Origin of the sequence: Burkholderia sp. DN3021 (genome assembly GCF_049805555.1) — a bacterium.
GTDB lineage: Bacteria > Pseudomonadota > Gammaproteobacteria > Burkholderiales > Burkholderiaceae > Burkholderia > Burkholderia pyrrocinia_C.
This window is the reverse complement of record NZ_JBNCAB010000008.1, coordinates 1-57,671: the sequence shown is the minus strand read 5'-3', so window position 1 is coordinate 57,671 and position 57,671 is coordinate 1. Positions and strand designations below refer to the sequence as shown.

Annotated in this window: 48 protein-coding genes and 1 pseudogene; 29 read left to right on the top strand and 20 right to left on the bottom strand. The window is 66.2% G+C overall.

Annotated elements, in window-relative coordinates; translation table 11 throughout:
* Positions 1–224: 224 nt before the first annotated feature.
* Entirely contained in the window at positions 225–512 is a 288-nt protein-coding gene (locus ACPUER_RS06870) for a hypothetical protein (RefSeq protein WP_425130704.1), read from the bottom strand.
* 534 nt (positions 513–1,046) lie between these two features.
* Here ACPUER_RS06870 and ACPUER_RS06865 point away from each other — a divergent pair.
* The 4 genes from ACPUER_RS06865 (at position 1,047) to ACPUER_RS06850 (ending at position 7,771) form a co-directional block, all read left to right on the top strand.
* Positions 1,047–3,362: a GNVR domain-containing protein gene (locus tag ACPUER_RS06865; RefSeq protein ID WP_425130703.1), complete on the top strand. Its 2,316-nt coding sequence runs from the start codon at positions 1,047–1,049 to the stop codon at positions 3,360–3,362.
* Positions 3,363–3,577: 215 nt separating this feature from the next.
* A complete protein-coding gene (locus ACPUER_RS06860; protein WP_425130744.1) occupies positions 3,578–4,942 on the top strand; it encodes a DUF6418 domain-containing protein in 1,365 nt (454 codons plus the stop codon).
* 281 nt (positions 4,943–5,223) lie between these two features.
* Complete coding sequence (locus ACPUER_RS06855; protein ID WP_425130702.1) at positions 5,224–6,369, top strand: acyltransferase family protein; 1,146 nt, start codon at positions 5,224–5,226, stop codon at positions 6,367–6,369.
* Between the two features lie 118 nt (positions 6,370–6,487).
* Positions 6,488–7,771 carry a right-handed parallel beta-helix repeat-containing protein gene (locus tag ACPUER_RS06850; protein ID WP_425130701.1) on the top strand — a complete coding sequence of 428 codons (1,284 nt, stop codon included), beginning with the start codon at positions 6,488–6,490 and terminating at the stop codon, positions 7,769–7,771.
* Between the two features lie 45 nt (positions 7,772–7,816).
* On the opposite strand, the gene ACPUER_RS06845 is transcribed toward ACPUER_RS06850, so the two are convergent.
* Both ACPUER_RS06845 and ACPUER_RS06840 read right to left on the bottom strand, forming a co-directional pair.
* Complete coding sequence (locus tag ACPUER_RS06845) at positions 7,817–9,397, bottom strand: mannose-1-phosphate guanylyltransferase/mannose-6-phosphate isomerase (protein WP_425130700.1); 1,581 nt, start codon at positions 9,395–9,397, stop codon at positions 7,817–7,819.
* A complete protein-coding gene (locus tag ACPUER_RS06840; protein WP_175958968.1) occupies positions 9,394–10,056 on the bottom strand; it encodes a GNAT family N-acetyltransferase in 663 nt (220 codons plus the stop codon). Before ACPUER_RS06840 ends, ACPUER_RS06845 begins: the two co-directional genes overlap by 4 nt.
* 216 nt (positions 10,057–10,272) lie before the next feature.
* On the opposite strand from ACPUER_RS06840, the gene ACPUER_RS06835 reads away from it, so the two are divergent.
* From ACPUER_RS06835 to ACPUER_RS06825, 3 genes are all read left to right on the top strand, one after another.
* Positions 10,273–11,496, top strand: coding sequence for a glycosyltransferase family 4 protein (locus ACPUER_RS06835; protein ID WP_425130743.1), 1,224 nt, complete (start codon positions 10,273–10,275; stop codon positions 11,494–11,496).
* A 336-nt stretch (positions 11,497–11,832) separates the two neighbouring features.
* A complete protein-coding gene (locus tag ACPUER_RS06830; RefSeq protein WP_425130699.1) occupies positions 11,833–12,054 on the top strand; it encodes a hypothetical protein in 222 nt (73 codons plus the stop codon).
* Positions 12,055–12,200: 146 nt separating this feature from the next.
* Positions 12,201–13,592, top strand: coding sequence for a sigma-54 dependent transcriptional regulator (locus ACPUER_RS06825; RefSeq protein ID WP_034179702.1), 1,392 nt, complete (start codon positions 12,201–12,203; stop codon positions 13,590–13,592).
* A gap of 47 nt (positions 13,593–13,639) precedes the next feature.
* On the opposite strand, the gene ACPUER_RS06820 is transcribed toward ACPUER_RS06825, so the two are convergent.
* From ACPUER_RS06820 to ACPUER_RS06795, 6 genes are all read right to left on the bottom strand, one after another.
* Positions 13,640–16,090: a glycosyl hydrolase 2 galactose-binding domain-containing protein gene (locus tag ACPUER_RS06820; protein ID WP_425130698.1), complete on the bottom strand. Its 2,451-nt coding sequence runs from the start codon at positions 16,088–16,090 to the stop codon at positions 13,640–13,642.
* A 29-nt stretch (positions 16,091–16,119) separates the two neighbouring features.
* Positions 16,120–17,184, bottom strand: a complete 1,065-nt coding sequence (locus ACPUER_RS06815) for a DUF1839 family protein (protein WP_425130697.1) — start codon at positions 17,182–17,184, stop codon at positions 16,120–16,122.
* Complete coding sequence (locus tag ACPUER_RS06810) at positions 17,181–18,155, bottom strand: amino acid--[acyl-carrier-protein] ligase (protein ID WP_425130696.1); 975 nt, start codon at positions 18,153–18,155, stop codon at positions 17,181–17,183. Before ACPUER_RS06810 ends, ACPUER_RS06815 begins: the two co-directional genes overlap by 4 nt.
* Positions 18,152–19,348 (bottom strand): acyl-CoA dehydrogenase family protein, encoded by a 1,197-nt coding sequence (locus ACPUER_RS06805; protein WP_425130695.1) that lies wholly within the window; start codon positions 19,346–19,348, stop codon positions 18,152–18,154. Before ACPUER_RS06805 ends, ACPUER_RS06810 begins: the two co-directional genes overlap by 4 nt.
* A complete protein-coding gene (locus ACPUER_RS06800) occupies positions 19,345–19,596 on the bottom strand; it encodes an acyl carrier protein (RefSeq protein WP_006490451.1) in 252 nt (83 codons plus the stop codon). Before ACPUER_RS06800 ends, ACPUER_RS06805 begins: the two co-directional genes overlap by 4 nt.
* 168 nt (positions 19,597–19,764) lie before the next feature.
* Positions 19,765–20,547 carry a Crp/Fnr family transcriptional regulator gene (locus ACPUER_RS06795; RefSeq protein WP_175958975.1) on the bottom strand — a complete coding sequence of 261 codons (783 nt, stop codon included), beginning with the start codon at positions 20,545–20,547 and terminating at the stop codon, positions 19,765–19,767.
* Between the two features lie 130 nt (positions 20,548–20,677).
* On the opposite strand from ACPUER_RS06795, the gene ACPUER_RS06790 reads away from it, so the two are divergent.
* From ACPUER_RS06790 to polX, 6 genes are all read left to right on the top strand, one after another.
* Positions 20,678–20,926 (top strand): hypothetical protein, encoded by a 249-nt coding sequence (locus tag ACPUER_RS06790; RefSeq protein WP_425130694.1) that lies wholly within the window; start codon positions 20,678–20,680, stop codon positions 20,924–20,926.
* A 540-nt stretch (positions 20,927–21,466) separates the two neighbouring features.
* On the top strand, positions 21,467–22,249 hold the full coding sequence (locus ACPUER_RS06785) for a Crp/Fnr family transcriptional regulator (RefSeq protein WP_175958976.1): 783 nt from the start codon (positions 21,467–21,469) through the stop codon (positions 22,247–22,249).
* Positions 22,250–22,281: 32 nt separating this feature from the next.
* Positions 22,282–23,667, top strand: a complete 1,386-nt coding sequence (locus ACPUER_RS06780; protein ID WP_175958977.1) for an undecaprenyl-phosphate glucose phosphotransferase — start codon at positions 22,282–22,284, stop codon at positions 23,665–23,667.
* 153 nt (positions 23,668–23,820) lie between these two features.
* The gene (locus ACPUER_RS06775) at positions 23,821–24,993 is read left to right on the top strand and encodes a glycosyltransferase family 4 protein (protein WP_425130693.1); all 1,173 of its coding nucleotides are present in this window, start codon (positions 23,821–23,823) and stop codon (positions 24,991–24,993) included.
* A gap of 305 nt (positions 24,994–25,298) precedes the next feature.
* Positions 25,299–25,691, top strand: coding sequence for a TraR/DksA family transcriptional regulator (locus ACPUER_RS06770; protein ID WP_425130692.1), 393 nt, complete (start codon positions 25,299–25,301; stop codon positions 25,689–25,691).
* A 157-nt stretch (positions 25,692–25,848) separates the two neighbouring features.
* Positions 25,849–27,615: a DNA polymerase/3'-5' exonuclease PolX gene (polX, locus tag ACPUER_RS06765; RefSeq protein WP_425130691.1), complete on the top strand. Its 1,767-nt coding sequence runs from the start codon at positions 25,849–25,851 to the stop codon at positions 27,613–27,615.
* A gap of 39 nt (positions 27,616–27,654) precedes the next feature.
* Here polX and ald read toward each other — a convergent pair whose 3' ends face one another.
* Positions 27,655–28,770 (bottom strand): alanine dehydrogenase, encoded by a 1,116-nt coding sequence (gene ald / locus ACPUER_RS06760; protein ID WP_175958980.1) that lies wholly within the window; start codon positions 28,768–28,770, stop codon positions 27,655–27,657.
* A 322-nt stretch (positions 28,771–29,092) separates the two neighbouring features.
* On the opposite strand from ald, the gene ACPUER_RS06755 reads away from it, so the two are divergent.
* Positions 29,093–29,509 (top strand): DUF3995 domain-containing protein, encoded by a 417-nt coding sequence (locus tag ACPUER_RS06755; RefSeq protein WP_425130742.1) that lies wholly within the window; start codon positions 29,093–29,095, stop codon positions 29,507–29,509.
* A 12-nt stretch (positions 29,510–29,521) separates the two neighbouring features.
* Here ACPUER_RS06755 and ACPUER_RS06750 read toward each other — a convergent pair whose 3' ends face one another.
* Positions 29,522–29,740 (bottom strand): RNA 2'-phosphotransferase, encoded by a 219-nt coding sequence (locus ACPUER_RS06750; RefSeq protein ID WP_425130690.1) that lies wholly within the window; start codon positions 29,738–29,740, stop codon positions 29,522–29,524.
* 595 nt (positions 29,741–30,335) lie between these two features.
* Here ACPUER_RS06750 and ACPUER_RS06745 point away from each other — a divergent pair.
* From ACPUER_RS06745 to ACPUER_RS06730, 4 genes are all read left to right on the top strand, one after another.
* Positions 30,336–31,076 carry a gluconate 2-dehydrogenase subunit 3 family protein gene (locus ACPUER_RS06745; RefSeq protein ID WP_310139698.1) on the top strand — a complete coding sequence of 247 codons (741 nt, stop codon included), beginning with the start codon at positions 30,336–30,338 and terminating at the stop codon, positions 31,074–31,076.
* On the top strand, positions 31,076–32,854 hold the full coding sequence (locus ACPUER_RS06740; protein ID WP_425130689.1) for a GMC family oxidoreductase: 1,779 nt from the start codon (positions 31,076–31,078) through the stop codon (positions 32,852–32,854). The genes ACPUER_RS06745 and ACPUER_RS06740 overlap by 1 nt, the downstream gene beginning before the upstream one ends.
* The gene (locus tag ACPUER_RS06735; protein ID WP_425130688.1) at positions 32,851–34,275 is read left to right on the top strand and encodes a cytochrome c; all 1,425 of its coding nucleotides are present in this window, start codon (positions 32,851–32,853) and stop codon (positions 34,273–34,275) included. Before ACPUER_RS06740 ends, ACPUER_RS06735 begins: the two co-directional genes overlap by 4 nt.
* A 209-nt stretch (positions 34,276–34,484) precedes the next feature.
* Positions 34,485–36,203, top strand: a complete 1,719-nt coding sequence (locus ACPUER_RS06730; protein ID WP_034179686.1) for a cation:proton antiporter — start codon at positions 34,485–34,487, stop codon at positions 36,201–36,203.
* A gap of 158 nt (positions 36,204–36,361) precedes the next feature.
* Here the strand turns inward: ACPUER_RS06730 and ACPUER_RS06725 are convergent, their stop codons facing one another.
* The gene (locus ACPUER_RS06725) at positions 36,362–38,257 is read right to left on the bottom strand and encodes a penicillin-binding protein 2 (RefSeq protein ID WP_310139709.1); all 1,896 of its coding nucleotides are present in this window, start codon (positions 38,255–38,257) and stop codon (positions 36,362–36,364) included.
* Positions 38,258–38,678: 421 nt separating this feature from the next.
* Positions 38,679–39,023, bottom strand: coding sequence for a DUF3564 family protein (locus ACPUER_RS06720; RefSeq protein ID WP_072436660.1), 345 nt, complete (start codon positions 39,021–39,023; stop codon positions 38,679–38,681).
* 648 nt (positions 39,024–39,671) lie between these two features.
* On the opposite strand from ACPUER_RS06720, the gene ACPUER_RS06715 reads away from it, so the two are divergent.
* Entirely contained in the window at positions 39,672–40,886 is a 1,215-nt protein-coding gene (locus tag ACPUER_RS06715; RefSeq protein ID WP_425130687.1) for an SDR family oxidoreductase, read from the top strand.
* 55 nt (positions 40,887–40,941) lie between these two features.
* On the opposite strand, the gene hpaR is transcribed toward ACPUER_RS06715, so the two are convergent.
* Positions 40,942–41,382, bottom strand: coding sequence for a homoprotocatechuate degradation operon regulator HpaR (gene hpaR, locus ACPUER_RS06710; protein WP_034179682.1), 441 nt, complete (start codon positions 41,380–41,382; stop codon positions 40,942–40,944).
* Between the two features lie 152 nt (positions 41,383–41,534).
* Between hpaR and ACPUER_RS06705 the strand changes: the two genes are divergently transcribed.
* Genes ACPUER_RS06705 through hpaI form a run of 7 tightly spaced genes read left to right on the top strand, consistent with a single transcriptional unit; the run spans position 41,535 to position 47,441 of the window.
* Complete coding sequence (locus ACPUER_RS06705) at positions 41,535–42,224, top strand: fumarylacetoacetate hydrolase family protein (protein ID WP_310139722.1); 690 nt, start codon at positions 41,535–41,537, stop codon at positions 42,222–42,224.
* Entirely contained in the window at positions 42,221–42,985 is a 765-nt protein-coding gene (locus ACPUER_RS06700) for a fumarylacetoacetate hydrolase family protein (RefSeq protein WP_425130686.1), read from the top strand. Before ACPUER_RS06705 ends, ACPUER_RS06700 begins: the two co-directional genes overlap by 4 nt.
* A gap of 22 nt (positions 42,986–43,007) precedes the next feature.
* On the top strand, positions 43,008–44,471 hold the full coding sequence (hpaE, locus tag ACPUER_RS06695) for a 5-carboxymethyl-2-hydroxymuconate semialdehyde dehydrogenase (protein ID WP_204422810.1): 1,464 nt from the start codon (positions 43,008–43,010) through the stop codon (positions 44,469–44,471).
* Positions 44,472–44,521: 50 nt separating this feature from the next.
* Entirely contained in the window at positions 44,522–45,370 is an 849-nt protein-coding gene (gene hpaD, locus ACPUER_RS06690) for a 3,4-dihydroxyphenylacetate 2,3-dioxygenase (RefSeq protein ID WP_175958990.1), read from the top strand.
* A gap of 41 nt (positions 45,371–45,411) precedes the next feature.
* Complete coding sequence (locus ACPUER_RS06685; RefSeq protein WP_034179677.1) at positions 45,412–45,804, top strand: 5-carboxymethyl-2-hydroxymuconate Delta-isomerase; 393 nt, start codon at positions 45,412–45,414, stop codon at positions 45,802–45,804.
* Positions 45,805–45,823: 19 nt separating this feature from the next.
* Positions 45,824–46,627 carry a 2-oxo-hept-4-ene-1,7-dioate hydratase gene (gene hpaH / locus ACPUER_RS06680; protein ID WP_175942057.1) on the top strand — a complete coding sequence of 268 codons (804 nt, stop codon included), beginning with the start codon at positions 45,824–45,826 and terminating at the stop codon, positions 46,625–46,627.
* 7 nt (positions 46,628–46,634) lie between these two features.
* The gene (hpaI, locus tag ACPUER_RS06675; protein ID WP_175958992.1) at positions 46,635–47,441 is read left to right on the top strand and encodes a 4-hydroxy-2-oxoheptanedioate aldolase; all 807 of its coding nucleotides are present in this window, start codon (positions 46,635–46,637) and stop codon (positions 47,439–47,441) included.
* Positions 47,442–47,675: 234 nt separating this feature from the next.
* On the opposite strand, the gene ACPUER_RS06670 is transcribed toward hpaI, so the two are convergent.
* Positions 47,676–48,485: a helix-turn-helix transcriptional regulator gene (locus ACPUER_RS06670; RefSeq protein ID WP_310139739.1), complete on the bottom strand. Its 810-nt coding sequence runs from the start codon at positions 48,483–48,485 to the stop codon at positions 47,676–47,678.
* Positions 48,486–48,580: 95 nt separating this feature from the next.
* Between ACPUER_RS06670 and ACPUER_RS06665 the strand changes: the two genes are divergently transcribed.
* Both ACPUER_RS06665 and ACPUER_RS06660 read left to right on the top strand, forming a co-directional pair.
* Positions 48,581–48,832, top strand: a complete 252-nt coding sequence (locus tag ACPUER_RS06665; RefSeq protein WP_034179673.1) for a hypothetical protein — start codon at positions 48,581–48,583, stop codon at positions 48,830–48,832.
* A gap of 55 nt (positions 48,833–48,887) precedes the next feature.
* Positions 48,888–49,850 (top strand): quinone oxidoreductase family protein, encoded by a 963-nt coding sequence (locus ACPUER_RS06660; protein WP_425130685.1) that lies wholly within the window; start codon positions 48,888–48,890, stop codon positions 49,848–49,850.
* 148 nt (positions 49,851–49,998) lie between these two features.
* Here the strand turns inward: ACPUER_RS06660 and ACPUER_RS06655 are convergent, their stop codons facing one another.
* From ACPUER_RS06655 to ACPUER_RS06635, 5 genes are all read right to left on the bottom strand, one after another.
* On the bottom strand, positions 49,999–51,090 hold the full coding sequence (locus ACPUER_RS06655; RefSeq protein WP_425130684.1) for a porin: 1,092 nt from the start codon (positions 51,088–51,090) through the stop codon (positions 49,999–50,001).
* A 173-nt stretch (positions 51,091–51,263) separates the two neighbouring features.
* Complete coding sequence (locus tag ACPUER_RS06650) at positions 51,264–52,331, bottom strand: ABC transporter ATP-binding protein (RefSeq protein WP_105389920.1); 1,068 nt, start codon at positions 52,329–52,331, stop codon at positions 51,264–51,266.
* Positions 52,324–54,096, bottom strand: coding sequence for an ABC transporter permease (locus ACPUER_RS06645; protein WP_175958997.1), 1,773 nt, complete (start codon positions 54,094–54,096; stop codon positions 52,324–52,326). The genes ACPUER_RS06650 and ACPUER_RS06645 overlap by 8 nt, the downstream gene beginning before the upstream one ends.
* A gap of 100 nt (positions 54,097–54,196) precedes the next feature.
* Entirely contained in the window at positions 54,197–55,297 is a 1,101-nt protein-coding gene (locus ACPUER_RS06640) for an ABC transporter substrate-binding protein (protein ID WP_425130683.1), read from the bottom strand.
* Between the two features lie 205 nt (positions 55,298–55,502).
* Positions 55,503–56,990, bottom strand: a complete 1,488-nt coding sequence (locus tag ACPUER_RS06635; protein WP_425130682.1) for a PLP-dependent aminotransferase family protein — start codon at positions 56,988–56,990, stop codon at positions 55,503–55,505.
* 111 nt (positions 56,991–57,101) lie between these two features.
* Between ACPUER_RS06635 and ACPUER_RS06630 the strand changes: the two are divergent.
* Positions 57,102–57,584: pseudogene (locus ACPUER_RS06630) on the top strand (MFS transporter); the annotation flags it as partial.
* Positions 57,585–57,671 lie beyond the last annotated feature (87 nt).

Below are 57,671 nucleotides of genomic sequence, written 5' to 3'. Positions count from 1 at the left end.
ATCCGGGGGGAGGCGGAAAACCGGACAACCGTCGTCTGAAGCAGCCCGATCGCATGCGAGACGTGTGCAAGGCCGAGACTCGTTCCTGCATGGCTCACGTTGTATGACCCAGGGAAGGGGCGTGCGCGTTAATGGACGGTTTCATAAAGACCGGAAGGGACTGTTAGCCTTGTCGGCGAGCTGTTAACGTTGATGTTCCGAGCGATGCGAGTCGAGGGGACGGGTCAAACAGTCATCGACGACGAATTGTGGACACGGATCGAACCGTTACTGCCGATGCGGTGTCCTTTGGACTGCGGCATGAACATACCGATCCATATCCAATGCAGGATCGGTGGCCGATCTGTCACAAGGCTGTCCTGTTCTATCTGCCGGCCTGCAGCCCGAAGCTCAACAAGATCGAGATAGCGTCGAGGCGATTCCAATATCGATGGCGAGGTTTCATCACCTGAACCATGGAAACCACCGATGTGGGTCCCGCCGACGCGCCGACCTGCCGACCAGGCCGGCATCGAATTTAAAACCAATTTCTTGTGAATATTTGCCGTGCCTTTGCGTACCGGAGCGTTTCATCTTTATATCCTCGCATCAATGATCCCGTGCCGTCTTGCTTGAAAAGAATTGTCAAAACGGCGGCGCAACACTGGATGAGCGATATGACATGGCGCGTCCACGTCATGTGTCTGAATTCGTCATCACGCCGCCGTATTGCCATAATCCACTCGCTAGCGAAACGGCACTCTTAACATAGCACGAGACGGGTTGGCAACCCAGTGATTCGATCCACCAGTGGCTCTTAATGTAAGCCATCGCACGTAGCACGCCGTGCGTTTATCGCATAGTGGTTCCGGTAACCAGAATCATTTGTTCGCAGGCTCACAGGGCAAGGGTTCGGTGGTGCGTTTTTGGGCGTGCCGCGGTTGTATACAGAGCAGGTGCCAGGGTGATGTGTCCCGGCACGAATAGTGCGGCATGCGTGACCAAAGTGACCAAACGCACGCACTGCGACAAGAAGCCTGTCAGGGCGGAAATTTTGGAGCTTGTGCATGGCATTGGATAGGCCTTCATCGAATGGGTATCGCGACGGAGCAGGAAGTGCTTCTCGCGATACATTTAGGCTTACGCTGGCCGAATTTCTGGAAAATGTGTTTGATCATCGATACGTCTTTCTTGCTGTTTTCCTGGGGTGTCTGCTGTTGGCGTTTATATATGCCATCGCAGCAACGCCGATGTATTCCGTTGACACGTTGATACGGGTTCAGGAAAACAAGCATAGTGCGCTGGGTTCGCTTTCGGAGATTTCAAATGCACTGGACATCGAAAACTCGGCGGTAGTCGGCGAAATCGATATCGCTCGCTCGCGCACGGTTGTCACCCAGGCGATCGAGGCGACCGTCGCGCAGGCTGATATTTCGGTCAGCAACCGGATTCCGCTTGTCGGCGCCTTGCTTGCTTCGATTTTGTCAAAAGACGCGGATGGTCTCGTCGTCCCGTTGTTCGATACGCCGTTCTGGGCATGGGGCGGTGAAAGAATCGAATTCAGGAAATTCGACGTTCCGGATGCTCAGATCGGCAAGAAGCTGGAGTTTGATTATCTCGAAGGCAACCGGTTCGTGTTGAAGGACAGTAACGGCCAGGAAGTGTTGACGGGGGTAATCGGCAAACCAAGCGCGGGTAACGGCTATCTGGTGGATGTATCGAGGATCGTGGCGCGCGTCGGTACGGAGTTTCGCGTGCGGCGTGTCCCCACGCCCGTGCGGCTTGACGCGATCCTGGAGAAATTGAGCGGGGCGGAAACGAAACGCCAGTCGGGCATCATGCAGTTGAGTCTCGAGGACCCCGATCCCGTGTTTGCCGCACGACTACTCAACGCCATCGCTGCGGCCTATCTGGACGCCAATGCAAGACGACGCTCCGAGGACGCCGAGCACAGTCTGGCGTTTCTCGAGACGCAATTACCGGCGGTGAAGGCGCGGCTGGAGCAGGCGGAGCAGGCGCTGAACGCGTTTCGTAACGCGCAAGGATCGATCGATTCGCAAGGCGATGTGAAACTGCTGATCGATCAGCTGGCGCTTGTCGAAAAGTCGCGGCTCGAAGCCAAGCTCGAATATCAGGACTTGTCGTCCAAGTATGTTGCCGGACAACCTCAGATCGCCGCCGTAGCCAACAAGCTGAAGACGCTCGATCAGCAGTCGGCCGAATTGAAAAGCAAAGTTGCGCACTTGCCGTCGCAGCAGCAGACCTATTTGCGCTTGGCGCGCGAAGTCGAGGTCAACAATCAGCTATATGTCGGTTTGCTGAACAACACGCAGCAGTTGCAGATTGCGAAAGCGGGCACGGTTGGCAATGCGTCCATCATCGACAAGGCTGACGTCAGCAACAAGCCGATTCGGCCGAAGCGTATGCTCGTGATCGTGCTCGGTGCGGCGATCGGATTGATACTGGGCGTTGCTGCGGCACAAGGCCGGGCATTGTTTTTTCAGTACGTTCGTGATCCGAAGCATCTGGAAGCGATGGCCGGCGTTCCGCTGCTTTGCGTTGTTCCGGCCTCGCCGCATCAGATCGAGGCTGACATGAGCAACAGGTCAGCGTTCGTCGCCGTGAGGGAGCACCCTGATACGCCGCTGGCCGAAGCGCTGGAAAATCTGACCTTGTTGTTGCGTTACAGGATGACCGCGGAGCGCGGCAAATCAAGGACCGTTCTGATCACGTCTCCCGAGCCGGGGCAGGGCAAGTCGATGGTCTCCGCCAATCTTGCTCACCTGTTCTCGGAAAGTGGCTTCAAGACCTTGCTTGTGCGTGCCGATGTGAGCGAATCGAGCATTGAGCGATGCTTGTCGGTGAAATACGAGAAGGGTTTGTCGGATGTGTTGAACGGCTCACTCGATCTCAAGAGGGCGATTTGTCGCATCCGTGAAAATTTTGACGTACTGCCTGCCGGAAAACATGTCAAGCCGGCGCGGAATCTGTACGGAACCGAAAGACTGGAGGCGCTGATCACCTCACTGCGAGGCGAATACGACATGATCGTCGTGGATGCGCCATTGGCACGTCCGGTAGCAAGCGTCGCTATGTTGTCGAGGTTCGCTGACGTCACGTTGATGGTGGCCCGGCAAGGTTCGGTCAGCTACGCCGGCGTGGTGGAAGCGATCGAGAACTTGAACAAGGTTGGAGTGGATGTGGATGGCCTTGTTTTCAATGGATTTGAGCCTTCACCGTTTCGTTACGGCTATTACTCGAACGCGAGTCGACATGCGAAAGAAACCCGGAGGCAGGCAGATCCGGACGATGTTGTATCCGATACGTTTTTGTTTAGGGCATGGGAGCGAGTAAGAAAGGAGCTGCTCAGAAACGTCGTGTGATATTGATTGGCGCGGAGCGTTACGGATGAGAAATTTGGCTGTAGTGGAAAGCAAACGTCAAGTCGATAGCGCGACGAATCTTATCGCGCGCGGTCAGCTCGCAGGTGCATGGTGCAGGTGCATGACGGATGGAACGAATTTCGGGTTGCGGCATGATCGATAGGACGACGCGAGTGATCGGGTCCAACGGAGGTTCCATATCCGCAACCGGCGTGATGGTATCGACGCTATTCACACTTGCGTTGCTGTTCAATGCGGTGATGCCGGCGCTCGGAATGAAGGAATCGAGCGCCTTGTGCACATTGCTATTGGCGACCTTGGGACTCGTCGGTCTGGTCAAATCTCGTCCCGTGTTTGCAGTGTCGATGCTCTACGTGCTGGCGATCGGAATGACCGCATTCCTTGCAGGTGTGGGGTTGGAGGCCGGCGGGTATCTTACGGAAGTCGACGTATCCGGTGAAGCGACCGGCGCGTTTAGCCGGCTCCTTTCGTTCTATCTGATCTTTGTCGTCTGTGCGCTCGTTGCCTTTGGGAGGTTTTTGGACGAACGCCCGGCGCATGAGTCGATCAGGGCGCGGATAACGTTGCAACCGATAAGCATCGTGACGGGGTTCGGGCTCGCAGCAACGATTATCGCTATTGGTGTGATCGCGGGTCTGACGTCAGGATTCTCGTTATTTTCCGGCATCAATAGGTACGCGCTGCGTAATGATGCCTCGAACGGGATGATGTTCAACCTGTTCCTGAACAACCAGGCCTTCATGGGTTTTTTGCTGGGCACCATCGCCACCAGTTCCGATAAACGCATCCGGGGAGCAGCGATCTTAACGATGGCTGTCGACCTGGCGCTTAATGTGATGCATGGCGAACAGTTCATGGCGGTGCTACACATCGGACTGTGCTCGCTGGCTCCGTTTATTGCGATTCATGCGATAAACGGCAAGCCAGTTGTTCGTTATCTGGGTATCGGTGCGGGATTGGCGCTATTGCTTGGTGCCGTTTCCATTGTCTACTCCTACAGGGGGCAGGGGCTTGAAGTAGCCGATATGCTCTCTTCGCGCTTCCTGCTACAGGCTCAACCGTGGTACGTGGTGGACAGCGATGCACATCTGTTCACGGCGCCGGCGCTGGGTGGCGAGGGCGCATTTTGGCGTTTCGTGAACTCTCTCGGTTCCTGGACAATGCCAACCTTTTTCGACGGTACCGAACCGAGTGGCTTGCGCGACTTGATGAAGTCGTATACCGAGCCCAACGTGCTCAGGGCCTACATGTTCGACGACGTAACCTTCACGATGGGAAACATGGCAGTGCCCGTGTATTGGTTTGGTTATGCCGGGGGGGCGCTCTTTGTTGCGATGACCGGCGTGGTGTACGGTGCGCTGGGTGCGCTGCAGATTCTGGTTGCGATGCGTGGCGGGGTCGTGATGCTATGGCTGATGGCGAAGGTCTTTTCATATGCAACCTTCGCCGTTCAGCAAGGTGAGTATTGGATGATGTTCGGTTCGCGGACAGATTTCTATGCATTGCTCGCGCTCGCTTGGTGGTATTGGGTCGATGCGAAAAACTCAAACCTGAATTGAAGCCGGCGAGGCAATATTGAATTATCTCGTCGAGCTTGCGTTTTCGTCGTTGGCAGGTGTGGGCTATGAAATAAATTATCGAAACACGCACGATCATCGCGAGCGATCACTTGTTTGAGAACACGAGAAGCGCTCCTCTGTTCCGTAAATTTGCGCTTGCGGGGTGATGTGGTTTGATTGGTTTTATTGAAATCGCGATGTGATTGTGAGAAGAGTGATTGTCATGGTTGCATTTTTGATCGAATATTTTTGATTGGCCTTGGGTTTCAAACATTTCAGTCATGTCGAAGGCAAAGAGTTCGGAGCGGTTTCACCATATCGATGCCATGCGCGCCGTTGCGGTGATACTCGTCATATGGACGCACTATGCTGAACGGTTCGTTCCCCTTGCAGGCTCCCAGTATGTGCTTGACACACTGCAACGCTCCGTGAATTTCGGGAGAATCGGTGTGGTAATTTTCTTCGCAATTAGCGGAATGCTGATTCCTACCAGTCTGCACGGTGAGATTGGTGCGGGGACAAAGCGGTTCCTCATTCGGAGATTCCTTCGACTATATCCTGCATATTGGTTGGCTCTTCCTGCTGGATATTTTGTTCATTGGTACTTGTTCGATAAAGAAATGGACATTCATGGCTTTCTGGCAAATGTGACCATGATTCCGGTTGCATTTGGTGAAAGCCTGATCTTGCCGCATGGCTGGACGCTGGAGACGGAGCTGTACTTCTACGGATTGTGTCTGATTTTGTTCTGGTGCGGTGCACTTCATCGGATGCTACATTTGTGTCTTGTCACTATCGGGTTATGCGGACTGTTTGTGCTAACTCTCGAATTGAAACTCTTTCCGGCCGATCTTCTTAGCCAGTACAAGACCATGCCGTATCATCTTGGAATCATGTTTTGGGGCGCCTGCTTTCGCCAGGCGTACGAGACTCCTTCTCAATTGCTACGTATTGGATGGGCAAGAAGCGGTGCGCTGTCCAATATATCTATAACTTACAGATCTGCGCTAGCCTATGTGACGATACCGGTTGTCGGTGTTGCGCTTGTTGGGGCCATCAGTGATTGGCGACATCACAACATGTTTCACCTGCCGATTTCGCTCGCTTACATGATTGGTATTGCGACATTCGCGATACTGGCAACCTTGCTGAAGCTTCGTATCCGCATGCTTTCATGGCTTGGCAAGATCAGTTACTCGGTCTACCTGTTGCACAGTCTTCCGCTTTTCGTGGCATTCTGGTTGTGTCAGCGCTTTCATATCGTTGGATGGCCTCTCGGTCTTTACATGATCGTACCTGTCGTGCCTTTGATTCCATTGTCATGGGCCGGCTATCGATTGTGTGAAGCTCCATTTGTGAAGCTTGCGCATACGCTCACTTCGCGTCGAGGAAGTGGTGTGTTGGCGTCTGGTGATGCGAATGGTTGATCCGTTTGCCGGAGTTCCCGGGATTTCGTGGAGAGGGGCAATGTCGCTTCCCGAGCATGCGGCGGTTCGAGCGCGTGTATTGCGCGTGCGCCGGGTTGTTCCAGGGAAATGATTCGATATGCTGAGATCACGGTATCCGTCTCGCGTATGCACCGTGATCGCCGGCATGATCATGGCTGGCGGGTTATCGTGGCCGGGGTTCGCCGTGGCTGTTGCCGGGGCACCCGAACCGGGTGCGCTTCATGCGTACGTACCGGATGCGTTCGTTCATCCTGCCTCGGACGCAGCCGATCAGGCTGATGAGCTGCAACGCGCGCTGGACGCGCTGCAGTCGGGCCAGCGGCTGGTGTTCGCGCCAGGGCGGTATGTCGTCGGCCGTTCGCTGTTCGTGCGGCAGCCGCATGTCGTGCTGTCGGGTTTCGGCGCGACGCTGATTGCGACCGTCCCCGGCGACCAGACGATCGAGATGCGGGGCGACGGTACGACGCTCGTTGGATTTCAGATCATGGGGACCGGCACGACGCGTCTCGCGACGCCGGAGTCGACCAAGGTCGAGGTGACGGGGCACGACGTGCAAGTGCTCGACAACGTCATCGACGGCGGCGCCAGCGCGGGCATATTCGTGTTTGGTGGAGCGGATGTCGCGATTGTCGGCAACAAGGTGCTGTCGACCCTCGCGGACGGCATTCACATGACGCGCGGCGCGCGCAATGTGCTGGTCAAGGGCAATGTCGTGCGCGGTACCGGCGACGATATGATTGCCGTGGTGAGCTACCGGGACGACGACGTGCTGAGCCGCAACGTGCTGATCACCGGCAACTCGCTGGACGGCAACACGTGGGGGCGCGGGATCACGGTGGTCGGCGGCGCGGACGTGACGATCTCGAACAACGTCGTGCGCGACGTGCAGGTGAGCGCGGGCATTCTCGTCGCGCAGGAGGACAGCTTCCGGACCTACGGCGCGTCCGGCGTGCTGGTCGAGAACAACGAGATCTCGGATATCCAGACCGCCACCGCGCGCACCGATCCGCGCCCGCTGACGCAGCAGGCCGCGATCGACGTCAGTACATGGTCGGGCTCGGTGACGCGCGTGGTCGTGGTCGGCAACCGCGTTTCGCGCGCGCGGTTCGCCGGCATTCGCGTATGGGGAAACGTGTCGCAATACCGGATCGCGGATAACCGGTTGTCCGCGGTCGGCGGGATGCCGGTGCAGGTGGGCGGTGGCGGAGGAGGCTGCGCCACCGCCCACCCGAATGCAGGAGGATCGAAGGTGGGGCAGTGCGGGGCGGCGGTCGTACAGCCGCTCGCGACAGGCGTGGCGGTGGGCGCGGACACGTCGCAGTTGCCGCGCGTGCGCAAATCGCTGAGGCAGGCACGCTGGTCGCAGCGCGGCATCGATTGACGACACCATATGCGCGCCGGCGTGCACGGCCTGCACTTACCGCGCTTACCGCACGACGTCTCCTTCGACGGCCCGCTCATGCGGTTCCCGCGAAGCGGGCGGCACCGCACGTGTTTCCGGCAGCGCGTCGACGACCGCGCGTCCGTACTGGTCGTCGAAGCGCACGATATCGTCTTCGCCGAGATAGTTGCCCGATTGCACCTCGATGATCTCGAGCGGAATCCGGCCGGGATTCTCGAGGCGATGCACCTCGCCGACGGCGATGTACGTCGATTCGTTCTCGCTGAGCAGGAACGTCTCGGTGCCGCGCGTCACCTTCGCGGTGCCGCGCACGACGATCCAGTGTTCGGCGCGGTGATAGTGCATCTGCAGCGACAGCCGCTTGCCCGGTTCGACGACGATCCGCTTCACCTGGAACCGTTCGCCGAGATCGATCGAATCGTAGTGCCCCCACGGACGCTGAACCTTGCGGTGCTCGCTCGCCTGCGGACGCCGGTCGCTCTTCAGGCGCGCGACGATGTTCTTCACGCGCTGCACGTCGTGCTTGTTTGCGACCAGCACCGCATCGGGCGTTTCGATCACGACGACGTCCTTCATCCCGACGCATGCGATGAGCCGCCCCTCCGAGCGCACGAAGCTGTCCTGCGTGTCCTCGAACACGATCGGCCCGCGCGCGACGTTGCCCTGATCGTCCTTCGGCATGATTTCCCAGATCGCATCCCATGTGCCGACGTCCGACCAGCCGGCCGCGAGCGGCACCACGATCCCTTCGATGCCGAGCTCGCTGCTTTCGGCGAGGCGCTCCATGACCGCGTAGTCGATCGAGTCGGACGGGCAGGCGTCGAACGCCGCCGCGTCGATCCGGAAGAACGGATCCTCGGCGACGCCCGCGCGCCACGCCGCTTCGCAGGCTGCATGGATCGCGGGCGCCAGTGTGCGGATCGCCTTTAGCCAGACCGACGCGCGCGTGACGAAAATCCCGCTGTTCCACCAGTAGTCGCCCGACTGCAGGTAGCGTTCGGCGAGCGTCGCGTCGGGTTTCTCGACGAAGCGCCCGATGGAATAGCCGCCTTGTCCGCCGTGGCGGCCGGTGCGCGGCTCGCCGACCTGGATATAGCCGTAGCCCGTTTCCGCGCGGCGAGGCAGTACGCCGAGCGTGACGATCGCGCCTTCCTGCGCGTAACGCGCCGCGCGAGCGATGGTGTCCTGGAATGCGCCGACATCGGCGATCACGTGATCGGCCGGCATCACCGCGAGCACGGGATCGTCCGCGAGCGCGCTCGCGTCGAGCGCGGCGAGCGTGAGCGCCGGTGCCGTGTTGCGAGCGGCCGGCTCGAGCAGGATGCGCGCCGGCGCCGCACGGTCGACCACTTGCGCGGCACTCATGATGCGATGCTGTTCGCCGCACACCAGCAGCAGCGTGTCGCCGAGCGACGCGTTCGTGATGCCGTTCAGGCGGCGCGCCGTCGCCGACAGCGGCGATTCGTTCGAGGTCAGCTCGATCAGTTGCTTCGGATACTGCTCGCGCGACAGCGGCCAGAGGCGCGTGCCCGAGCCGCCGGCAAGGATGACCGGCAGGATGCGCGGAAGGCCGGGTTCGGGAACCGGGCGGAGGGTGCGGGTCATCGATTGGCTCCGGTATCGGCGGGCAGCCGGTTGTGCGCGCGGCCGTCGGCGAGCACGTCTTTGTTTCGGGGCCGGGGCGTCGAAACGGCCCGGGACAGCAGTTGACGCAGCGCACCGGCGGCGCGATCGGCCGGCCGGATCATGCCGACGAACGGCGCGCCCTGTTCGAGATACGGGCCGTACGCCTTGCGGAATCCGAAGCGTTTGTAGAACGCCTGGCGCGGCGTGGGAACGTGCGTGCGGAGCGCGGCGTCCGGCCACGCGGCCAGCGCGGCGGTCAGCGCGCGTTCGATCAGGCGTTCGAGCGTATCGCCGTCGCGACACGCCTCGCTTGTCAGTACCTTGTCGATCACGACATCCGGATCGATGTCGTCGCCGGGCAGGATGCGCGCGTAGGCCGCGACTTCCGCCGTGTCGCCGTTGCGCACGCTTGCATACACGTGCAGCGCGCCGGCGTCCTTGCCGTCGATGTCGAGATGCGTGTGTGCGTCCTCGACCACCAGCACGGCGTTGCGCGCGCGCAGGATTGCATAGAGATCGACGGCGCTCAAATGTTCGAATTCACAACAATGCCATTCCATGATGCGGTCCTCGCGTGAAGCCTTCAGCACGCTGTACCGCACGGACGCGTTCGTTCCGTGCAGTGCGGCAATGGTCATGATGCGGATGCCGCGTGCGCCGGTCTGTTCGAAAGCGCACTCACGCCGTGGTTTCGCGCGGCCGGCGTGCTGCACGGCAATGCGCACGCCGACAGCGGCGCAATGTGCGGTAGCACACATCGGCCGTGCCGGGGCTTTCCGATAATTGGCACGTCACGGCGGCCGCACTGCGCGGTCTGCCGACATCGAACGTGAATGAAGAACCGGGAGCAGTACTTGAAGATCGCGATCGTTCACGACTGGCTGGTCGTGCCTGGCGGCGCCGAACGCGTGCTGGCGCACATGATCGACTGCTTTCCGCAGGCCGATATCTACAGCCTCGTCGATTTCCTCGAGGATCGGGACTGCCTGCGCGGCCGCGCGGTGCGCACGTCCTTCATCCAGAAGCTGCCGTTCGCGCGCAAGCGCTACCGCAGTTATCTGCCGTTGTTTCCGCTCGCGATCGAACAGTTCGACCTGTCGGAATACGACATCGTGCTGTCGAGCTCGTACGCGGTCGCGAAGGGCGTGCTGAGCGGCCCGGACCAGTTCCACGCCAGCTACGTGCATTCCCCGGTGCGCTACGCGTGGGATCTGCAGCACCAGTACCTGAACGAGGCGGGGCTCGCGCGCGGGCCGAAATCGGCGATCGCGCGGGCGCTGCTGCATTACATCCGCAACTGGGATGCGCGCTCGGCGAACGGCGTCGATCGCGTGGCCGCGAATTCGCACTTCATCGCGCGCCGCATCCGCAAGACCTACCGGCGCGAGGCGACGGTGATCTATCCGCCGGTCGACGTCGACCATCTGTCGCTGCGCACGGACAAGGACGCGTTCTACCTGACCGCGTCGCGGCTCGTGCCGTACAAGCGGATCGACCTGATCGTCGACGCGTTTTCGCGTACGCCGGAGCGCCGTCTCGTCGTGATCGGCGACGGGCCTGAAATGGCGAAGATCCGCGCGCTTGCCGGGCCGAACGTCACGCTGCTCGGCTATCAGCCGTTCGATGTGCTGCACGACCACCTGCAGCGCGCACGCGCGTTCGTGTTCGCGGCGGAAGAGGATTTCGGCATTTCGCCGGTCGAGGCGCAGGCGTGCGGCACGCCCGTGATCGCTTACGGGAAGGGCGGCGTGCGCGAGTCGGTGCGCGCGTGGCCGTGCGCCGGTGCGACGGGCCTGTTCTACCGCGCGCAGACGGTCGACGCGCTGGTCGACGCGCTAGCCCGCTTCGAAGCACTGCCGCGCGGTTCGTTCGATCCGCACGCGTGCCGCGCAAATGCCGAATGCTTCGGCTCGGCGCGTTTCCGGGGCGAGCTCACGCGCTTCGTGATGGATGGCTATGCTGCATTGCAGGAGGAGATGGCCGGCACCGCCGGTTTCACGCCGGGCGACGGCGTTTCGGCCCGTGGCAACCTGCACGATCGGCAGGCCCGGCAACGCGAGGCGGCACTGCGGACCTGACCGGCGGCGCTGGCGTTTGGTTACGGCGCTGTAACGGACGACCCGGGCGCGTGCGTTCGCCGTGCGGTGCCGACGGGGCATGCGCGCGGCGATTATCGACTCGCCGAGCGGGACGTCCGGATTTATTCCGGGATTTCGGAGAAAATCGCGGGCAATGGACGTAGCGATCTTGCCGAAAAGTGGGATTTGCCACTGATTGACGGGAATAGTCATAGATAATCAAATTTCAGTGGTTAAAGGTGTGTTGTGCGGGCCGACCGGTGGCGTAATGGGCTGAATCATGTTTATCTTTTGGTAACACGGCCATCTCGAAACGGGGTGTAGATTCACGAACGGATGAAATACGGCGGTCATTCCGGGAGCGGGTTGGCGGCCATCCGGTTCGGCATCGGGCGCGACTGGCGACTGGCGACTGTCGTGTACGACGCAACGCACCTGCGGACGGATTTCCCGTTTGCCGACGTGCGCCGCCTGACGGCGCGTCGCATCAAAGCCGGAACGTCGTGGCTCCCGCGGCCGCGCGTTCCCTTCGAGTTCGATGACAACGAGGCCGGATGACATCCGGCTCGACCTCCGGGGGCTCTCGCCGTGTGCAGTTTCGATCTTCGCCAAAGCTGCAGAAACGCAGCGCGGACAGGCAGCCATGTGCCGCCGGCCGCAGCGCACGCGAACGGTTCGCGGAGTGGAGAAAATGATGGTTCGTTATGAATATGCCAATAACGCGCGATAAGAGCGCCGGCGGGGGAAGCGGTAACGGGCAGCGTCCGCTGATTTACTGGACGCAGTCGCCGTCCGTCATGCTGCGAAAGGAACTGGCCCGACGCGACTGGAAGGTGTCGATCGTCGAGCATGCGAACGAGCTGCGCAATACGCCCGGCGAAATCACCTGCGGCATTCTCGACCTGAGCGGCGGCCATGCCGATGCGATCGGCAGCATCGCGTCGACCTGTGCATCGATGCGCGACGTCGTGTGGGTCGCGCTCGTCGACGTCGGCCAGACCGCTTCCCCGAACGTGCGCGCGCTGTTGCGCGACTATTGCTTCGACTACGTCACGTTGCCCGCGTCGCACCAGCGGATCGCCGATACGGTCGGCCATGCATACGGCATGGAATGCCTGTTCGCGCGCGACCGCGAACAGCTCGAATCGGACGAGAAAGGCATCGTCGGCACCTGCAGCGCGATGCTGCGGCTGTTCGACACGGTGCGGCGCTTCGCGCGCACCGACGCACCGGTGTTCGTGTTCGGCGAAACGGGTACCGGCAAGGAGCTGACGGCCGTCGCGATCCATCGTCATTCGGAGCGGCGCAACGGCCCGTTCGTCGCGGTCAACTGCGGCGCGATTCCGCCGCATCTGCTGCAATCGGAGCTGTTCGGTTATGAGCGCGGCGCGTTTACCGGCGCGAACGCGCGCAAGATCGGCTATGTCGAGGCCGCGAACGGCGGCACGCTGCTGCTCGACGAGATCGGCGACCTGCCGCACGAGAGCCAGGCGAGCCTGCTGCGTTTTCTGCAGGAGCGCTCGATCCATCGCCTCGGCGGCAGCGATCCGGTGCCGGTCGATGTCAGGATCGTATCGGCGACGCACGTCGACCTGCGCGGCGCGATGGAGGAAGGGCGGTTTCGCGCGGACCTGTTCCACCGCCTGTGCGTGATGCGCATCGACCAGCCGCCGCTGCGCGCGCGCGGCAAGGACATCGAACTGCTCGCGCACCACATGCTCGAACGCTTCCGCGGCGATGCGCGTCATCGCGTGCGCGGCTTCTCGACGGACGCGATCACCGCACTCTACAAGCACGACTGGCCCGGCAATGTCCGCGAACTGATCAACCGCGTGCGCCGCGCGGTCGTGATGACGGAAGGGCGCCTGATCACCGCGCGGGATCTCGAGCTCGAATACTGTCTCGATGCGGCGTCGCCGTCCGTGGCCGACATCCGCAAGTCGATCGAGCGCGAGGCGATCGAAACCGCGTTGCTGCGCACGCGCGGGCGCGTCGCGGCTTCGGCGCGCGAGCTTGGCGTGTCGCGCGCGACGCTGTATCGCTGGATGGAAGCGTACGGGATCGAGCGGCCGCGCGGCACGGGCTCGTCCGACTGACGTTCGAATTGCGACGCTCGCGGCGCATGGCGCATGCGAGCGTCGCGTCAACCGGCCTGCGTGGCGCGTACCGTTCGCGCGGCGTTTACCGCGCGGATTTCCACGGCAGGCGGCCCGCCGTCCGCGTCCCGAATCTTCCCGGCGGTTTCCAGCGGAACGAGCGCGACGCGCGCCGGCGTGCCGGGCGCGAGATGAAACCAGTCGTCGCGCGGCATGAAACCCGGCGCGTCGATCTGCACGTGCCGCGCGACGTGCCGCGTGTCGATGTCGACGTGCCACGTATCGCCGGTGCGCGACACGCACGCTTCGATCCCGAGTTCGCGGCGCGCCAGCGCGGCCGGATGCGTGCGGGACGGGAAATGGAACGCCTGCGACAGCAGCGTGCCGTCGTCGGTGCGCAGCGTCGCGACGACGGTGTCGTGTTCGCAGGGCCCGAAACGGTACGCATAGGTCCAGTCGAAGAACCGGCCGAGCAACTCGGCCGAGCCGATCCGCACCGTGTCGTGCGCGGCGATCCGCACCGGGCAGCCGGCTCGCGCGACCGGCGTGCGGCCGTCGCGCAGCGCGACCAGTTCGACGGCCGCCGACAGCGGCGCCGGGCGCTCGTTGACCACATGCACGTCGAGCCCGTTCAAGCCTTCGTCGACGAGCAGCACCTGCACGGGCTGCAACACCTGGCGCAGCGCATACCACGCCGATTTCGGCCGGTGCGTGGCGTCGATCACACCCCATCCGGCACCCGGCATCACGTCCTGGAACTGCCACACGAGCGCGCCGGCGCAGCGCGAACCGGTGCGCCGCCATTCGGAGAACGTCTCGCGCATCACGTCCGCGATCGCGGCCCTCGACAGTTCGAAGTAGCGTGCCGGATCCTCGCGGCGCAGCCGGTCGGGCGCGACGTCGTACAGCGTCTGCAGATAGTGGTCGCGAATGTCCTCGAAATCCCACGACGTGCCGGGGTCGCGCGGCACGGCCGCTTTCCAGCGCGGCTCGTGCACGCCGGGCCAGCCGAGGCTGGCGCGCGTCGCATCGCACGGCACGTTCGCGAACGCGAGGCATTCGCTCGCGAAGCGCACGTCCGCGCGGCGCGCATCGTCGAGCGGGCGCAGGTACGCGCCGACGCCGTAGTAGTGCGATACGCGCTCGCGCGGCGCGAACGGCAGCACGCCGCCGTCGGGCGAATCGGGCACATACGGGACGTCGGGCCGGCGCGCGGCCGCATGGCCGGCCAGCCGCTCGGCGGTCAGCTCGAGGAAGCGCTGCTTCGGCCCGAGCCCCGACATCGCCGCCTGTTGCGCGATCTCGCTGCCGCCGCACAGCACCGCGAGCGACGGCGACGCGCCGTGGCGCGCGAGGAATTGATCGGCTTCACGGTCGACGTTGTCCGCGAACGCGGGATCGTCGAGCGCATGGTCGAAGTTCGCGAACATGAAGTCCTGCCAGACCAGCAGCCCGAGCCGGTCGCACCACGCGTGAAATGCGTCGGCCTCGTAGGTCATCGTGCCGCCGACGCGGATCATGTTGAAGCCGGCGTCGCGTGCGAGCCCGAGCAGGCGGCCGTAGGTGGCGTCGTCCGCGTGCAGTGCAAGCGGTGCGGCGCTGCTCCAGCATGCGCCGCGCGCGAACACGGGCACGCCGTTGATGCGCAGCCCGAAACCCTTGCCGTCGGCGCCGGCATCGATCTCGATCGTGCGGAAGCCGGTCGAGCCGAGCGGCCGCCGTTCGTCGCCGATATGCAGCGCGATCTCGTAGAGTGCCGGCTCGCCATGCGTATGCGGCCACCAGCGGCGCACGTTGGGCACCGCGACGCTCGCGCGCAGCCGGTCGGCGCCGGCGCGTTCGAGCGTCGCTTGGTGTTCACCGCACGACAGTCTTGCCGCGAGCGCGTCGGGCAACGGCGCGGCAAATGTCAGTTCGGCATCGAGCCAACCCGTGTCGCCTTCGACGCGCGCACGCAGGTCGCAGTCGACCGGAACGAAGCCGTCGGCCGGATCGAGTACGTCGACGGGGCGCCACGGGCCGGTCGGCACGTATGGCGGAAACCAGCCGGGCATGTGTCCGAACAGCGACGTGCGGACCGTGCGCAGCGCCGCCGGCTCGGCGAGCCGCGTGCGCCAGCGCGCACGGCGCGGCGCGCGCGCGTTGCGCAGGTGCGGCGCGAGCGCGCCGAAGCAGAGCGTCAGCCGGTGCGTGCCGTCGAGCGATACGGGAACGTCGTGCGCGACGAACATGCTGTCGGAGCGGAGGATCGGCGTGTCGTCGAGCCACGCCTGCGTGAGCGTCGCGAGGCCGTGAAAGCGCAGCACGCGCGGCCCGCGCCCGCGCAGTTCGATCCGGTACCAGTGATCGCGTTCGTCGAGCGACGCCGCTTCGTCGAGCCGGCCGGCCAGCGCGAGCGCCTGCGCGACCGTGCCGGGCACCGGCGCCGCGATCCAGCCGTCGCCGTCGGCCGGAAGATCGCGCGGTTCCCGCGCGGCGCCCGCGGCCGTCGCCAGCATCGACCACGCGGGCAGGGCACGCGCGCGCGTCACCGCATGGCCGGCACGGGCGCCGCGTCGCTGCGCGCGGGCGTCGCGGGCGCCACGTGCCGCTGCGGCGAGCCGATCTGCCGCGCGCAGGCGACGAGATCGACGTAGGCGGCCGCGATCGCTTCGAGCGTCGAATCGCCGCGTTCTTCCTTGCCGCGTGCGCAGGCGCGCGCGAGCCGGAACTCCAGCACCATCGCTTCGGACGCGATGCGGTCGCATGCGGCGCGGATCTCGGCGAACGGCCCGACGCAGCCGCTGGCCTGCAGCCAGCGCGCGTAATGGCCGAACAGTTCGAAATTCGCGCCGAGCTGCCGCACCGAATTGAACGAGTACGCATGGAAGTGTTCGAGCGGCGCATCGGCGAGCGTCTTCGCATCGGTCTGCAACTGCCGCCGGAATGCCGCGATCGGATCGACGACCGGCAGGCGCCGCAGGTGGCGCTGCAGCGCGGCGAGCGACGCTTCGCAGAGCGCGCGCTCGTCGAGCGGCGCAAAGCGCAGCTTCGCGATTTCGACGTACGGCGGCAGTGTCATCGGCGAACTGCTGCCGACGAGCCCGTTGTAGTCGAAATCCTCGGCCACGTAATAGCCGCTGTTGTGGAAATAGCCGATCTGGCGCTTCGCGCGGTCGATCGCGTCGATGCCGATCGTCGTCTTCGTGTGCTGCGTGCGATAGCTGCTGCCGCGCGTGTCGGGCAGGAACCACGCGTCGACCTCGACGATCATCAGGTGCCCGCGCGCGACCTGCGTTTCGATGTGCCGGTCGAGCGGCTCGTAGATCGAGTGCTCCTGCACGACGATGCCGTAGAGCCGCTCCAGTTCGTCGTGCGGAAACTTGAAGAACGTGAACTGGTCGCCCTCGAAATCGAGCGCGATCGTAAACGGCAGCGCCGCGTACGGGTTGAAGCCCCACCACCGGAGCACCTCGAGCCACATGTCGACGTAGCAGTTGGTCTGCTTCCAGACCATCTCCTGACTGTGCAGCGGGTGCGGCCGGTAGTGGCGCGCGCGGTGGCGCACGTCGTCGAACGACGCGTCTTCGCCGTCGCGGGAAACGAACCTCATCGCGTGCCCCACAGCACGTCGCGGACCTCGCGCGGCCACGCGTCGATGTCGAAGCCGTGGTGGCGGAACAGCGCGAGCGTGAGCCGTTCGAGGCCGAAGCCGACGCAGCCCGTATGCGCGACGTCGCCCGTCGCGGTGCGGATGTCCCACAGCAGCCCGAAATGGTCCATGTGGTAGTTGAAGCTCAGGCACGCGGTCTGGCGGTCGTCGTGCTCGATCGGGATCAGCAGCTCGAACTTCAGGTTCTGCTCGCGCTGGCTGTTCGCGACGATCTTGCCGCCGCGCCCGAAGAACGGGTCGTTCGCGAGATCGATCGCGTTCGGCAGGCGCAGCGCGTCGATCATCCGCGTGCCGCGCTCGATCCACGTCTCGCGGAACGCGACGATCTGCTCGGGCGTGCCGATCCGCACGTATTCGCGCATCCGGAATAACTGCATGCGGGTCGGATCGAGCGACGGCTCGTGGCGGAAGCAGTACGAGAACACGTCGACGATCCGGCCGTCGCCGGGCAGCGCGCCCGCGCGTGCGACGACCGGATAGACCGGGTAGCACGCGGCCGGCGTCATCACGACGTAGGTCGGCTTCTGGTTTTCCGTCCAGTCGTCGCCGCGATCGAGGCACTGCAACAGGCGCTGGTGCTGCTGCTCGTCGCCGCAGAACGCATGCACGCTGCCCGCGAGCTGCGGGAAGCTCTTCATGTATTCGCTGCGCTCGAATTCGGTGCGGCTCATCGCCGGCGGGAAGCGCAGCACTTCGGCCTGTTGATCCGCGCCGAGGCGCGTGACGAGCGCGTCGAGGGCTTCGACGACGCACTCGAACCGTTCGCTGCGGCCGAACAGGCCCTGGATGCCGGTCGAGACCAGCAGGCCCGCGTCGATCAGCGCATCGCGCAGCGGGTTGACGCCCGCGCGGTCGAGCGGCGCGTCGGCGGGAGAGGCGGCGGCGGAGGGCACGGCGAGGCGATCGTTCACGAATGTTTCTCCAGCGTCGCAGGACGCAGCGCGAGCAGCAGGCTCGAGGTGTTGGCGGCAATGCGGTCGTTGCTGATCATCAGTGGCGCCGCCTGCAGGTCGCGAATGTGGCGGCCGATGCTGAACGGCGTGCCTTGCTTGTAGCCGGCCATCCCGCAGATCATCATCGCCTGTTGCGCGACTTCCAGCGCGGTCGACGACACGTAGGTCTTCAGCGTGTTGATCTCGGCGGCCCAGGCCATGCCGGCGGACCACGAGCGGGCCGGCGTATTCGCATGAAGCCGCAGCACGTTGTCGACGCGGGCCTGCATCGCCTGCATCAGCTCGAGCGATTCGGCGATGCGCCGCGACGCGGGCGACGGCGCGCCGTCGGTCTGGCGTGCCTGCGCGCGGAAGAACTGGTGCGCGCGATGGAACGCGTCGCCGGCCACGCCGATCCAGACCGCGGCCCACAGGATGTGCGAGACCGGCACCATCGTTTCCTCGGCGATCTTCGCGAACGGCACCGGCAGGCATTGAACGGCGGCACCCTGTGCGTCGAGCGCGAAGCCGTTGCTGCAGGTGCCGCGCATCCCGAGCGTGTCCCATTCGCCGCGGCGCGTGAGCGTATAGCCGTCGCGCAGCAGCGTGACGAGCACCTGTTCGGAAGCCGGCGCTTCCGCGTCGCGTCGCGCGGTCGCGAGGATGCCGTCCGCATAGTCGCCATACGAGATCGTCGGCGCGGATTTGCGCAGCCGGAATTCGCTGCCGTCGGTTTCGAGCGCGCACTGGCTCGCGCGCAGGTTGCCGCCGACGCCGTCTTCCGATGTGGCCGACGCGAGCAGCCACTGGCGGCGCACGAGTTGCTGCAGGAACAGCTTGTGCCAGCCCTGGTCGACGGCGTGGTCGACGATGCAGGCGACCTGGATCTGATGCATCGCGAACACCATCGCCGACGATGCGCAGGCCTGGCCGAGGATCGAGCAGGCCGACGCGATGTCTTGCAGCGACGCGCCAGCGCCGCCGAGATGGGTCGGCACCATCGCGCCCAGCAGCCGGCGCGCGCGCATCGCCTCGATCGCCTCGACGGGGCAGCGCGCGTCCCGGTCGACCGCATCCGCGTGCTGCGCGGCGATCTGCGCGACGGCGTGCGCGGCCTCGTCGAGCCGATGCGATTCGCTGTCGGCCGCGAGTTCGGGAAGCAGCGCGCTCATGCGGAATGCTCGGTGCGTTGCAGCGTGGCGATCGTGTCCGCGAGCGCGTCGATGCTGCGGAACAGGTTGCGGTTCAGCATCTCGTCGGGAATCTCGATGTTGAACTGCTTCTCGATCGCGAGCATCAACTGGATCGTGTCGAGCGAGGAGAGGCCCGCTTCGTAGAGGTCGTCCCCGTCGCCGATCGAATCGATCGCGGCTTCGAGGTGGGCGACGTGCTTGAGGATGGTTCTGATTTCGTTTTTCACGTGCGGCTCCGGCGTGCGTGGTGTCGTCCGCTCGGGCAGACGCGCGCATTGCGCTGACATCCCCCCGGCAGTCCGGCATCAGTAGACCATTCGCACGCTCGGCGTTCTGTTCGCCACCCTACAAACCGCTAACCCCGCATGCAGGCGCCGCACGAATCGGCGCGGCAATCAGGCGCGCGATGCGGCCGGCACGCCGGAATCGGCCGACAGGATGCGTTTCATCTCGTCGCGCACGATCGCGCGGCAGCCGCACGACATCTTCTCGAGGCCGTCGAGGTCGGCCAGCTCGATCGAGCTCCGGTATTGCCGGATCAGGCCAAGCTTCTGGATTTCGCCGGCGGCATCGGTGACCGTTTCCCGCCGCACGCCGAGCATCTGCGCCAGCATGCTGTGCGTCACCTGGATCTCGATGCTGCGCGTACGGTCGTACGCCAGCAGGAACCATCTGCATAACTGATGTTTGAGCACATGATGACGGCTGCAGAACGTGATCTGCGATACCTGCGCCATCAAGAGCCGCACGCAGACGAACACGAGATGGCGGATCACCGGCGATGCGTCGAACGCGGCCGCGAACACGCGACGGTCGAGCCGGTAGACGAAGCCGTCGCGGCAGGCGACGGCACGGCACGGCATCCGGCCGCTGCCGCCGATCACGTCGTCGCAGACCACGCTTTCGCTGCCGATTTCCGCGACTTCCAGCGTCATGCCGCCGGACGACACGTACTGCAGCGAGATCGCCGTCGTGACGGGCAGGTAGACGGCTGCGAGCATTTCGCCGGGTTCGCACAGCACCTGCCCCGATTCCAGGTGAACGAGTTGAAGGTGGGGGACCAGCGTGGCGAGCTCGTCGCGGTCGACGGCCGCGAGAAACCGGTTCGCATCGAAGCTGTGGGAAAGCTCGATCATGCCGTTCGCGTGCGCGACGACGTCGGGGGCCTGGTGAGTCACGGCGCATCCTCGTAGGGTGGCGGTCGCGCGCTGTCGCGGCGATACTCCCGAAAAGGGAATTTCGCACGCTCGTGCGGACTTGTGTTCAGCGAAATTCGAATGACGATGCTGCGCGAAGGCTAACACGCAATTGAATTCAACCAATTTCACATTGCGTCATTTCACAAAGTTTGACGGTTTTGATTGGGTGAAAACGTTATCCGGATTTGATGGTTCATTTGTCATGAAATTAATCATCCGCGATTGGAATGGCAGGCTGGTCGACCATTCAATGTCGATCGCGAAGCAATCGGCCGACGCCATGCATCGTCCGGGAAATTGCCGCGCGAGCATTGAACATTATTTGACAAATAAACTGGGGTTGCGTGACTTTCTATAAGAATCAATGGCTTGCATGCGATATGTGCGATATCAGACATAGCCTGGAATTAGTGTGCCGATTCAAATTTGAGACAGTTTCAAACGACCGTGTGAAGCGTGGCGGCGCTGGCGCGTGCTGTCCGGCACATCACGGAAACAATTGAAAATCGGCTGTAAGTATATGACCGGTAAGCCTCGCGGCACCGCTGCGACGGCTCCGATCCGGTGCGCAAATTGATCAGTCGAATGCGGAACGGTGTCCGTCGCGCGGAAGAGTGTCCGGAAATGAGACGCTTTTTTCGGTTTTAGGTGGGTTATTCGGTCGATCTAAATCGGATGTGATTCATATATTAAGGACGGACGGGTATTGGCACGTAAATCGCTTATTCGGGCTGGCGTGTCGAAAACGGAACGATCGACTCAATCCGGAAGTGACAAGCCGATGGGCAGCCGGATTCAGGGTTGTGGCCGCAACCGCTGTGAACGTCCGGGCACGCATCGCGATAACGAGTTCCGTGCATGCGGCTAAACGCGGCGCGGACATAAAAGGGATACATACATGCTTCATCTTCACTCGAGCTACTCGGCGAATGCCATCCTCGATGCCCTCCCGGAGGACAGCATCCGCAACATCGCACCGCATCTCGAACTGGTCCGGATCAAGGCCGGCATGCTCGACCGGGTCGGCGAGCCGATGCGCCATCTGCATTTCCCGACGACGGCAATGATGTCGGTGCAGCATCTGATGGAGGACGGTGCGATGGTCGAGGTGGCGGTGGTCGGCCGCGAGGGCGTGGTCGGGCTTGGCACGCTGGTCGGGGGTGTCGCCGCGTCGAACCGGGTCGAGGTGCGCATCGGCGGCATGGCCTATCGCGTACCGACCTGCGTGATGCGCGCCGAATTCGAGCGGTCGCCCGAGACTTACCGGCTGCTGCTCAACTACTGCCAGGCGACGATGGCGCAGATCTCGCGCAGCGCGCTGTGCAACCGGCATCACTCGGTCAGCGAGCAGCTCAGCCGCTGGCTGCTGCTGGCGCACGACCGGATCGACGGCGACGAGCTGGCCGTCACGCAGCAAACGATCGCGAACATGCTCGGCGTGCGGCGCGAAGGCGTGACGGAAGCGGCCGGCAACCTGCAGGAAGCCGGGCTGATCCGGCAGCGCCGCGGCCGCATCACGGTGCTCGACCGCGACGGCCTCGAACATCACGCGTGCGAATGCTACGACCTGATTCGTGCCGACTATCGCCGCTTGCTCGGCACGCGCGGAAATGCGCGGTCGACGCCGGTGCGCCCCCGCATCCAGGAGGTACGTTGCGGATTTCCGGCACACGGTGCGTGACGATGCAGTCGGGGTCCGGTGGAACGAGTACGATGCGGCGTGCCGCGATCGCGGCGGCCGACGTCGTGCTCGTGCTGGCGGGGGCGCTCGCTGCGCAGGCGGCGTCGGGCCTTGCGTGGCGCGAGCTGTCCGATGCGCAGCGCGGTGCGATCGCGCTGCTGTGCGTGTTGACCGTGGCGCTGCTGCCGCGCCACCTGCGCACCGTGCGCGGCGGCGTGGCGCCGCACGGCAGCACACACCTGCCGACGCAGACGATGGTGGCCGTCGTTTGCGCGAGCGTGCTGACGGTGGCGGCCACGATGTGGATCATGAACCGCGGCGGCACGGTCACGACACGCTGGATCGTGCGCACGGTGCTGTCCGGCGACGCGGCGCTGCTGCTCGGCCGCGCCGCGCTGCTGGCGTTCGCGCTGACGCGTGACGACCCGCGCGCGCGGCAGCGCCGCGTCGCCGTCGTCGGCGCAACCGCCTACGGGCGCGTCGCGATCGAGCGGATGCAGCTTGCATCGAATGGCCCGTTCGTCGCGGCCTGCGTATTCGACGACGATGCGCCGGCCGCCGCGGGCGGCATCGGCGGCGTGCCGGTGATCGACGACTGGAATGCGTTGCGCGACATGATTCGCGGCGGCGCGATCGACGAGGTGTGGCTCACGCTGCCGATGTCGCACGAGTGGCGGATCCAGCGCATCGTGCGCGAGCTGCGCGACGAATTCGTCGAGCTGCGGCTGTTGCCCGACGTGCGGCAGATGGCCGTCGTCGATCGCTCGGCGACCGACGTGCTCGGCATGCCGGCGATCAATCTCGCGACCACGCCGCGCTCCGCGCCGGAGCTGTGGGCGAAGTTCGCGTTCGACCGGCTGTTCGCGTTCGGCGTGCTGATTCCGTTGCTGCCGCTGCTGTCGATGCTGGCGATCGCGGTCAAGCTGTCTTCGCCGGGGCCCGTGCTGTTCAGGCAGCGCCGCAAGGGGGTCGACGGTCGCGAGTTCGACATCCTGAAGTTCAGGACGATGCGCGTGCATCGCGCACAGCCGGGCGTCCTGCGGCAGGCGTCGCGCAACGATTCGCGCATCACGCGCGTCGGCGCGTTCCTGCGGCGCACGTCGCTCGACGAGCTGCCGCAGTTCTTCAACGTGCTGTTCGGGCAGATGTCGGTCGTCGGGCCGCGTCCGCATGCGATCGAGCACGACGACTTCTATCGGCAGCTGATCGACTGCTACATGTACCGCTACCGCGTGCGGCCCGGCATCACCGGATGGGCACAGGTGAACGGCTATCGCGGCGAGACGCGCAAGGTCGAGGCGATGGCCGCGCGCGTGAAGTTCGATCTGTTCTACATGCAGAACTGGAGCTTCTGGTTCGACATGAAGATCATCCTGTTGACGGTCGTGCGCGGCTTCATCGGGCGCAACGCTTTCTGAGGATCGCGAATCGTCCGGAAAGCGGTGCGTTGTGCGGTCGAACGTACCGACCGGATCGCAGGCGGCGGACACACTGACGGCACAGCAGCATCCCGCGCAACGGGGTGTCCGGCGGCGCGCAATCGCGCCGCAGCCATCGGAACAGTCACGATCATGTCAACGTCGATTCGGGAGCGAGGCGCACCTGTATTGCAGGAAGCGCGCGCCAAACGGGGCGTCGGCACAGCCGCGCACACCGCGCGGTTGCGCGGCCTCGCAATCAACGGAAAATTCACTGCGCAGCGCATGACGGGCGTTCAGCGGGTGGCATACGAACTGACGGCCGAGCTCGCGCGCATCGCGAACGCCGACGATGCGCCGGCGCTGGTCGTGCCGTCCGATCACGATCCGGCGGCATTGCCGGACGGCGCGCGGTCGCAGGCCTCCGGTCGCCGCCACGGCGCGCTCTGGGAACAATGGACGCTGCCGCGCACGACGCGCGGCCGGACCTTGCTGAGCCTGTGCAACATCGGGCCGCTGGCGAAGCGCGATCAACTGCTGATGATTCACGATGCGGCGATTTTCGATCTGCCGGCCGGTTATTCGCTCGCGTTCCGTCTGTGGTATCGCTTTGCGTTCTCGATCCTGAAGCGGCGCGCGCGCCATATCGTGACGGTCTCGCATTTTTCGCGGGCGCGGCTGGCCGCGCGGCTTGGCGTGCCGCCCGCACGCCTGTCGGTCGTGCCGGGCGCAGTCGATCATATCGACCGGATCGATGCCGACTCCGGCGTGCTGTCGCGGCTGAATCTGCAGACGGACCGCTACGTGCTGTTCGTCGGGTCGCTCGCGCCCGGCAAGAATCTCGTGCGCGCGCTTGCCGCGATCGCGCTGATGCGCGAGTCGCATCCGACGCTGCGCTTCGTGATCGCGGGCGGCGCCAATGCGAAGATCTTCGGCGCACGGGCAGCCGGCTTGCGCGAAGACGACCCATACATCACGTGGGCCGGCTACGTGACCGACGGCGAACTGAAGGCGCTGTACGAGCATGCCGGCTGCTTCGTCTTTCCATCGTTGTACGAAGGGTTCGGGCTGCCGCCGCTCGAGGCGATGCGGTGCGGCTGCCCCGTCGTCGTGTCGCACGAGGGCGCACTCCCGGAAGTCTGCAGCGGAGCGGCGTTGTTCTGCGATGCGTATTCGCCGCCGGATATCGCGGCGTCGATCGCGCGCGTGATGGACGATCCCGAACTGCGTGCGCGGCTGCGCACGATGGGCCGCGAGCATGCGCAGCGTTACAGCTGGCAGCGCTCGGCGCGCGCATTGCTCGACATCGTTCGTGCCGATGCCTGACGTGCGATGACGTCATGTTGCGCTGCGGATCGAGCGATCCTTCGCGGCGTTTGCATCGGACGAATCCGGCGATGGCGCGTTTTCGCGTCCGTCCCCAGTTTCCGCAAGCATGCGGCGAGCGCCGCGCTGATTCCGGTCAACACACGCGTGTTCAATGGGTTTATCCTGCGTCGAATGCATCCGGCGCTTCATGCGCCCGGGCGCATATCCGGGCGCGGCGGCGCCGGTCGTGTCTATCCGCCGCGCACCGGCGCGACACCGCGCGCCACACTTTCCGCGCGGAACCCGGAACAGGAGAGACGGCCATGGCGCTCGACCAACAACAACGGCAGATGCTGCAACAGCGGCTGAAGGAAAGCGAGCAGATGCTGCGTGCGGAGATCCGCACGAGCGAAGACCAGCGCGCGTCGGAATCCTATGCAGATCTTGCCGGCGCGTCGCCGGACGAGGGCGACGAGGCGAACGCGGATCTGTTCGTCGACGTCGATCATGCGTTGATCGGCATGAAGCTGACCGAACTGCGTGCGATCGGACGCGCACAACTGCGGATGCGCGACGGCAGCTACGGCGAATGCATCGATTGCGATGCGCCGGTCGACTATGAGCGCCTGCTCGCGCGCCCGACCGCCGAGCGCTGCACGCACTGTCAGTCGGTCTACGAGCGACGCTACGCGACGACACCGCGCGCATCGCTCTGACGTCGCGCTCGCGATCCCGCTTTCGCGCTGCACGCGATGCGCGGCCGGCGTAGCATGACGAACGGGCGCCCGGCGGCGTCGACATGCGGCGCCGGGCGGGCAGACGCCGTCGCGCACGCGTGCGGCGCCATCCACGTGGAAGGGAGCCACGCCGATCATGCCGATCCACAATGCCGAGTGCGCGGCCGTGTTCGCCGAGATCGCGGACATGCTCGAAATCCAGGGCGCCAATCCGTTCCGCGTGCGTGCCTACCGCAACGCCGCGCGTACGATCGCCGACTACGGGCGCGACATCCCGACGATGATCGCGAACGGCGACGATCTCGGGAAGATTCCGTCGATCGGGGCCGATCTCGCGTCGAAGCTGCGCGAGATCGCCGCGACCGGCACCTGCGGACTGCAGCAAACGCTGCGCCACGCGCTGCCGGGCGCGATCGTCGAGCTGCTCGACGTACCGGGGCTCGGCGCGAAACGCGTGAAGGCGCTGCATGACGCACTGCACGTCGATTCGCTCGAACAGCTTCGCGTCGAAGCGAAGAGCGGGCACGTGCGCGAGTTGCCGGGCTTCGGCGCGAAAACCGAAGCGCATTTGCTCGAAGCGATCGACGAGCGCCTGCAGCGCGAACCGCAGCGTTTCCTGCTGCCGGATGCCGAGCAAGCGCTGACGCCGTTGCTCGAACGCCTGCGCGCGGTGGCAGGCGTCGGCAAGGTCGTGCCGGCCGGCAGTTTTCGCCGCCGCCGCGAGACGGTCGGCGATCTCGACATTCTCGCCACCGCACGCGATCCGGTTGCGGTCGCCGACGCGTTCGTCAGTTACGACAAGGTGGCGCGCGTGCTCGCGCACGGCAAGACGAAGTCGAGCGTCGTGCTCGACGGCGGGTTGCAGGTCGACCTGCGCGTCGTCGACGCCGATGCGTTCGGCGCGGCGCTCGTCTACTTCACCGGATCGAAGGCGCACAACATCGCGCTGCGCAGGATCGCGCAGGCCGGCGGGCTGAAGATCAACGAATATGGCGTGTTTCGCGGCGACGAGCGGATTGCCGGCACGACGGAGGCGTCGGTCTACGATGCAATCGGGCTGCACGTCGTGCCGCCCGAACTGCGCGAGAATCGCGGCGAGATCGACGCGTCGCGCGCGGGCACGCTGCCGGCGCTGGTCGAGCGCAAGCATATCCACGGCGACCTGCATGCGCATACGAACGCATCGGCCGGCCGCGACGGCCTGCGTGCGATGGCCGACGCGGCGCGCGCACGCGGGCTCGCGTACCTGGCCGTCACCGACCGGGCACCGCCTGCCGACGGCGGCCGCAACGGCTTCGAATGGCTCGCGCGGCAGCTCGACGAGATCGATCGCGTCAATGCGTCGTTCGACGATTTCGTGCTGCTCAAGGGCGTGGAAGCCGGCATTCTTGAAGACGGCAGTCTCGACATGCCCGACGCGATGCTCGGCCGGCTCGATCTCGTCGTCGGCGCGGTACGCGACGGCTTCGACCTGTCGCGCGCCGCGCAGACCGACCGCATGCTGCGCGCGATGGACCACCCGCATTTCACGATACTCGCGCACCCGACCGGCCGCATGCTCGGCGAGCGCGACGCATGCGAGCTCGACGTGCCGCGCGTGATCGCGCAGGCCGCGGCGCGCGGCTGCTTCGTCGAACTCGATGCGCAGCCGCGGCGGTTCGACCTGCCGGACATCTGGTGCCGCGAGGCCGCGAAGGCCGGCGTGCCGGTCGCGATCGGCTCGGATGCGTGCAGCGTGGACGAACTCGACAACCTCGCGTACGGCGTCGATCAGGCGCGACGCGGCTGGCTCACGCGGCCGGACGTGCTCAACACGCGCACGCTCGCGCAACTGCGGCCGCTGCTCGCGCGCACGATGGGTGGGGGCGGCGGGTCGAAGCGGAGCCGGTCGAAGGGTGCGTGAAGACGGCTGGCAACGCGTGCTGCCAGCCGTGCGTTCATGTCATGCCAGCACGCCGGCGGCCGGCACATAAGGCAGGCCGAGCGCCAGCGCGACCGCTTCGTACGTGATGTGTCCGTCGCAGACGTTCAGGCCCGCGCGCAGGTGCGGATCGTCGGCCATCGCCTGCTTCCAGCCCTTGTCGGCGAGCGCGAGCGCATGCCCGAGCGTCGCGTTGTTCAGCGCGAAGGTCGACGTGCGCGCGACCGCGCCGGGCATGTTCGCGACGCAGTAGTGCACGACGCCGTCGACGACGAAGGTCGGGTCCGCATGCGTTGTCGCATGCGAGGTCTCGAAGCATCCGCCCTGGTCGATCGCGACATCGACGACGACGGCACCCGTGCGCATCGTCGCGATCATGTCGCGCGTGACGAGCCGCGGCGCCGATGCGCCGGGCACGAGCACCGCGCCGATCACGACGTCGGCTTCGCGCACGGCTTCGTCGATCGTATGCGCATTCGAGCAGACGGTCGTGATCCGGTTGGCGAAGACGAGGTCGAGCTGACGCAAGCGGTTCACGTTGTTGTCGAGCACGGTGACGCGCGCGCCGAGGCCGACCGCCATCTGCAGCGCGCCGGTACCCACCACGCCCGCGCCGAGCACAACCACGTGCGCGGCCGGCACGCCGGGCACGCCGGCCATCAGCAGGCCGCGGCCGCCGCGCGGGCTTTCGAGGTGGGTCGCCGCGACCTGGATCGACATGCGTCCCGCCACCTCGCTCATCGGCGCGAGCAGCGGCAGGCCGCCGCCGGGCGCCGTCACGGTCTCATACGCGATGCAGACGGCGCCGGACTTCACGAGCGCGGCCGCCTGTTCGGGATCGGGCGCGAGATGCAGGTAGGTATAGAGAATCTGCCCGCGCCGCAGCATCGCGCATTCGGCCAGCTGTGGCTCCTTGACCTTGATGATCATGTCGGCGCGCGCGAAGATTTCGTCGGCGCCGTCGCACAGCGATGCGCCCGCGGCCGTGTAGTCGTTGTCGAGCAGGCCGATCGCCGTGCCCGCGCCGCGCTGCACGAGCACGGTATGGCCGTGCCGCGTGAGTTCGCGCGCGCCGGCCGGCGTGAGGCCGACGCGGTATTCGTGGTTCTTGATCTCCTTCGGCACACCGATCAGCATGAGTCGCCTCCATGGCCTTCGTTATCGTTGTCGTGCATGTGCGCCGCGCGGCGAACGATGCGCGTGCGGCCGGTCGCGCTGGGGCATGCCGACCGCAGTACTGGAATACCAGCGTAGTAGTGCGTTGAGGGAAGTCAAGCGGGCGGCCGGCACGACGATGTCTGCGCATTGCACCGCAGCACGCACTGCGGCGGGCTGCGACCGGACGCCGCAATGCGCGCGATGCCGGGTTTCGGTATCGTCTTGCGTGTCGCGGGCCGGGGCCGCGTGCCGGAATCTTCCGGCAAAACGACGAGACAACGAGACGAGGACATTTATCGACATGACCGGCGCGTATTTCAGCGTGCCGACGCTTTGCGCGATCGCGCTCGTTCACGTCTACTGGGCGTTTGGCGGGCGGCTCGGCAAGCGTGCGGCCATTCCGGAACAGGACGGCATGCCGCTGCTGCGGCCGACCGCCGTCGGCACGTTTGCCGTCGCGGCGGCGCTGCTGGCCGGCGCATGCGTGGTCGCCGCGCGTGCCGGCTGGCTGGGGCGGAACGCGTATCCCGACACGATCGCATTCGCGGTCGTTGCGCTCGCCTTGATCTTCGCGGTGCGGGCCGTCGGCGATTTCCGCTATGTCGGCTTCTTCAAGCGGGTTCGCGGGTCGCGTTTCGCGCGGATGGACACGCTGTATTACTCGCCGCTTTGCGCGGCGCTTGCGCTGTCGCTTGCGTCGATGTTCTGGCCGCGGTGAGCGGCGTGCGGCTCAGCGCGCCGGCGTGTCGATCTGCGTGAGATATTCGGCCGGCACGGCGTCGGTCAGCCATACGCCGTTTTCGGCGACGAAGAACGTGTGGCCTTGCCGGTGCATGTGCTGCGCATCGACTTCGAGAATCGCGGGCACGCCGTAGCGTGTGCCGACGGCCAATGCAGTCCGGATGTCCGGCGACAGATGCACCGGCGGTTTGTTCTTCTGTGTATTCATGAGACGCGGGGGCTACCAGAGCACCGTGCAAACCGGCACCGACGCGTTGCGCCGCGTGGCTGGAAACAGACAGCCGTCGGTTCCGCCCGACGCAGGCCGATCGCCTGCCCGGCGCGCGGCTCGGCCGGCGAGCGCGCCATCCTTGCGCATTCCCGCTCCCGGATTTTTCGATTGTTGCAATTTTCGATGCATTGAATTGCATCGAACCATCTAGCAATGGAACCGGTTCCATATATAATTCGCGGCACTCGTCGCCGGACCCGAGAGAGGGCCGTGCGCGTCGCGCCTGCTGTGGCAAGCGCGGCGTCCAGGTTGAACATGGTCATGGCGATGGCGGGCAGATCCAGGCCGGCAGGCCGGTATTTGTCCGACGATAAGGCCCGCGAAGAGGTCGATCCGCGCCGCCGGAACCGGCACGCACGCGGCTGCATGACGGCGCCGTCGCGCATTGCGCGGCCGGCGCCCGCATCGAGGTTGTTCGCAACACACGAATGAACAGGACGGCCGGCCGCATGCGGCACGGCTGCCGTGCCGGACCCGCCGTATGCGGAATGCGCGCGTCCGGCCCCCGATCCCCAACGATCAACATCCGACCATGTCCACGCCACCTGACAAACCCAACTCGCGCCGCCGTTTCCTGCGCACGTCGGTCGCGCTCGTGCCGATCGCGTCGGTCGCCGGCTGCGACCTGCGCGCGTCGTCGCCATCCGCGACGACGGCCGGCAACGTGCCCGCCGCTTCCGCCAGCGCCGAACGCGCCCCGTACAAGCCGACCTTCTTCGATGCGAAGGAGTGGGCGTTCGTCCAGGCTGCCGTCGACCGGCTGATTCCGGCCGACGCCGAAGGCCCCGGCGCGCTCGAATCGGGCGTGCCCGAATTCATCGACCGCCAGATGGAGACGCCGTACGCGCACGGTGCGACGTGGTACATGCAGGGGCCGTTCCAGCAGGGCGTGCCCGAGCTCGGTTACCAGTTGAAGCTCGTGCCGCGCGACATCTACCGGCTCGGCATCGCGGCCGTCAACCGCTATTGCGAAAAGGCCCACGGCAACGCGTTCGCGGATCTCGACGCGCCGACGCGCGACACCGTGCTCGGCGCGCTGGAGAAGGGCGGCGCGCAGATCGACGACGTGCCGCCCGGCGTGTTCTTCGGCCAGTTGCTGCAGAACACGCGCGAAGGCTACTTCTGCGATCCGGTGCACGGCGGCAATCGCGACATGGCCGCGTGGAAGATGATTGGCTTCCCGGGCGCGCGCGCGGATTTCATGGATTTCGTCAACCAGAACGGCAAGCCCTATCCGTACGGCCCCGTCTCGATCAACGGGGAGCGCACCTGATGGCCGCAGAGAAAAAGCCGCATGTCGATGCGGTCATCGTCGGCTTCGGCTGGACCGGCGCGATTCTCGCGAAGGAACTGACCGAAGCGGGCTTGAAGGTCGTCGCGCTCGAGCGCGGCGAGTATCGCGACACCTATCCGGACGGCGCGTATCCGAACACGATCGACGAGCTGACCTACAACGTCCGCAAGAAGCTGTTCGTCGACCTGTCGAAGACGACCGTATCGATCCGCCACGGCGTGCAGGACACCGCGCTGCCGTACCGGCAGCTCGCCGCGTTCCTGCCGGGTGAGGGCGTCGGCGGCGCGGGGCTGCACTGGTCGGGCGTGCACTTCCGGATCACGCCGGAAGAGCTGCGCCTGCGCAGCCACTATGAAGAGCGGTACGGCAAGAAGTTCATCCCCGCCGGGATGACGATCCAGGACACCGGCGTCAGCTACGACGAGCTCGAGCCGCATTTCGATTTCGCCGAGAAGGTGTTCGGCACGTCGGGGCAGGCGTACAAGGTCGGCGGCAAGGTGGTCGGCGACGGCAACGTGTTCGAAGCGAACCGCAGCAACCACTTCCCGTTGCCCGCGCAGCTCAATACCTATTCGGCGCAGCGCTTCTTCGACGCGGCGCAGTCGCTCGGCCTGCATCCGTACCGGCTGCCGTCGGCGAACACGTCGGGCCCGTACACGAACCCGTACGGCGTGCAGATGGGCCCATGCAACTTCTGCGGCTACTGCAGCGGCTACGCGTGCTACATGTACTCGAAGGCGTCGCCGAACCTGAACATCCTGCCCGCGCTGAAGCAGGCGCCGAACTTCGAGCTGCGCTCGAAGTGCCACGTGCTGCGCGTCGACCTCGACGACACGAAGAAACGCGCGACGGGCGTCACCTACGTCGACCCGGCCGGGCGCGAAGTGCACCAGCCGGCCGATCTCGTGATCGTCGCCGCGTTCCAGTACCACAACGTGCACCTGCTGCTGCTGTCGGGCATCGGCAAGCCGTACGACCCGATCTCGGGCGAAGGCGTCGTGGGCCGCAATTTCGCGTACCAGAACCTGTCGACGATCAAGGCGTTCTTCGACAAGGACACCTACACGAATCCGTTCATCGGCGCGGGCGGCAACGGCGTCGCGGTGGACGATTTCAACGCGGACAACTTCGACCACGGCCCGCTCGGTTTCGTCGGCGGTTCGCCGCTGTGGGTGAACCAGGCCGGCGCGAAGCCGATCAGCGGCATTGCGACGCCGCCCGGCACGCCGCAGTGGGGCTCGGCGTGGAAGAAGTCCGTGAAGGACTACTACGCGCACACGATCTCGATGGACGCGCACGGCACGAACATGTCGTACCGCGACGTGTATCTCGACCTCGATCCGACCTATCGCGATTCGTACGGCCAGCCGCTCTTGCGGATGACCTTCGACTGGAAGGACAACGACATCAGGATGGCGCAGTACGTGACCGGGCAGATGAAGAAGATCGCGGAAGCGATGGGGCCGAAGGCGATCGGCGTGTCGACGCGCGAGTTCGGCAAGCACTTCGATTCGCGCGCGTACCAGACGACCCACCTCGTCGGCGGCGCGATCATGGGCACCGACCCGAAGACGAGCGTGCTGAACCGCTACCTGCAGTGCTGGGACGTGCACAACGTGTTCGTGATGGGCGCGTCGGCGCTGCCGCAGGGCATCGGCTACAACCCGACCGGGATCATCGCGGCGCTGGCCTACTGGTCGGCACGCGCGATCCGCGAGCAATACCTGAAGAATCCCGCCCCGCTGGTGACCGCATGAAGAGGACGATGAACCACAACGCCGCGCGCCGCCTTTCCCCGGTGCGGCGCGCGCTGGCGGCCGGCGCGGCCTGGGCCGCGTTCGGCCTCGCGGGCACCGCGGCTTTCGCGCAACCGGCGGTTGCGCCCGCGGCGGCTTCGGGCCCGGCGGCCGCGCCTGCGGCTCGATCCGCCGACGCGAACCTCGTCAAGCGCGGCGAATACCTGGCCCGCGCGGGCGACTGCATCGCATGCCACACGGCGAGCGGCGGCAAGCCGTTCGCGGGCGGGCTGAAGTTCGACACGCCGATCGGCGGAATCTATTCGACGAACATCACGCCGGACCCGAAAACCGGGCTTGGCGGCTGGACGTTCGAGAACTTCACCCGCGCGGTGCGCGAGGGTGTGCGCAAGAACGGCGACACGATGTATCCGGCCATGCCGTTCCCGTCCTATGCGCGCCTCACCGACGACGACATGAAGGCGCTGTATGCGTACTTCATGCACGGCGTCGCGCCCGTCGAGCACGAGAACCGCGCGGTCGACATCGTATGGCCGCTGTCGATGCGCTGGCCGCTCGGGATCTGGCGCAAGATGTTCGCGCCGTCGCCGAAGCCGTTCGACGCGGCGCCGTACACCGACCCGGCGGTCGCGCGCGGCGCGTATCTCGTGCAGGGGCTCGGCCACTGCGGCGCGTGCCACACGCCGCGCGCGGCGACGATGCAGGAGCGCGGGCTGACCGACGCGGACGGCCCGGACTTCCTGGCCGGCGGCGCGGCGATCGACGGCTGGGTGCCGACCAGCCTGCGCGGCGAGCCGCGCACCGGGCTCGGCACGTGGACGGAAACCGAGATCGTGCAGTTCCTGAAGACCGGCCGCACGCTGCGCACGGCAGCGTTCGGCGGGATGACGGACGTGGTCGGCCACAGCATGCAGCACATGACCGACGACGACCTGAATGCGATCGCGCGCTACCTGAAGACGTTGCCGCCGCGCGTGCAGGGCGAGCAGCCGCACGTGTACGACGCGGCCGCCGCGAAGGCCTTGCAGGCCGGCGACGCGAGCAAGCCGGGCGCGGCTGTCTATCGCGACAACTGCATGGCGTGCCACCGCAGCGACGGCCACGGCTACACGCGCGTGTTCCCGGCGCTCGCCGGCAACCCGGTCGTGCAGGGCGGCGATCCGACGTCGCTGATCCACGTCGTGCTGGAAGGCAGCGCGCTGCAGGGCACGCACACCGCGCCGTCGACCTTCACGATGCCGCCGTTCGGCTGGCGCCTGTCGGACCAGGAAGTCGCGGACGTGTCGAATTTCGTGCGCACGAGCTGGGGCAACACGGGCGCGCCGGTGACGGCCGCGCAGGTCGCGAAGGTGCGCAAGAGCGTGCCGTCGACCCGCCCCGAACCGCCGCCGGGCGCGCGGTTCCCGCAAGCGTCGCGCTGACGGGGCGGCGGGGCGCCAGCCCCGCCTGTCCGAGCCGCTTCAAGGCGCCGCCGAGCCCGCGCGGCGCCTGCCGTTGCGCCGGGGTTGCACCCCGCAAAGGCGCGCGCCGCCGCGCGAAATTTTCGCGGTAGCGCGCCATTGTTCCGCCTCATCCCTTATCCTTCCATTCTTGAACCTTACTAAATAGTTACAAGAGCTCGGGAGGGGGGATGCCCCATGATGTCAGCCTGATTGCGTTGCTCGCGGCCGGTTTCGGTCTCGCGATGATCTTTGGTTACCTTGCGTCGCTGCTGAAAATGCCGCCGCTCGTCGGCTATCTGCTCGCCGGGATCGTGATCGGCCCCGGCACGCCCGGTTTCGTCGGCGACCTGTCGCTCGCGCAGCAGCTCGCCGAAGTGGGCGTGATGCTGCTGATGTTCGGCGTCGGCCTGCATTTCTCGCTCGGCGACCTGCTCGCGGTGCGCAAGATCGCGCTGCCGGGTGCCGTCGTGCAGATTACCGTCGCGACGCTGCTCGGCGGCGGGCTCGCGCTCACGTGGGGCTGGAGCCTCGGCGCGGCGCTCGTGTTCGGGCTCGCGCTGTCGGTCGCGAGTACCGTCGTGCTGCTGCGCGCGCTCGAGGGGCGCGGGCTCGTCGAGACGGTCAACGGGCGCATCGCGGTCGGCTGGCTCGTCGTCGAGGATCTCGTGATGGTGCTGGTGCTCGTGCTGCTGCCGCCCGTCGCGGGGCTGCTCGGCGGCACGCCGCCCGGCGATGTGCAGGCGGCCGGCGGCAGCGTGTGGGGCACGCTCGGCGTGACGATGCTGAAGGTCGCGGCGTTCATCGCGCTGATGCTCGTGGTCGGCAAGCGCGTATTCCCGCGCATTTTGTGGCTCGTCGCGCGCACGGGCTCGCGCGAGCTGTTCACGCTGTGCATGATCGCGGCCGCGGTCGGCATCGCGTTCGGCGCGGCGAAGCTGTTCGACGTGTCGTTCGCGCTCGGCGCGTTCTTCGCCGGGATGATGATGCGCGAGTCGGAATTCAGCCGGCGCGCGGCCGACGAGACGCTGCCGCTGCGCGACGCGTTCTCGGTGCTGTTCTTCATCTCGGTCGGGATGCTGTTCGACCCGAAGGTGCTGATCGAAGAGCCGCTGCACGTGATCGAGGTCGCGGCGATCGTGCTGGTCGGCAAGACGCTCGCGGCGGTCGCGCTCGTGATCGCGTTCCGCTATCCGTTGAATACCGCGCTGACGGTCGGCGCGGGCCTCGCGCAGATCGGCGAATTCTCGTTCATCCTCGCGGGGCTCGGCCGTGCGCTCGGGCTGCTGTCGGCCGAGGGGCAAAGCCTGATCCTGGCGGTCGCGCTGATCTCGATCGCGATGAACACGCTGCTGTTCGCGATGATCGATCCGGCGCTCGCGTGGATCCGCAAGCATTCGGCGTTCGCGCGCAAGCTCGAGGCGCGCGACGATCCGCTCGCCGCGCTGCCGATGTCGACGCCGCAGACGCACCTGACCGGGCAGGTCGTGATCGTCGGTTACGGCAAGGTCGGCACGCGGATCGCGCATGCGCTGGACGAGCGCGGGATCGCGTATGTCGTCGTCGAGCAGAACCGCGAGCTCGTCGAGAAGCTGCGAGCCGACGGCATCGCGGCCGTGTCCGGCGACGCGATCGAGCCGATCGTGCTCGTGCAGGCGCATATCGCGCGCGCCGGGATGCTGGTCGTCACGCTGCCGGACGTGTTCGACGTGCGGCAGATCGTGGAGATCTCGCGTACGCTCAACCCGACGCTCGAGGTCGTGCTGTGCACGAACAGCGGCGACGAGGCCGCGCTGCTGTCGAGCGAGGGCATCGGCACCGTGTTCATGGGCGAGACCGAACTCGCGCGCGGGATGACCGAGCATGTGCTCGGCAGGATGGTGAAGCCGGTAGCAGCGGCGGCGCATTGACGGCGCGCGGGCAAGACCGCCCGCAGCGCGAAAGAATTGCAGGAGGGCGCAGCCGGAACGCTCAAATAATGCGGGGCGTTCCTGGAAAGTGGGATGAAAGCGGGGGACGGAGATGGAGCGCGGGCGGTGCGGCATGCCGCATCGCCCGCCTGGCGGCTTCAGCTTGCCGCCGCCTTCGTCGGCACGGTCGTGCCGGGCTGCGCGGCCGTCTTCAACGGTGCGGTGGTTTTCTGCGCGGCAGCCGTTTTCGGTCGAGCCGCCGCCTTCGGCGCCTCGACCGTCTTCTGCGGTGCAACCGCCTTGGCCGGCTGCGGCTTCTCCGGTTCGACCGGCGCATCGGGCGGCACGCCGAGCAACTGCAGCGAGCCGCTCGTGACCGACGCGAACACCGGGCCGGCCACCGTGCCGCCGTAGTAGCCCTTGCCGCGCGGCTCGTCGATCATCACCGCGACGATCAGGCGCGGGTTGCTCATCGGCGCCATCCCCGCGAACAGCGCGCGGTACTTGCCCTTCGCATAGGTCGCGCCGACCTGCTTGCGCGCGGTACCCGTCTTGCCGCCGATCCGGTAGCCGTCGACGCGCGCGCGGCGCCCCGTGCCGCCTTCGCCGACCGCCATCTCGAGCATCGAGCGAATCGATGCGGCCGTTTGCGGCGACGTCACGCGGTGGCCGCGATGCGCGTCGATCGTCTGCTGATCGGTGCCGTTCTTCAGCAGCGACACCGGGTGCAGCGTGCCGTCGCCCGCATAGGCCGTATACGTCTGCGCGATCTGCAGCAGCGACATCGACAGCCCGTAGCCGTACGCCATCGTCGCCTGCTCGATCGGCCGCCAGCGCTTGTAGCCGCGCAGCCGGCCCGACGCGACGCCCGGGAACGTCAGCTCCGGCGCGCGGCCGATCCCGTATTCCTGGTACTTGTTCCAGATCGTTTCGGCGGGCAGGTTCAGCGCGAGCTTCGCGAGCGCGACGTTGCTCGACTTCTGCAGCGCCTGCGACACCGTCAGCGATCCATGGTTCGACGTGTCGTGGATCACGGCCGGGCCGATCTTGTAGGTGCCCGGCGACGTGTTGATGATCGTGTTCGGCGTGACCTTGCGCTCGTCGATCGACAGCGCGACGACGAGCGGCTTGATCGTCGAGCCGGGTTCGAACGTGTCGATCACCGCGCGGTTGCGCAACTGCTGGCCCGTGAGGCGCGCGCGATCGTTCGGGTCGAAGGTCGGGTAGTTCGCGAGCGCGAGGATCTCGCCGTTCTGCGCATCGAGCACGACGACGCTGCCGGCGATCGCGTTGTTCTCGATCACGGCCGTCTTGAGCTGGCTGAACGCGAGCTGCTGGATCCGGCGGTCGATCGTCAGCTCGATCGTCGCGCCGTGCTGCGCGGGAACGAGCGGGCGCGTGTCCGACACGATGCGGCCGAGCCGGTCGCGGATCACCTCGCGCTGCCCGGACGTGCCCGACAGGCGCGCATTCGCCGCGAGTTCGACGCCTTCCTGGCCCTTGTCTTCGACGTTCGTGAAGCCGACCACGTGCGCGGCCGATTCGCCTTCCGGGTAGAAGCGCTTCGAATCGGCGATCTGCGTGATGCCGTCGATCGCGAGCTTGTCGAGGCGGCCCGCGGTGTCCGCGTCGACCTGCCGCTTGAGCAGCACGAACGTCTTGTCGTTGCCGAGGCGCCGCTTGACCTCGCCGAGCGGCAGGTCGAGCAGCTTCGCGATCTGCGGATAGTCGGTATCGGCGACCTGTTTCGGGTTCGCCCAGATTTCATAGGTCGACAGGCTGACCGCGAGCATCGCGCCGTTGCGATCGACGATGCGCCCGCGCATCGCATCGAGCTCGATCGTGCGCTGGTAGCGCTTCTGGCCCTGGCCTACGTAGAAATCCTGGTTCGCGACCTGCACCCAGAAGGCACGCGCGAGCAGCGCGGCGAACGCGAGGAACACAACGATCACGACCAGCTTCGAGCGCCACATCGGCAGGCGCGACGCGAGCATCGGATTCTTCGTCGCGGCCGAGTACGGATCGGCGGGGTGGGTCTTCTTTTTCACGCTCATGCAATGGCCGGGTCGGGCCGCCGGGCGGCGGCGGGTCAGTCTGAATAATGCGATTGTAATAAATGAGTAAACGTCGTGTGGGGAAAGTATGTTCCGGCCCCGTGAAAAGGCGGGCGGTATCATCCGGCAAGCGCTGAAAGGTGGTGCCGGAAAGGTGGGGCGCGAGCGGATTTTCGCCGCCGCAGCAGATGCTGAGCGACGGGCGCTCGGCGGAGTCTCGATCCGGGCGTGCGGTGTCCGCTGGCGGTCGATCGCGGCCGTCGCCGGTATGCGATCAATTGCCCGGCCCTCGGTTATTTCTTTAATAGCGGAAAATAAAAAGCGCCCCGGAATGAGGCGCCGTTAATACTGAATATCGAAATGACTATCTCTGAAACTGGAATAAACCCGAAAACCGCAGACGTTTTACGTAAAAAATTTTCTATCGGGCGACGGAAATGAATTCCCGGTATTCCGGCTGGGTCGTGCAGCGATCGACGGCCTGCAGCCGCCACGCGCCGGGATGATTGCCGGCGAGCACGGCAGGGCCCTGTTCGCGCTGCGTCGCGCCGAACGACAGACCCTTCAACTGGCATACGGCTTTTCCGCCGTCGGCCGCGCAGAGCGCCATTGCGCCCTCGACGTCGCGGACCTTGCCCCAAGTCGGAAGATCGATGCCCTGATGTGCCTCACGCGACCACAGTCCCTCGTCGGTATCCACCCACAGTACCGCGAAGGATTGCCGGGTTGCCGATTCGCTGCCATTAATTCGAATGGTGAGGCGCATTGGAACGTCTCCTGAAAGAAAGGACGAATTTGACCGTTTGGACTTGAACAGTCTAGATAGACTGGTGTGAAACGCAAGCGATAATCCGCAATAAATCCATATTGAGTCCATTGCGGTTTCAGATGAAACGACGTCTGACGATTCACGGACATTTCGGCGGCGCGCGCAAACGTACGTGGCATCGGCGATTGCGGTGTCGACGCGCGCATCGGTGACGTTCGAGACATGGGATGACATGGCCGGGGGGGCGCGTCGATCTGTCGCGCGCGGGCCGCCGCCGAAACCGGGCCGGTCGACGCAATCCGGCACCGCCGGGATGCGGTCCGCCCCGATGTTTCAGCGTTTTGACGGCGCGGCCGGAACGACACACTCCAACAATCGCGCACAAATCGGCACACTTTCACGATACTTTCGGGACAGACTTGCACGCGATCGGGCCCCACACTGGGAACTTCCCGATCCTGTGCCGCGGACGCCCGTCCTCGGCGGCTGCCGCCTCGTGCCAGAGGTGCGATCGACGCGATCGCGGGCCGCACGCCCGATCGGGACTGCCGGGGCGCGTGTCAGCTCCGGCCCGGCCGGTGAGCCGTGCGCAGCCCGCAACCGCAGGCGCTGCGCGGCCCGGCCGACTCTTCGAAGGAGACTATCGTGCTGATCTGGAAAACCGCGTTGTCGCTGAACTGGCGGACGAGCCTCGTGTCGCCGGCCAGCGCACCGGTCGCGGCGGCGAACGTCGGGCGGCTGGTGCTGACCGGCGCGACCGGCTTCATCGGCAGTACCGTGCTGACGGCGCTCGTCAATGCAGGGCTGCTCGAACGCATCGTGTGCGTCGTGCGCGCGCAGGACCGCGGCCACGCCGTCGCGCGGCTGCGCGAAGCGGCGCTGCGCGCGGGGCTAACGCCGTACTGGGCGTCGCGCCTGACCGACGCGAACGTAATCGTCGGCGCGCTCGGCGACGTGTGGCAGGGCGCAGATGCGCCGCGCCTCGCCGGCGCGACGCACGTGATCCACTGCGCCGGCCATGCGTCGCCGGCCGACGGCGCGCACCTGCAGGCGGACACCGCCGATTCGGTGCGCTTCGCCGAACGCTTCGCACGGGCGCCGCGTCTGCAGCGCTTCGTCTACGTCGGCACGGCCTATGCGCATGCGGGGCGCGGCGGCATCGTGCACGAAGCAGTCGTGGCGGACGACGCGGCGAACGATGTCGCGCAACACGGCGGAGGCCTGCCGGGTGCGGTGCTCGCGGCGGACTACCTGCATGCGAAGGCGGAAACGGAGCAGCGCCTGCGCGCGCTCGGGCTGCCGCTCGTCGTCGTGCGGCCGTCGCACGTCGTCGGCCACACGGTGCTCGGCACGCGGCCCGCGCCGAACTCGTTCTGGATGTTCCGGCTTGCGCATGCCGCGCGCCGCTTCACCGCACGGCCGATGACGCGCATCGACATCGTGTCGGTGGACGACGTGGCGCGCGCGACGATGCTGCTGGCCGTCAAACCGACGCTCGCGCACGATCTCTATCACGTGTCGGCCGGCGACGAGGCGCCGCAGGTCGCGCAGATCGTGCGTGCGATGGACGAGGCAGCGGGGATGACGGGCGCGCCGCGCTACGCGGCGTGCGCGCCGGCCGAGCTGCCGCTGGTGGTGCGCGACGTGCTCGGGCGGCCCGATCCGGCACTCGAGCGCGTGATCGGCCGGGCGCTGCAGCGCTGCGCGGAATTCGCGACGGTCGATCGCGTGTTCGACAACAGCCGCGTGCGCGACGAAATCGATTTCGAGCCGTTGCCGTTCATCGATTACGTCGAGGAATGCATGCGCACGTCGCGCGGCGTCGCCGTGACCGAGCTGATGCGCGGCGCGATGCACTGACCGCCCGCGCTGCACCGGCGCCCGTTCCCGCGGCTGGCGGGAGCGGGCACCATCATCACGCGTTGCCGCCGAGTTCGATGAGCCGGTCGAGCGCGCGGTAGATGTCTTCCAGGCCGTCCTGGCCGAAGCGCGACTCGAGCTGCCGGTATTGCTCGTCGATGCGCGGACCGATTTCCGTGACGAGTTTCCTGCTTTGCGGCGTCAGGCTGACCAGCAGCCGGCGCTGATCCTCCTGTGCGCGCGTGCGCGTGATCAGCCCGTCGCGCTCCATCCGTTCCAGCACGCCCGTGAGGCTCGGGCTCAGGATGCAGCAGCGCCGCGCGATCTGTCCCGCTTCGAGTGCATGCGCCGGTTCGCCGTCGAGCACGCGGATGATCCGCCATTGCTGTTCGGTCAGTGCGAATTCCTTGAGAATGGGGCGGAACAGGCCCATCAGCGTTTCGCGGGCCTCGAGCAGCAGCATGGCCAGGTTGCGATGGTCGAGCGTACGGTTCATCGGGGTGGGCAGTGGACGGGGACGCATCAATCTTAACAGCCGAAGGTAGTGAATTTCGCGTATCAGGGTAATCGAGGTTGCCAGCACCCGATTGTTTACTTAAGATGTTAAGTATTGACGATGCGCCGCGACGCGCGGCAGGGGAATGACGCATGGAGCTGTCTTGCACGACCGCCGCGGCGCCGCCGTTGCCGGTCGCCATCGGTACCGTCTACGGTGCGCTGCTGAACGAGCGCGCGGCGCTCGACGCGCTCGGCGATGCGGTAAACGCACCGCCTTACGGTCGCCCTCCGCAGGCGCCGATCCTTTACATCAAGCCGGCCAACACGCATGCGGCCGACGGAGCGGCCGTCGTCGTGCCGGCCGGCGTCGATGCGCTGGAGATCGGCGCGTCGGTGGCCGTCGTGTTCGCCCGGCGCGCCACGCGCGTGCCGGCCGCACAGGCGCTCGACTACGTGCACGGCTTCACGCTCGCGAGCGACGTGTCGGTGCCGCATCCCGATTACTACCGTCCGGCCGTGCGCTTCAAGTGTCGCGACGGCTTCTGCCCGCTGGGCCCGGCGATCGTGCCGGCCGCCGCGCTGGCCGAGGTCGACGCGCTCGCACTGACCGTGCGGATCGACGGCGAGGTGGCCGCATCGGCGTCGACCGCGACGCTGATTCGCCCCGTGCGCGAACTGATCGCCGACGTGACGGCGTTCATGTCGTTCGACGCCGGCGATGTGCTGCTGCTCGGCGTCGCCGGCGGCACGCCGCGCGCGCGCGCGGGCAGCACGATCGAGATCGTCGCGGCCGGCATCGGCACGCTGCGGCATACGCTGATTGCGGAGGAGGCACGATGAAGACGGCGCGCGTGATCTACAACGGCGCACTGCATGCGGCCGAGCCGGCCGGCGACGGCGCGATCCGCCTCGACACGGGGCGCGTGGTTGCCGAGGAGACGGTCGCATGGCTGCCGCCCGTCGCGCCGCGCACGACGTTCGCGCTCGGCCTCAACTACGCCGACCACGCGAAGGAACTCGCGTTCAACGCACCGAGCGAGCCGCTGATCTTCCTGAAGGGGCCGAACACGTTCATCGGCCACCGGTCGCGCACCGTGCGCCCGGCGGATGCCACCCACATGCACTACGAGTGCGAGCTGGCCGTCGTGATCGGCCGGCCCGCGCGCAACGTGAGCCGCGCGGAGGCGATCGACTATGTGGCCGGCTACACGGTCGCGAACGACTACGCGATCCGCGACTATCTGGAGAACTACTACCGCCCGAACCTGCGCGTGAAGAACCGCGACACCTGCACGCCGCTCGGGCCGTGGTTCGTCAGCCGCGACGAGATCGGCGACGCGGGCGACCTGATGCTGCGCACGACGGTGAACGGCCGGGAAACGCAGCACGGCAGCACGCGCGACATGATCTTCGACGTGCCGGCGCTGATCGAGCACATCAGCAGCTTCATGACGCTCTCGCCGGGCGACCTGATCCTGACCGGCACGCCCGAGGGGTTGGCGGACACGCAGCCGGGCGACGAGGTCGTGACCGAAATCGAAGGGATCGGCAGGCTCGTGAACACGATCGTCGCCGAAGCGGACTACTATCGCGCCGGCTGAGCCCGTCGCCCAAGGAGAACCCATGACCATCAAGCACTGGATCGACGGCCGCGAAGTCGAGAGCCGCGAGACCTTCACGACGCTGAATCCCGCGACGGGCGACGTGATCACCGACGTCGCGTCGGCCGGCGAGGCCGAAGTCGACGCGGCCGTGCGCGCGGCGAAGGAAGCATTCCCGAAATGGGCGAACACGCCGGCGAAGGAGCGCGCGAAGCTGATGCGCAAGCTCGGCGAGCTGATCGAGAAGAACGTGCCGATGCTCGCGGCGCTGGAGACGCAGGACACCGGCCTGCCGATCGCGCAGACGAGCAAGCAGCTGATTCCGCGCGCGTCCGAGAACTTCAACTTCTTCGCGGAAGTGTGCGTGCAGATGAATGGCCGCACCTATCCGGTCGACGACCAGATGCTGAACTACACGCTGTACCAGCCGGTCGGCGTGTGCGCGCTGGTGTCGCCGTGGAACGTGCCGTTCATGACGGCCACCTGGAAGACGGCGCCGTGCCTCGCGCTCGGCAACACGGCCGTGCTGAAGATGTCGGAGCTGTCGCCGCTGACGGCCGACCAGCTCGGCCGGCTCGCGCTCGAAGCCGGCATTCCGCCCGGCGTGCTGAACGTCGTGCAGGGCTATGGCGCGACCGCCGGCGACGCGCTCGTGCGGCATCCGGACGTGCGTGCGGTGTCGTTTACCGGCGGCACGGTCACGGGCAAGCGGATCATGGAGCGCGCGGGCCTCAAGAAGTATTCGATGGAGCTCGGCGGCAAGTCGCCGGTGCTGATTTTCGACGACGCGGATTTCGATCGTGCGCTCGATGCGTCGCTGTTCACGATCTTCTCGATCAACGGCGAACGCTGCACCGCGGGCTCGCGGATCTTCGTGCAGCGCACGATCTACGACCGCTTCGTGCAGGAATTTTCGCGCCGCGCGAACAACCTGGTGGTCGGCGATCCGTCCGATCCGGCCACGCAGCTCGGCGCGATGATCACGCGCCAGCACTGGGAGAAGGTGACCGGCTATATCCGCATCGGCGAGCAGGAAGGCGCGCGCGTGGTCGCGGGCGGCGCGGACAAGCCGGCGGGCCTGCCCGAGCATCTGCGCAACGGCAACTTCGTGCGGCCGACCGTGTTCGCCGACGTCGACAACCGGATGCGTATCGCGCAGGAAGAGATCTTCGGGCCGGTCGCGTGCCTGATTCCGTTCGAGGACGAGGAAGAAGGGCTGCGGCTCGCGAACGACACGTCGTACGGCCTCGCGTCGTACATCTGGACGCAGGACGTCGGCAAGGTGCATCGCCTCGCGCGCGGCATCGAGGCCGGGATGGTGTTCGTGAACAGCCAGAACGTGCGCGACCTGCGCCAGCCGTTCGGCGGCGTGAAGGAGTCGGGCACCGGGCGCGAGGGCGGCGAGTACAGTTTCGAGGTGTTCGCGGAGATCAAGAACGTGTGCATCTCGATGGGTTCGCATCACATTCCGCGCTGGGGCGTGTAACGGGCGCGGGTCGTTTCGCCGGAAGCACGAACGATATGGAGACTTGAACGATGGGCAAACTGTCCCTCGCCGCGAAAATCACGCACGTGCCGTCGATGTACCTGTCGGAAATGCCCGGCAGGCATCACGGCTGCCGCGAAGCGGCGATCCGCGGCCATCAACTGATCGGCGAGCGCTGCCGTGCGCTCGGCGTCGACACGATCGTCGTGTCGGACGTGCACTGGCTCGTCAACGCGGGTTATCACGTGAACTGCAATGCGCGGTTCTCGGGCACGTACACGAGCAACGAGCTGCCGCATTTCATCCGCGACATGCAGTACGCGTATCCGGGCAATCCGGCGCTCGGCCGGCTGATCGCCGAGACGGCCAGCGCACGCGGGATCGCGACGCGCGCACACGAGATCGACAGCCTCGAACTCGAATACGGCACGCTCGTGCCGATGCGCTACATGAACGGCGACCAGCACTTCAAGGTCGTGTCGATCGCCGGCTGGTGCATGTGGCACACGCTCGACGAAAGCCGGCGCTTCGGCGAGGCGTTGCTCGAAGCGATCGGGAAAAGCGATTCGAACGTCGCGTTCCTCGCGAGCGGCTCGCTGTCGCACCGCTTCAACGACAACGGCAGCCCCGAGGAATCGATCCACCAGATCAGCCGCGAATTCTTCCGGCAGGTCGACCTGCGCGTGGTCGAGCTGTGGAAGCAGGGCGATTTCAAGACGTTCTGCGCGATGCTGCCCGAGTACAACACGCATTGCCACGGCGAAGGCGGCATGCACGACACGGCGATGCTGCTCGGCCTGCTCGGCTGGGATCGCTACGACAAGCCGGTCGAGATCGTCACCGACTATTTCGCGAGTTCGGGCACGGGGCAGATCAACGCGATCTTCCCGCTGCCCTGAACGCCGCGGCCCCGCATCGAACATCCGACCGGAGACTTGCCATGCCTCACATCGTCGTCGAATACACCGCGAATATCCGCGACGACGCGCGCATTCCCGCGCTGCTGCGCACGATCAATGCAACACTGATCGCGCAGGGCGGCGTGTTCCCGACCGGCGGCATCCGGTCGCGCGCGATCGAGCTGCAGGACTACTGCGTCGCCGACGGCACGGAGGACGACGCGTTCGTCCACGTGACGCTGAAGATCGGCTCGGGCCGCAGCGACGACACGAAGAAAGCCGCGTGCGACGCGCTGTTCGACGCGATCAAGGCGCATTTCGCCGAGCTGTACGCGAAACGCTATCTCGCGCTGTCGATGGAGCTGACCGAGTTCAGCGAAAGCGGCTCGTACAAGCACAACAACATCCACGCCCGCTACAAGCGAGCCGGCTGACCCCATTCCCGATCCGACCATGCTCGAAACCGCCATCATCGACCAGCTCGCGCAACGTCTGCACGACGCCGAGCGCGAGCGCAAGCAGATCCGCCAGATCTCGCTCGACCATCCCGACATCACGATCGACGACGCATACGCGATCCAGCGCGCGTGGGTGACCCTCAAGCTAGCGGAAGGCCGCACGCTGAAGGGGCACAAGATCGGCCTCACGTCGAAGGCGATGCAGAACACGTCGCAGATCGACGAACCCGACTACGGCGCGCTGCTCGACGACATGTTCTTCGCGGACGGCGGCACGATCCCGACCGGTCGTTTCATCGTGCCGCGCGTCGAGGTCGAACTCGCGTTCGTGCTCGGCAAGCGGCTTTCGGGCCCGAACTGCACGATCTTCGACGTGTACGACGCAGTCGATTACGTCGTGCCCGCGCTCGAGATCATCGACGCGCGCAGCCAGTCGATCGACCCCGATACGAAACGGCCGCGCAAGGTGTTCGACACGATCGCCGACAACGCGGCGAACGCGGGCGTCGTGATCGGCGGGCGGCCGGTGCGGCCGCAGGACGTCGACCTGCGCTGGGTCGCGGCGATCATGTCGCGCAACGGCGTGGTCGAGGAAACGGGCGTCGCGGCCGGCGTGCTGAATCATCCGGCGAACGGCGTCGCGTGGCTCGCGAATCGTCTGTCGCGTTTCGACGTCGCGCTGGAACCCGGGCAGATCGTGCTCGGCGGCTCGTTCACGCGGCCGTGCGCGGCGCGGCCGGGCGACACGTTCAGCGTCGACTACGGCCCGCTCGGGACGATCCAGTGCTACTTCGAGTGAGCGAGCGATGCGGATTCCTTCGAATGTCTTCAAGGCCGCGCTCGCGCGCGGCGACGCGCAGGTCGGGTTGTGGCTCGGCCTCGCGAACCCGTACAGTGCCGAAGTCGTCGCGGGCGCCGGTTTCGACTGGCTGCTGATCGACGGCGAGCATGCGCCGAACACGGTGCCGACGATCCTCGCGCAACTGCAGGCGATCGCACCGTATCCGTCGCATCCGGTCGTGCGCGTGCCGTGGAACGATCCGGTGATCGTCAAGCAGGTGCTCGACCTCGGCGCGCAGACGCTGCTGGTGCCGATGGTGCAGAGCGCCGACGAAGCGCGCGCGGCCGTTGCCGCGACGCGTTACCCGCCGCACGGGATGCGCGGCGTCGGCAGCGCGCTGGCGCGTGCGTCGCGATGGAATCGCGTCGGCGACTACCTGCATCGCGCGAACGACGAGATGGCCGTGCTCGTGCAGGTCGAGACGCGCGCGGGGCTCGATGCGATCGACGCGATTGCGTGCGTCGAAGGTGTCGACGGCGTGTTCATCGGGCCGGCCGATCTTGCGGCCGATCTCGGGCATCTCGGCAATCCGGGGCACCCGGACGTGCAGGCCGCGATCGACGGCGCGATTCGGACGATCAAGGCGGCGGGCAAGGCGCCCGGTATTCTGAGTGCGGATGAAGCGGCGGCACGGCGGTATCTGGAAGCGGGTGCGCTGTTCGTCGCGGTCGGGGTCGATACGACGCTGCTGGCGAGGAGTGCGGAGCGGCTCGCGGCGCAGTTCAAGGGTGAATCTCGACCGACGGAAAAGAACGGTGACACGACATATTGAGCGAGGGGCCGTGGCAGATATGCCAAGTAACGCAGAGGCACTGCCTGACGAATCGGGGAATTGGCACAAGGTTTCGCAAAAGGACCGGATGACATCGCTTGCATCGAATGCGATCCCATATCGCGGTGCGGCGGCTCGTCGATGTGTCCGCGCCGTTGCCCTGACGCGTTGCGGGGCAGAGATCGTGGATGCGATGGCGGAATTGAGTGCGCAGGCGCAAGCCCTGTGGATGGGTTACGACTGACTTACCATTGTTCCGACTGCTGATCTTGCTACGTCCATATACCGCCCCGGCGTCGTCCCCAGCGCGCGCCGGAACATGTCGATGAACGCGCTCACGTTGTCGTACCCGAGATCGAGCGCGATCGTCGTCACCGGCACGCCGTCGGCGATTCGCTCCAGCGCCCGCAGCAGCCTTGCCTGCTGACGCCACTGCGCGAACGTCAGCCCCGTCTCCGCGACGAAGCGGCGGCTCATCGTTCGTGCGCCGATGCCGGCCCATTCGGCCCATTCTTCCAGCCGCCGGTTGTCCGCGAGGTTCGTGGCCAGCGCGTCGGTGATGCGCACGAGCCGCGCGTCGCGCGGCCGCGCGAGGCTTAGCGATTCGACTTCCGAAGCAGCAATTTCATCGAGGATCACGTCGGCGATTCGCGTCTGCGCGGCATCGAGTTCCGAATCGCCCCAGCTTGCCGCGCGCTGCACCGCTTCGCGCAGCAGCGGCGACGCACGGATCGCGCGCGGCGTATCCGGCAACTCCGCGCAGCGTGCTTCGGCGACGAACGCCGACCAGCCGGAAATCGGCCCGAACGAACGCAGCGAATGCCGGCAATGCGGCGGAATCCAGATTGCGTGGATCGCCGGCACGACCCAGTCCCGGTCGTCGAGACCGATCGTCAGCAGCCCGCTCAGCGCACCGACGAGCTGGCCGCGCGCATGCGAGTGCGGCGCGGTCACGCGCGGGTCGCGTTGCGACAGGACGGCGGCGACGACGAACGGGCCGTCGTCGGACGTGACGAATCGGGCGGGCAGGAGCGGATCGGACATGGCCGGATAGCGGTATCGAATGGCTGTTATACCGGAGATCGGCCGGCTTCGCACGCCTACACTGCGTCCATCGATGACAACCGGAGTACGACGCGATGCGAGCCGAACAGATGCTTCCCGACCATGCCGACCGGATCGATGCCGGCGGAACGACGATCCGCAAGGGCACCGTCGGCGCGTTTCTGGTCAACGCGCGCGTGCTGACCGATCCCGGCGCCACGCCCGCCGACCGGGCACGCGCGGAAGCCGACGCGATCGATGCGTTGCCCGCGCTGCGCGCGCTCGGCCTGTTCGACGTGATGGAAGTGCGCGATCCGGCGCTGCGCGCGTGGCTCGACGCGCGCTGACGTCCGCCGCAACCGTCGCAACCGTCGATCGAGATCCCCGAATCAAGGAGCCACCATGAAAGCCGCAGTCGTGAAGGGCGCCGGCGAGCGCCCCGTTTATATGGAATTCGAACCGCCGCGCTCGATGCCGGGCCACCGTCTGATCGACGTGACGGCATCCGCGTTGAGCCGGCTGGCGCAGGGGCGCGCATCGGGCACGCATTATTCGTCCGGCGGGCAATACCCGTTCGTCGTGGGCGTCGATGGCGTCGGCCGTCTCGACGACGGGCAGCGCGTCTATTTCTTCGGTGCGCCGGCGCCGTTCGGCGCAATGGCCGAACGCACGATCGCGCCCGACACGCAGTGCGTGCCGCTGCCGGCCGCGCTCGACGACGTCACGGCCGCGGCGATCGCGATTCCCGGGATGTCGTCGTGGGCCGCGCTGACCGAACGTGCGCGGCTCGTCGCGGGCGAGACGGTGCTCGTCAACGGCGCAACGGGTACGTCGGGCCGGCTGGCGGTGCGGGTCGCGAAGCATCTCGGCGCTGCGAAGGTGATCGCGACAGGCCGCAACGCGGTCGCGCTGGACGCTTTGCTGAACGCCGGCGCGGATGCTGTCGTGTCGCTGCAGCAGGACGACGTGCAACTGGCGCGAGCGCTCGAACCACATTTCCGCGCGGGCGTGGATGTCGGGCTCGACTATCTGTGGGGTGCCAGTGCGCAGACGCTGCTGGTTGCCGCGGCGAAGGCGGCGCCCGATGGCCGCCGGCTGCGTTTCGTGCAGATCGGCTCGATCGGCGGCGCGGACGTGCTGCTGCCGGGCGCGGTGCTGCGCGCAACCGCAATCGAATTGATGGGCAGCGGCCTCGGCAGCGTGCCGCTGCCGCGTTTGCTGGACTCCGTGCGCGGCGTGTTCGACGCGGCCGGGCCGGCGGGCCTCGCGATCGAGACTCGTACCGTGCCGTTGTCGGCTGTAGGCGAACACTGGGGCGATGCAAACAGTCTCGTGCGTCCGGTGTTCATGATGCACGGCGCGTGAGCGGCGACCGAACCGCAGCGGGCCGGACTCAGCGCGATGAACGAGCCGCGCGGCGACGACCGGCCATCCGTCGTGATGCCGCCGCGTGTGGGGGGAAAGCAGGGCGGCCGCGGGCGGCAGACGCCCGTGGACACCCGCCGCGTCGGGCTCAGAACCGCTGCTGAATCCCCGCCGTCACGCCGACCTGCGTCGTGCCATAACCGTTGACGTCGCGCGACACGCCGACCTTCTGATCGTGCTTCGCGATCGCGAACGCGCCGGCCGCGTACAGCACCGTGCGCTTCGACAGCGCGTACTGCGCGCGCAGCGACACCAGCGTCGGATCGGCGTCGGTGCCGCCCTTGATGTTCTGGTGATAGACGGCCGCGATCAGCGAGAACGTCGGCGTGAACTGGTACGACCCGCCGACCCAGACCATGTCGCTCAACTGGTTCGCCGCCGTCGTGCGGAACGTGCGTTTGTAATTGCGATAACCGGCCATCGTCTTCAGGTTGCCGAAGTCGTAGCTCAGGCCCGCGTGGATGCCCTGGATGTAGTTGACCGTATCGGCCGGCGTGACGCTGTCGGCCGCGCCGTTCTGTCGGTCGAACGTGACCGCTGCCGCGAACGGGCCGGTCTCGTAGCCGAGCGCGAAATCGTATTTCGAGCTGGTCTTCACGCTGCCCGGCACGTTGCCGAAGCCGTACAGCGCGCCGAACTTGAAGCCGCTGAATTCGCCGTCGTAGCGCACCGCATTCGACGAGCGCGTGAACAGGCCGTCCTTGCGGCCGCCCGTCGCCATCGACGAGGTTGCCCACGAGTAGTTCTGCGCGTAACCCATCGGGTCGAACGGCAGCATGTAGTCGTAGGTGACGGTGAAGTTGCGGCCGAGCGACAGCTCGCCCCATTTGCCTTTCAGGCCGACCGTCGCGCGGCGCGCGAAGATCGAGTCGGGGCCGTCGTCGAAGGCGCCGTTCGCGAGATCGATCCCGCTTTCGAGGCGGAAGATCGCCTTCAGCCCGCCGCCGAGATCCTCGACGCCGCGCAGGCCCCAGCGCGACGTGTTCTTGTTGCCGGACTTCAGCTTGAACGAGTTGCCGCCCTGCGGCGCCGCGTGGTTCGTGTATTCGATGCCGGCATCCATGATCCCGTACATCGTGACGGACGACTGCGCGTGCGCGGCGGGCGCGGCGATGCAGGCCGCGGCGGTCGAGCTCGTGAGGACTACTGTGCGAATCGAACGTTCTGCGCGTGACTTCATTGACGGTGTCTCCTTGGTTCTTGTGGGTTGGGTGAAACAGGTGCTGCGCGCAACGGGCCGTGGCGGGCGCCGCAAGACGTCCGCCTGACCTGCATGTCGTCGCATGACGCGATGCGCGCGGCGTGCGGCGTGCGGCGTGCAGGCGCGGCGGCGCGCGGGCCGCCGCGATCGGGTCAGCCCGCTTTCGCGAACGCCCAGCAGTCGTTGGTCGGGAATTCGAGCCAGTGCTTGCCGGCCGCGCGCGGCACGTGGCCGAACGCGCGCAGGCGCATGTCGCCGCAATGGAACAGGTATTCCCAGCGGTCGCCGAGATACATCGACGTGACGAGGTCGGCCTGCAGCCGGTTCGCGCCAGGGCCGTCGGCGACCTGCACGCGTTCGAGGCGGATCACGGCCTGCGCGTCCTGGCCCGGCGCGAACGTGTCGCGCGCCATCGCGCGGATTTCCCAGCCGTCGCCGGCAAGCGTCACGCATTCGCCGTCGATCGCGGCGACGCGCGCGTCGATCCGGTTGTTGCTGCCCATGAACTCGGCCGTGTACAGCGAGCGCGGCGCGCCGTACAGCTCGGCCGGCGTGCCTTCCTGCTCGATGCGGCCGTTGCGCAGCAGCAGGATGCGGTCGGACATCGCCATCGCCTCGGTCTGGTCGTGCGTCACGCACAGTGCCGACAGCCCGAGCGACACGATCAGCTCGCGCAGCCACGCACGCGCTTCCTCGCGCAGCTTCGCGTCGAGGTTCGACAGCGGCTCGTCGAGCAGGATCACCGGCGGGTTGTAGACGAGCGCGCGCGCGATCGCGACGCGCTGCTGCTGGCCGCCCGACAGCTGATGCGGAAAGCGTTCCGCGAGATGGCCGAGGCCGAGCTGGTCGAGCGCGGTCTGCACGCGGCGCTTCTGTTCGGCGGGTGCGACGCGACGCAGCTTCAGCCCGTAACCGACGTTCTCGGCGACGGTGCGGTGCGGCCACAGCGCGTACGACTGGAACACGAGGCCGAGCGAGCGCTGCTCGACGGGCAGGTCGACGCGCTTCGCGCCGTCGAAGAACACGCGGTCGTCGAGCTGGATGCGGCCGTCGGACGGCTGTTCGAGGCCGGCCACCGCGCGCAGCAGCGTGGTCTTGCCGCTGCCCGATGCGCCGAGCAGGCACACGACTTCGCCGGCCTTCAGTTCGAACGACACGCCCTTGAGGATCGGATTGGCGCCGTAGCTGAGATGCAGATCGTCGACGATGAGCTTATCCATGAAGTTTCACTCCGAAACGCAGGGCCACGCCGAGACCGGCGCCGACCATCGCGATGTTGATGACAGAAAGCGCGGCGACCTGGTCGACGGCGCCGGTCGCCCACAGCGACACGAGCAGCGCGCCGATCACTTCGGTGCCGGGCGACAGCAGGTAGACGGCCGTCGAGTATTCGCGCTCGAAGATCATGAAGATCAGCAGCCACGCGGCGAGCAGACCGAAGCGCACGAGCGGCAGCGTCACGTCGAGCGACACGCGGCTGCGCGTCGCGCCGACGCTGCGGCCGGCTTCCTCGAGCTCGGGGCCGACCTGCAGCAGCGCGCTCTGGATGAGCCGCATCCCGTACGCGAGCCATACGACCGTGTACGCGATCCAGATGCTCCACATCGAGTTCTTCAGCTCGCGCAGGCCGGGGACGAACAGGAAGATCCACAGGAACGCGAGACCGGCGAGCAGGCCCGGCACCGCGCGCGGCAGCAGCACCAGATAGTCGAGCAGCTTGGTCGCCCAGTCGGGGCGGCGGTGGCCGGCGAATGCGACGAGCGAGTAGAAGCCGACCGCGAGCGCACCGCCGATCACGCCGATGCCGAGCGTGTTGACGATCGCGCGCACCAGGTTGTCCTGTTCGAACAGCTCGATGAAGTTCGACAGCGTCAGCACTTCGGCGAGCGCGACGCCTTCTCCCCAGTTGGTCACGAACGCGCGCAGCACGATGCCCGAGATCGGCACGATCACGGTCAGCATCAGCCACAGCGCGACGATCGCGAGCGCGACCCAGCGCCACACGCCGAGCGGCAGCACCGTTGCGCGGCCGGCCTTGCCCTTCACCGTGACGAAGCGGTTGGCCGTTTTCAGCAGGCGGCGCTGCAGCAGCACGAGCGGGAACGTGATCGCGACGATGCACACCGCGACCGCGGCCATCAGGTGATACGACGGCACGCCGAGCTTGTTGGTCAGCTTGTACAGATAGGTCGCGAGCACGAGGTGGCCTTCCGGATCGCCGAGCACGAGCGGCAGCCCGAACACCTCGAAACCGAGGAAGAACACGAGCACGCCGGCGAATAGCAGCGCGGGCATCGTCATCGGCAGGCTTACGTCGAGCGCGACGCGGAACGGACGGGCGCCCGTCACGCGCGCGGCTTCCTCGACATCCGAGCCGAGGTTGCGCAGCGCGGCCGACGAATACAGATACACGTGCGGCACGTGCGTGAGGCCGACGATCACCGTGATCGCGAAGATCGAATAGACGTTCCAGGGCACGTTTTGCACCCCGAACAGTTCCTTGAACCACACCGAGTAGAAACCGACCGGGCCGGCCGCGACCACGTAGCCGAACGCGAGCACCATCGGCGACACGAACACGGGCGTGAGCAGCAGCGGTTCGAGCCAGCGGCGGCCGGGCAGGTCGGTGCGCACCATCAGGAACGCGAGGATGCCGCCGAGCGGGATCGAGATGAACAGCATCCCGCCGGCGATGATGAACGAGTTCTTCACGGCCGACCAGAAATCGGGATCGCTGAAGATGAAGCGGAAACCTTCGATGCCGAGCGTCTTGTTCGCGTCGAAGAACGGCGCGGACAACAGGCTCTGGAACAGGATGAAGCCGAGCGGCAGCGCGACCGCGATGGTCAGTACCGCGACGACGATCCAGCGCAGCATGCCGGCAAGCGGCTGCAGGCTGTTGACCGGCAGCGGGGGAATCGCGCCGCGCTGGCCGGTGGTGGGCGCAACGGCCGGCGCCGTTGAGCGTGTGCTGGTTGAAAGCATGAGTTCGCCCCTGCGGCCATCCGGATGGCCGCCTCTAGGAAGTCGGTAAGGGGAAGCGGCCGCCCGCGCGATGCGCGGCGGGCGGCCGGCAGTCAGCGGATCAGCGCTTGATCGCCTGCTGCCATTGCTTCAGGAAGGCAAGGCGCTTCGACTGGTCGAGATAGACGAGCAGGCCGGTGCCGATCTGGATCGGCTTCAGCGAATCGCCGAGCTCCTTCGTCAGGCTCGCGGCCGACGTTTCGCCCGTGACGTCCGTGCGGATCGCATACAGGTTCGCCTGGTCCGCGATCAACGTCTGGCCGCGCTTCGACAGCAGGTAGTCGACCCACAGCTTCGCGGCGTTCGGGTTCTTCGACTTCTTCGAGATCGTCGCGAGGCGGCTCACGATCTGTGTGTAGTCCTTCGGAAACACGTAGCCGATCGACTTGTCCTTCTTCGCTTTCGCGTACGCGTACGAACCGATGATGTTGTAGCCGATCAGGTTCTCGCCCGACGAGATCCGCTCCATCATCGCGCCCGTGCTCGACTGCAGCTTCGGGCCGGTCGCGCCGATCGCCTTCACGAGCTCCCACGTGACCTTCTCGTTCAGGTGCGCGTCCTGCGTCAGCGCGTTGAAGCCGACGCCCGATTTCTCGACGTCGTAGGTCGTGACCTTGCCCTTGAACTTGTCGGGTTGCGACGTGAGCAGCTTGATCAGGTCGGCGCGCGTTTTCGGCACTTCGTTTTCGGGAATCAGGCGCTTGTTGTAGACGATCGCGAGCGGCTCGAACGTCGTGCCGTAAGCCTGTTTCTGGTATTGCGCCCACTGCGGCACGTTCGCGCTTTCGGGCGAATCGTAGGACGCCATCAGGCCGTCGTTGACGAGCTTCACCTGCAGGTCCATCGCCGCGCTCCACAGCACGTCGGCGCTGGTGCTGCTCGCCGCGTTCTCGCTGATGTAGCGGTTGTACAGCTCCGTGCTGTTCATGTCGTTGTACTCGACCTTCACGCCGTACAGGCTTTCGAAGTCCTTGATCAGCGGACGCACGAGGCCCGTGTCGGTCGTCGAGTAGACGATCAGCTTGCCTTCCTTCTTCGCGGCGTCGATCACGCCCTGGTAGTTACCCGGATACCCGGCCGGAACCTGCGCGACGGCGCTGCCGGCGGCAGTGCCCAGGACGATCGCCAGCGCGGCGGCGAGGTGCTTCGGTGCAAACGGCATGTCTTCCTCCAGTTACGCATTGATGTTGTTCGAGTGACGCGGATGTTAATTGCGGGGCACTTTCAGCCTGCTTTCATTTCCGTTCACAATCGCGTCCTTTGTGTCATGGATTTCCCGAGGTCGAAACGACGGCGGCCGCGGTTTTTGCGGCGCGCGGGGCGGTTTGATGGGAGGGGGGAGTCGCCGCGGGACGCGGCGATGACGGTTATGCGGGTTGCGCCAGCAGCTTGCCGAGGATCCGGCCGCCATGCCGCGCGTGCGCGGCCGTCAGCGCCGAATACCCGACGACGACGCCCGCTTCGCACTCGGCGCTTCGGCAGAATCCGTGGATCGTCTGCAACGCGATGCCAGCCGCGCGGGCCTGCGCGACGTACGATGCGTCGTCCATCCCGGGCGGCAACCACAGCACGAAATGAAACCCCGCGTGCTCGCCAGACACCGTGTACTGCCCGCCGGCGTGCTTCGCCAACTGGTCGAGCACGATGTCGCGCCGCTGACGGTACGCGTGGCGGCTGGCGCGCAGGTGCTTCGCAAAATCGCCTTGCGCGATGAAGCGGGCCAGCGCGAGCTGGGGCGCCACGCCGACGGAGCGCGCGGTCGCATGCCACACGGCCGACAGCATCGGCCGCAGTTCCGCCGGCACGACCATGAAGCCGATGCGCAGCCCCGAGAACAGCGTCTTGTTGAACGAGCCGCAGTAGATCGCGCGATCGCAGGTGTCGAGCGATTTCAGCGCCGGCAGCGGAGCGGTCTGGTAACTGAATTCGCCGTCGTAGTCGTCTTCGATGATCCACGCACGGTTGCGCTGCGCCCAGTCGAGCAGTTCGAGCCGGCGCGACACCGACATCGTGACGCCGAGCGGCGCCTGATGGGCGGGCGTCACGTACGCTGCGCGCGCACCGGGATGGCGATCCAGTGACGACGTGTCGATCCCTTCCCGATCGACCGGCACGTCGATCACGGTCGCACCGGCCATCGTGAAAATCTGCCAGGCCGACGCATAGCCGGGATCTTCCATCAGCACCGTCGAGCCGGGCGTAAGCAGCGTTCGCGCGACGAGATCGATCGAATGCCGGATGCCGGTCGTGATGAAAATGTCGCCGGCGTCGCACGGGATGCCGCGGTATTCCCGCAGGTACGCGGCGATTTCGGCGCGCAGGCTTTCGACGCCTTGCGCAGGCGTCGCCCCGAGGTCGTTTGCCGTCGCGGCAAGCAGGCTTGCGCCGAGCGCCTTCTTCCATTGCTGCATCGGCAGCAGGCCGGGATCGGCGAGGCGCGCGACGAACGGGACGCCGGGGCGCACGCCATGTTCCGGCGCGGCCGCATCGGTCGCGCCGGCCGGCGCGCGGCGCGTGTCGGGGCGGTGGGGGCTGCCGTCGCGCGACTGCCCGGCCGCGCGCAGATAGCTGTCCGGCACCACCGCGCAGACCCGCGACCCGGAGCCGCGCGTGCGTGCGATGTAGCCCTCGGAGCACAGAAGGTCGTACGCCGCTTCGACGGTTCCCCTTGCGACGCCCCAGCGTGCGGCAAGGGTCCGGCTGGACGGCAGCGGGCCGTCGCCGGGAAGCAGGCGCTTCAGGATCGCGTCGCGAATCGCGTCGGCAATGCACGCCTGCTTCGATTGCTGGCTGACGGTCGACAGCCCCGCGGGGCGCGGCAGATCAAGCGGAATCGCGGCTTTGCCTCGCGACATAGTGGTCTAGCGGATAGTCGATTTAATGGCCCTTCAGCTTATATCACTTTCCCCTTAGATTGCTGTCGACCACACCAACCACACCCATTCGACCGGAGACGGACTCACCGCATGAAGACGCGTTCCTTGCCCCAACGGGGCTGGCTGTTCCTGTTGATGCTCGTCGTGTGCCTGCCGCGGGTCACGATCGATGCATACCTGCCGTCGCTGCCTGCGATGGCGGACGCGCTGCACGGCACCGACGCCCAGTTGCAGCTCACGCTGACCCTGTACATGATCGGCTATGCGCTTTCGATGCTGGTGTCGGGGCCGCTGTCCGATCGGTACGGCCGCCGTCCCGTTCTCATCGGCGGCCTGTGCCTTTACGTGATCGCGAGCGTTGCCTGTGCGCTGTCGACTAGCATCCCGGCGATCATCTCCGCACGCATCTTCCAGGCGCTCGGCGGCTGCAGCGGAACCGTGATCGGGCGCGTCGTCGTGCGCGAGCGCTTTCCGACCGCGATGCAGGCCACGATGCTCGGTCGTATCTCGGCCGGCATGGCGCTGTCGCCGGTGATTGCGCCGCTGGCCGGCAGCGCGGTCGCCGAGTGGCTAGTGTCCCGTTCCGCTGATTCGCGAACAAAGTCTATGCAGCTTTTCGAGGATGGAGTCGGCTGAGGCGGTCCAGACGAACGGTTTGCA

Bases quoted from the DNA above. Each gene is read 5' to 3' on its own strand.
- hpaH (WP_175942057.1), top strand. From the start codon at position 45,824: ATGCTCGAAACCGCCATCATCGACCAGCTCGCGCAACGTCTGCACGAC.
- ACPUER_RS06770 (WP_425130692.1), top strand. From the start codon at position 25,299: ATGGCGCTCGACCAACAACAACGGCAGATGCTGCAACAGCGGCTGAAG.
- ACPUER_RS06650 (WP_105389920.1), bottom strand. From the start codon at position 52,331: ATGGATAAGCTCATCGTCGACGATCTGCATCTCAGCTACGGCGCCAAT.
- ACPUER_RS06780 (WP_175958977.1), top strand. From the start codon at position 22,282: ATGCGGCGTGCCGCGATCGCGGCGGCCGACGTCGTGCTCGTGCTGGCG.
- ACPUER_RS06785 (WP_175958976.1), top strand. From the start codon at position 21,467: ATGCTTCATCTTCACTCGAGCTACTCGGCGAATGCCATCCTCGATGCC.
- ACPUER_RS06750 (WP_425130690.1), bottom strand. From the start codon at position 29,740: ATGAATACACAGAAGAACAAACCGCCGGTGCATCTGTCGCCGGACATC.
- hpaD (WP_175958990.1), top strand. From the start codon at position 44,522: ATGGGCAAACTGTCCCTCGCCGCGAAAATCACGCACGTGCCGTCGATG.
- ACPUER_RS06670 (WP_310139739.1), bottom strand. From the start codon at position 48,485: ATGTCCGATCCGCTCCTGCCCGCCCGATTCGTCACGTCCGACGACGGC.
- ACPUER_RS06755 (WP_425130742.1), top strand. From the start codon at position 29,093: ATGACCGGCGCGTATTTCAGCGTGCCGACGCTTTGCGCGATCGCGCTC.
- ald (WP_175958980.1), bottom strand. From the start codon at position 28,770: ATGCTGATCGGTGTGCCGAAGGAGATCAAGAACCACGAATACCGCGTC.
- ACPUER_RS06855 (WP_425130702.1), top strand. From the start codon at position 5,224: ATGTCGAAGGCAAAGAGTTCGGAGCGGTTTCACCATATCGATGCCATG.
- ACPUER_RS06830 (WP_425130699.1), top strand. From the start codon at position 11,833: ATGAAATACGGCGGTCATTCCGGGAGCGGGTTGGCGGCCATCCGGTTC.
- ACPUER_RS06635 (WP_425130682.1), bottom strand. From the start codon at position 56,990: ATGTCGCGAGGCAAAGCCGCGATTCCGCTTGATCTGCCGCGCCCCGCG.
- polX (WP_425130691.1), top strand. From the start codon at position 25,849: ATGCCGATCCACAATGCCGAGTGCGCGGCCGTGTTCGCCGAGATCGCG.
- ACPUER_RS06865 (WP_425130703.1), top strand. From the start codon at position 1,047: ATGGCATTGGATAGGCCTTCATCGAATGGGTATCGCGACGGAGCAGGA.
- ACPUER_RS06725 (WP_310139709.1), bottom strand. From the start codon at position 38,257: ATGAGCGTGAAAAAGAAGACCCACCCCGCCGATCCGTACTCGGCCGCG.
- ACPUER_RS06655 (WP_425130684.1), bottom strand. From the start codon at position 51,090: ATGAAGTCACGCGCAGAACGTTCGATTCGCACAGTAGTCCTCACGAGC.
- ACPUER_RS06825 (WP_034179702.1), top strand. From the start codon at position 12,201: ATGAATATGCCAATAACGCGCGATAAGAGCGCCGGCGGGGGAAGCGGT.
- ACPUER_RS06685 (WP_034179677.1), top strand. From the start codon at position 45,412: ATGCCTCACATCGTCGTCGAATACACCGCGAATATCCGCGACGACGCG.
- ACPUER_RS06665 (WP_034179673.1), top strand. From the start codon at position 48,581: ATGCGAGCCGAACAGATGCTTCCCGACCATGCCGACCGGATCGATGCC.
- ACPUER_RS06700 (WP_425130686.1), top strand. From the start codon at position 42,221: ATGAAGACGGCGCGCGTGATCTACAACGGCGCACTGCATGCGGCCGAG.
- ACPUER_RS06720 (WP_072436660.1), bottom strand. From the start codon at position 39,023: ATGCGCCTCACCATTCGAATTAATGGCAGCGAATCGGCAACCCGGCAA.
- ACPUER_RS06660 (WP_425130685.1), top strand. From the start codon at position 48,888: ATGAAAGCCGCAGTCGTGAAGGGCGCCGGCGAGCGCCCCGTTTATATG.
- ACPUER_RS06870 (WP_425130704.1), bottom strand. From the start codon at position 512: ATGCCGGCCTGGTCGGCAGGTCGGCGCGTCGGCGGGACCCACATCGGT.
- ACPUER_RS06730 (WP_034179686.1), top strand. From the start codon at position 34,485: ATGCCCCATGATGTCAGCCTGATTGCGTTGCTCGCGGCCGGTTTCGGT.
- ACPUER_RS06645 (WP_175958997.1), bottom strand. From the start codon at position 54,096: ATGCTTTCAACCAGCACACGCTCAACGGCGCCGGCCGTTGCGCCCACC.
- ACPUER_RS06860 (WP_425130744.1), top strand. From the start codon at position 3,578: ATGGTATCGACGCTATTCACACTTGCGTTGCTGTTCAATGCGGTGATG.
- ACPUER_RS06840 (WP_175958968.1), bottom strand. From the start codon at position 10,056: ATGACCATTGCCGCACTGCACGGAACGAACGCGTCCGTGCGGTACAGC.
- hpaE (WP_204422810.1), top strand. From the start codon at position 43,008: ATGACCATCAAGCACTGGATCGACGGCCGCGAAGTCGAGAGCCGCGAG.
- ACPUER_RS06775 (WP_425130693.1), top strand. From the start codon at position 23,821: ATGTCAACGTCGATTCGGGAGCGAGGCGCACCTGTATTGCAGGAAGCG.
- ACPUER_RS06640 (WP_425130683.1), bottom strand. From the start codon at position 55,297: ATGCCGTTTGCACCGAAGCACCTCGCCGCCGCGCTGGCGATCGTCCTG.
- ACPUER_RS06815 (WP_425130697.1), bottom strand. From the start codon at position 17,184: ATGAGGTTCGTTTCCCGCGACGGCGAAGACGCGTCGTTCGACGACGTG.
- ACPUER_RS06850 (WP_425130701.1), top strand. From the start codon at position 6,488: ATGCTGAGATCACGGTATCCGTCTCGCGTATGCACCGTGATCGCCGGC.
- ACPUER_RS06705 (WP_310139722.1), top strand. From the start codon at position 41,535: ATGGAGCTGTCTTGCACGACCGCCGCGGCGCCGCCGTTGCCGGTCGCC.
- ACPUER_RS06805 (WP_425130695.1), bottom strand. From the start codon at position 19,348: ATGAGCGCGCTGCTTCCCGAACTCGCGGCCGACAGCGAATCGCATCGG.
- hpaR (WP_034179682.1), bottom strand. From the start codon at position 41,382: ATGAACCGTACGCTCGACCATCGCAACCTGGCCATGCTGCTGCTCGAG.
- ACPUER_RS06740 (WP_425130689.1), top strand. From the start codon at position 31,076: ATGGCCGCAGAGAAAAAGCCGCATGTCGATGCGGTCATCGTCGGCTTC.
- hpaI (WP_175958992.1), top strand. From the start codon at position 46,635: ATGCGGATTCCTTCGAATGTCTTCAAGGCCGCGCTCGCGCGCGGCGAC.
- ACPUER_RS06745 (WP_310139698.1), top strand. From the start codon at position 30,336: ATGTCCACGCCACCTGACAAACCCAACTCGCGCCGCCGTTTCCTGCGC.
- ACPUER_RS06845 (WP_425130700.1), bottom strand. From the start codon at position 9,397: ATGACCCGCACCCTCCGCCCGGTTCCCGAACCCGGCCTTCCGCGCATC.
- ACPUER_RS06735 (WP_425130688.1), top strand. From the start codon at position 32,851: ATGAAGAGGACGATGAACCACAACGCCGCGCGCCGCCTTTCCCCGGTG.
- ACPUER_RS06820 (WP_425130698.1), bottom strand. From the start codon at position 16,090: ATGCTGGCGACGGCCGCGGGCGCCGCGCGGGAACCGCGCGATCTTCCG.